Genomic DNA, 57,671 nt, shown 5'->3' with positions numbered 1-57,671 from the left:
AAAACTAGATCCTTTAGTGAATCAATGGGCAAGTCGACCTCTGAATACGATGTACTATCCCTATATCTTTGCCGATGCCATGTATATCAAAGTAAGAGAACATAATCGTGTTGTATCTAAAGCTGTATATATCGCAACGGCCGTTGACCAGAACAATAGACGTGAAATTCTAGGTTTAAGAGTAGATCATGGGGAGAGCACTGAAGCCTGGCAACGATTTTTCCAATACCTAAAGTCAAGAGGACTACAATCACCTAAGCTAGTTATATCTGACGCACATCAGGGGTTAAAGTCTGCCATTGGTACAGAGTTTGTTGGATCCTCTTGGCAAAGATGCACAGTGCATTTCAAAAAGAATATCATTACGCATATGCCCAAAAAAGGCATGGACGAAGTGAAAATGGGTTTAAAAAGAATATTTGAGGTAACGACCGTTGAAGAGGCAAGAAAATATAAAAATGAGTTCATTGGGCAAATGGGAGATAATCCAAAACTAGAAAAAGCGATAGAGATATTAGAAGAAGGCTTCGAAGATGCCATTCAATATTTAAATGAAAAACCAAAATACCATACGCATATTCGAAGTACGAACTCGTTAGAAAGAATCAATGAGGAAGTCCGGAGAAGAGAGAAGGTAATTAGAATATTTCCTAATACACAATCCGCATTCCGATTAATTGGTGCGGTTTTAATGGACTATGCTGAGGAAGTAAGAAGAAGAATAATTCGGGACCAAGAAGAGAAGAAATAGCAACCGCGAAGCGCGAATTTTTGGTGTACTGGAAGGGGGGTACCCCCCTTCCAGTACACCAAAAATAAATCAGCTGCTTAACATTGTTTTTCATCAGGAATGAATTTACACATAATAATGGGCTTGACTAAAAAAGGCTTAAATAGACGGAGAGATTCCGCCTATTTACTCAAAAAACGTGAAAATAGGGGATTTTTCTTTGCATAAACGGAAATTCTCCGCTTATTTACCCCGAAACGAGCTCCATTCTGCATTTAACCGGAAATTCTCCGCTTATTTTACTTTTGCTGGTTACAGAGTAAACTTCCCCATTAATATAAAAATAAAAAGCTGCCAAAATGACAGCTCTGTTCTTCATAGTATTGCATTAATTCTATATGCCGAGTTTATTTCAACGAAATCTTCACAACATCTTCCAAATATTTCGTTGCACTATATCCAAAAATCTCCAGCTTTTTAGGAACCACTTTCTCACCAGTGCCGTTACCGTCCAACTTCATGCTTTGAACGGTTACGAAATAACGAGGCTGCTCGATTTCATCAAAAGGGACTGGGAATTCATTCGTATCGTATTCCGTCCCATTTTTATCAACGAGCACTCCATCCGTATTCATCTCCGTAGTAATCGGCTCGTTTTCATCTTCTCCCACAATATTGAAGTTAATCGCCTCATACGCTCGATTCTTCACTTCATGATCGCTTATGACAATAATGGAGGGCTGTCCAACTTCCAGTTTGTCGATAGAGATTGTACTGCCTGCATATTCAAAAGTTTGAGGATATTGCTTAGCAGCATCCAGTTCGATGGTTTTTGGGTCTTGAAACGTTAAATTAATAGATGCGAGTTGAACGTGAACCTCTTTTGGCTTTTCTCCGAAAAGGGGTTCAAAGTTTGTTTGAAAAGTCGTCCAATTCATGTCTTGCTGTGAATTCATAAAAGTGCTGCCATACAGATCAGTTTTTACAATTTTATTGTTCACTTCCAGATTATCAATATTAAGAACATCAATCATCTTCTCTGGCTTTTCATTATTAATACCATATTGCAGAATTGTTGCTGTTGGCGCAATGGTTAGTTTATCAAATCGAACCGGGATCCCCTCGACTTCTGTTTCTTGATTCAAGGCATATTCAACAGAAGGCTGTTTTGTCACAGGAATCTCGAAATTCCACTCCCCAGTTTCATATCCAGGGTACAGGGGAGTGCTAATAACTTTCTGGTCAGAGGAATCACGAATCAATTTCAAGAGCCTTGTGATTTTTAGTTTGATCGTTCCATTCTCCTTATTGAGTGGCAGCAGACTAATTTTTCCTTGATACACATTCTTCTCTTTTTTATTGCCATCTGATTTAAGGTCAGGGGGATTGTACCTAGGATGACCTTCCGTATTCATGAGTTCAAGTTCATTCTCCACAATAACCCCATCATCATAATTCATCATATATTGATTTTCTTCATTTGTATCTTCAATTTCATAAAAGACAAGCGTCTGAACATCATCAGCAATCACACTTCTGATCTTAATTTTCACCCCATCGCTTTCCGCTTCCAGGTTCATCCTTTCACCAAGGTCCTGTTGCAGAAAGGGACGTAATTCCTGATCTTTTTCTGTCCAAGTATAGTAGAGGCTAGTAAAACTCCCTGTAAAAACTTCTATCCCTATTAATAATGCTATAAAACTTGCAAATACAATGCCCATTCTTAAATGTTTCTTGTTCTTTTGTTGTCTGTCCTTTTCCTTTTCTACCAGCCTTGCTTTGACGTTCTCCATGAAACCGGATGGTATATGCAAATCTTTCATCCCATCGGTTAGATCTATCATGGTTAACATGACATCTTGAAAGCCAGCCAAATCCACCTGACATTCTTGACAATGATAAATATGTATCTCTAAATCAATCTTTTTCGGGCGATTTAGAGTTCTTTCTAAATAATCGATGTAATCCTTATAATATTCCTTACAGCCATTAAAGGATGAACCGTACCCCATTTCCAACCTAAGTGACTGAATTCCGGAAAACAAAAGCTCTTTCAGCTTTTCCACTGATATTTGGAGAAGCTGTGCCGCCTCCACATGTGAGAGCCCTTTTACATAGGTAAGGACCATCGCTTCTTTCTCGATGTCTTTCAATTGATCAAGTGCTTTAAATATACTCTGACGTGGTTCACCTTCCCCAGAAGCTTGTATACCTCTATCAATAGAAAGCTCACGACAAATATGTATGAAAATGGATGTAACCCATGTTTCGAATGATGTTTCACTTTTAAAGCGAGGCAATTCCTTGTGTACTTTTAAAATGGACCGGTAAAAAAGCTCTTCCATTTCCTTCTGGTTACTAAGATAGGACCAACCAAGCGTATAGAACGCCTGTTTATGCTGATCCAACCAATCGAAGATGGATTCCACGCTTTTTTTGCTTATTGAAGTGATTGAAGTAGAATCTATCTTTGCTGGGATCATTCATGCGTTCCCCCCTTTTCGTTCTCTATATGGTATTTATACTTTGAATTATCTTCCTATTATAATAGATTTCATTTAAAATTGGTCTATATTTCCTTTTCTTAACAAAAGTATCCTGCCACTATCTGCTATATTTTCCAAGCATTTTAATTAATAAAATCCCGGATTTCAATCTGAAGGAACCGATGCAGGAAGAAACCTTGTTACTTGATGTGTATTAAGTTCTGTGAAGTGTTAATAATTGTTAGAGATAAGTGAAAAAGGAGCGAGGGAAATGACCTATATAGTTGATTTTAAAAATGTGTCTACAGTTGGCTTAGAGTCCTCACCTATAGCAGAAGCGCTTGCTGGTTTACGCGCGAATGAAGCCCGTTATTTTATGAATAAATACAAGCATGAGTTTACGGTTGAACCAGCTGACGAAAGCCAGGAGACCATTGATTATGTGAACCGGATTTTGAAAGAAGAACGTGATATAGAGTTTGCGGCCAAACCTTTAGAAACTTCGCATTTCAAGTGGAAAATATCAATTGGGCTTACGTCTTTTATGAGGATGGTCTTGAGGTCAACGTCTTGTATACGTTAGACGGCCCAAAGCCGAAACGTGCCGTTGGTTTTAAGCTTTCGGAGGGGATGGAGGTGCCCAAGGAGTTAGAAGGGAAGTTTAAGTTTGCTAGACAGAAATCTAAACTAGCTGGAACAATTCGGGGCTCGTTTTTTGTAATTAAACGAGAATATTAAAGTAAGGAAAAGGGAAAGTCAAGGAATCCTGCTATTTTTCATATTCCATGCCGCGTGAATTAAAATAATGCAGCAACTTCCTTTAAGTAACCAGCAAAAATAAGCGGAGTTTTTCCGGTTAAATGTGGAACGGAGCTTGTTTCGGGGTAAATAAGGGAAGTTTTTCCGACTATTCAGCGCAAAATCCCCCATTTTCAATTTTTACGAGTAGATAGGCGGAATTTCTCCGTCTATTTATGCTATTTTTAATGATAATTACAAATTAAGCGGAATTTTTCCGTTTATTTATCTGATTGGGTGCTTAACATGCCACCTCCGATATGAGCGGATTCACATGATCCCAGATTCCCCCCTATCCTTTCATAGATTCCTATAAAATAAAGCTGCCTGGAATGACCGGCAGCTTTTTAAAGGAGTTATACTAAATAATCAATCAGTTTTTCTTTCGGATGGCCAAAGATTTCTGCTTCTAGCCTCCGTCCGGTCGGAGTAGCCGCCAACCCGCCTTCGGCTGTTTCCCTTAACGCTGAAGGCATTGACTGTCCAATCGCATACATGGCTCCAATAACTTCGTCACATGGAATCCTGCTGGTTATCCCAGCAAGTGCCATATCAGCAGCTGTCAAAGCATTGGATGCACCCATTGCATTCCGTTTCACGCAAGGCACTTCAACGAGACCAGCAACCGGATCGCAAACAAGGCCCAGCATATTTTTTAAGGTAATGGCCATCGCTTCGGCTGATTGCTTAGGCGTACCTCCAGCCATTTCAACAATTGCAGCTGCTGCCATCCCTGAAGCCGAACCTACTTCTGCCTGACAACCGCCTGCAGCCCCTGAAATGGATGCATTGTTTGCAACGACAAATCCAAACGCCCCTGCCGTAAATAAAAATTCAATCATTTCCTGCCTAGTTGGATTGAGTTTATCCTTTACTGCAAATAATGTACCTGGAACGACTCCCGCCGAACCTGCCGTTGGCGTGGCACAAATGATGCCCATTGCTGCATTGACTTCATTCGTGGCAACCGCCTTGCTCACCGCATCCAACAGCAATGTGCCGGTAAGAGATTTCCCGCTTTGAATATAGTTTTGCAGCAATACTGCATCGCCGCCTGTGAGTCCTGTGCGTGATTTTACTCCTTTTATGCCCCGTTCGATCGCCCGTTCCATTACGGTCAGGTTTTGATCCATTTTGGCAAGCACTTCTTCACGGGAAAGGCCAGAAACTTCTATTTCCTGCCGAATCATAATTTCGGCTATTTTAACCTGATGTTGTTCCGCCAGCGAAACAAGTTCAGCTACATTACGAAACATAGCATTTCCCCCTGAATCTACTAATCATTTATGTTTAATGCCTGAAATTCTATCATTCAACAATACGGATGACACTTACAACGTTGTCCAGCTTTTGCAGATCGCTTACCAACTGATTATTTATCTTTTCATCGGATTCAATGACCATGATGGCCATGTCGCCTTTATCTTTCCTGGCCACTTCCATATGACCGATGTTTATTTTATTTTGCGAAAAAATGCTTGTTACCGAGCTGATGACTCCAAAACGGTCATTATGAATGACGAGGATTGCAGGGTCACCCGATAATTTTAGTTTGAAGGAGTTGATTTCTGTTATTTCAATGGCTCCTCCGCCGATGGAGATGCCAATGATCTCCAGCTCTTTATCTTCCGCAAAAAGATTAATCTTTACTGTATTTGGATGTTCTGTAACGGCTTCTTCCTCTTGAAAGATAACCTCCATGCCCAGTTGTTCTGCTATTTCCATAGCCTCGGGGATCCGCTGGTCAAATGTATCAAAATCCAGTAATCCCGCAACAAGAGCTAAGTCAGTACCATGTCCTTTATACGTCTTTGCAAATGAGCCGTACAGCGAGAGGACGGCCCTCTTCGGCTGGCACTCGAACAGGGTTCTGGCCACGCGGCCAATTCGGACTGCACCAGCAGTATGTGAACTGGAAGGTCCAATCATAATCGGACCAATGATTTCAAATGCTGATCGATATTTCATTGTTTTCACCCGTTCCTATACTTATGATTCTTTATATTAATGTTCCTTTTGCATCCAGCCTTTAAGGAAAAATAGGGACAAGTTATAAAAACTGTCCCTATTCTGTATTAAAATTTACACTGCTTTCTTATCTGTCCGATCTTCTGTTTGAAGTTCCGCAGGTACACGCTTGTTGATTCCGAAAGCATAAAAGCTGATTGCCACAATAGCCAGGAAGACGATACCCGCAATTAGTGAAATACGAGTGTCTTCGTTGAACCACATACCAACAAGCACCGCTGTCAGATAGGCAATTGTCACATAGTTAGTAACAGGTGCAAAAGGCATTTTGAATGGATGGCTGGCCATTTTATCAGCATGAACCTTTCTGAACTTGATTTGGCTGATCAAGATGACAAACCAAGGAACCATACCTGGAAGAACACTTGAAGCATAGACGTACACAAACAATTTTTCTGGTGCAATATAACTTAACACTACACCAACGCCAAGGCCGATTAGAACGCCAATTGTACCGAATAAAGGCACTCCGTTACTCGAAACCTTCGCAAACGCTTTGGGAGCTTGCCCATTAACACCAAGAGTATAAAGCATGCGCCCTGCGCTGTAGATACCGCTGTTACATCCAGACATCGCAGCAGTGATAACAACAAAGTTAATGATTCCGGCTGCCGCTGTAATACCGATTTTTGCGAAAGTTGCTACGAACGGGCTTCCTAAAGAAGACAATTGATCCCAAGGATAAACTGTGACAATAACAAAGATTGCGCCAATATAAAATACGAGGATACGCCAAATTGTACTTTGAATCGCGTTCCTTATTGTTTTCTGAGGATCTTTCGCTTCACCAGCTGTAATACCGATAAGCTCTACACCTTGATACGCACCAACAACGAGTGATAGGGCAAAGAGGAATCCTTTAAGACCGCCAGTAAAGAAGCCGCCATTTTTCCAGAGGTTTGATAGGCCGGTCGCTTCCCCTCCGTTGCCAAGACCGAAGAAAATTAGGCCAAAACCTGCAACAATCATCAATACAATCGTAACTACTTTAATCAACGCAAACCAAAATTCGAATTCACCAAATGATTTAACAGAAATAAAGTTCGCTGCCCCAAGGATAACCATTGCGATTAGGCCTGGGATCCACGCTGGAAGATCTGGAAACCAATACTGCATATATGTGCCGATTGCGATAACTTCCGCCATACCAACAACTACCCACTGGAACCAGTTACTCCAGGCAGTCATATATCCTGCTATTGGATGGATATACTTATATCCAAATGTTGCAAATGAACCTGTACTTGGTTCCAAGTAGAGCATTTCGCCCATGGCGCGCATTATCAAATATAGAAAAATTCCTGTAATTCCATATGCTAACATAACGGATGGACCCGTCCAGCCTATTGTGCTGGATGATCCCATAAATAGACCTACCCCAATCGTTCCACCCAAAGCAATCATTTGAATATGGCGCGAACTTAAGCCCCTACTCAATTCCTTGTTTGCCATTTCGTTTCCTCCCCTGTACGCTTATTGTCAAAATTCAAGCAAGATTCACATAACCCCATGTTCATATTTATTATTTCAGGATAACTTAAGATAACATAATCACCAGAGAGTAGTCCACCCGAAAAATACAATTGTCTTTTTTCTTGAGATAGATTATAATAGACTGGTAGACGGAAGTTTGTACAGTTTGCAGAAATTAATAGGCTAATGCAAGTTCTCTAAAAGGAATGCCTAATTTCTCTGATAAATTTTCCAACATGTCTTTTGTCATACGATCCAAGTCGTATTGTGGATTAAAATCCCATTCTTCACGTGCGGCAGAGGCATCAATACTATTTGGCCATGAGTTTGCAATGCCTTGGCGTACAGGATCAACATTGTATGACATTTCAAATTCAGGAATGAATTTCTTTATTGATGCAGCAATTTGTTCTGGCTCAAAGCTCATCGCAGTGATGTTAAATGCATTGCGGTGCTTCAATCGTGAAGGATCAGCCTCCATCAATTGAATGATTGCTTCGATTGCATCTGGCATATACATCATATCCATAAAAGTCCCTTTACCAATGAAAGATGTATATTTCTTGTTTTTCAGCGCTTCGTAGTAAATGTCAACTGCATAATCGGTTGTTCCGCCACCTGGAAGAGTCTTGTAAGAAATCAGACCAGGGAACCTTACTCCGCGTACGTCTACACCGAATTTGGAGAAATAGTAGTCACAGAGCAATTCTCCGGCTACCTTAGTAACACCGTACATTGTGGTAGGCCTTTGAACTGTATCCTGAGGTGTCATATCTGCCGGTGTTTCCGGTCCGAAAGCTGCGATGGAGCTCGGTATAAAGAGTTTTAGGTTTAATTCACGGGAAACTTCAAGTGCGTTCATAAGACCGCCCATATTTAGATCCCATGCGAATTTTGGTTTTGTTTCACCTACCGCCGACAGCAGCGCAGCAAGATGGATGAGAGTGTCGACTTTATATGTTTTGCAAAGGTCAAGCATTGCTTTAAAATCCATCACATCAAGGATTTCAAATGTACCTCTTTCGATGACTGGATTGCCTTCAATACGGCGGATGTCTGTTGCGATAACGTTTTCTGTTCCGTACACTTCTCTGAGACGGTGTGTCAATTCAGAACCGATTTGTCCAAGACTGCCAGTTATAAGAATTTTTTTCATAAGACTTTACCTCCTAAGGTTTCTACTATAAATTTTTCAATTGATTCTAGTATTCTGTTATTCTTTGTAAAATTTTAAATGATTAGATAATAGACAACTCTTTGCCAATTTTTTCATAAACTGCCAGAACCTCATCGATCATTTCCTTGGTATGTGCAGCTGTAGGCATATTTCTAACCCTGCCTGTACCTCTAGGAACCGTTGGGAAGGTAATCGATTTTGCATACACGCCTTCTTCCATCAGCCTTCGAGAAAATAATTGGGTAAGATCTTCTTTTCCAATAATGCATGGAGTAATTGGAGTTTCGGAATGGCCAATATCGAAACCAAGTTTCTTTAAGCCTTCTTTTAGATATCTTCCGTTTTCCCAAAGCTTTTCAACCTTTTCTGTCGATTCAGTCATAATATTGATCGCTTCAATACAACCGGCAGCATCCCCAGGAGTCAATGAAGTTGAAAACAGGAACGGACGTGCCCGGACTTTCAGCCAGTCAATCAATTGCTCTGACCCTGCTACATATCCGCCAACGACGCCAATCGCTTTTGAAAGGGTCCCAATCTGCAGATCAATTCGGTCTGAGAGGCCAAAATGCTTGACTGTACCAGCACCGTTACCCATTACACCTGAGCCATGAGCATCATCTACATATGTGATTAACCCAAACTCTTCAGCAATTTCAACGATTTCCGGAAGTTTTGCTACATCACCGTCCATTGAGAAAACTCCGTCCGTAATGTACATGACTTTTTCGTATAAACCGCTTTCGATCGTCTCTTTCGCAACTCGGCGTAAATCGTCCATGTCCTGGTGTTTGACGCGGATAATTTTCGCTCCAGATAATCTGCATCCATCAATGATCGATGCATGGTTTAATTCATCCGAGAGAATAGCATCCTTCTTAGTCATAAGAGCTGAAATAGCACCCATGTTGCAATTGAACCCTGACTGGAAGGCAATTGCCGCTTCGGTATGTTTGAACTTGGCAATTGTTTTCTCTAATTCATTATGAATGCTCAATGTACCATTGATTGTACGGACTGCACCTGCTCCCAACCCATACTTATCGATTGCTTCATGCGCCTTTTGCTTCATTCTTTCATTATTGGCAAGGCCAAGATAGTTATTGGATGACATATTGATTAGTGATTTGCCATTGATGGTAACTATAGGGCCATTGGGTCCTTCTACAGTATCAATAACATTGTAAAGACCATTTTCCCTCAACTCGTTCAGTTGGGGTGTTAAGAAGTCCTTTAAAACCATTTTCGCCAAAATAATTCCTCCTCTTAAATTACCTTACTAAGGGTTCTTCACATAACAACTACTCGTGTTTTTCATCGGGAACATCATTTTAATACCGCTTTACTTGAAAGCGATTTCAGATGCCTCCCAAAAAAAAGCAATTAGTTTTCAATAAATAATTACTCCCTAAATTTTCAAATCGTACTTTTTGACCGAATGATGTTATGCTATTGAATTGGATTTGTCATAATAAACTTGTTTAGTTGATTCATATGTTCAGTGCTATTCTATAATTATGTCGGAAAAGTGTCAATACTGTTAGAAAAAGACGAATCATTCAGACTAATGCCTCTATTAAAGAAAGATAGAGAAATAAAGGGTTCATTAAGGCTGGCTAGAAATCATTTTTTGCTTTTGGAAAATCTATTGAGCAGCAACAAATTCACATTAATCCTGAAACAGGACAAACAACCTTTATACCGAACGGGACAAAGGTCGTTTGTAAATATATTTACTTACCATTTAATACACATCACGCTGATAACGCCCTTGCTTCTGCATATCTTTCAGATACGCTTCTGCTTCATCGCGGCTCATGGAACCCTCTTTCTCAATTATGTTAATAAGTGTTTCATGGACGTCCTTCGCCATGTATTCCTTATCTCCACACACATAGAAATAAGCACCTGTTTGCAGCCACTCGAATATTTCTTTACTGTGTTCTTGCATTTTATGTTGAACATATACTTTTTGAGCGCCATCGCGAGAGAAGGCCGTATCTAACTTAGAAAGTACTCCCTCTTGCAGATATTGTTCCAACTCATCTTTATAAAGGAAATCAGAAGCTGCATGCTGGTCCCCAAAAAATAGCCAAGAGCGGCCTGTTCCTCTATTCACTGTACGTTCCTGAATGAAAGAACGGAATGGTGCAATACCTGTCCCAGGTCCAACCATAATAATATCAGTATCTTGAGACTCTGGCAGATGAAAATGTTTATTTGCTTGTATAAAAACTGGAAGCGTATCTCCTTCATTCACACGTTCCGCACATAATACAGAGCAAACCCCTTTACGGTCGCGTCCATGAGCTGTGTAGCGTACAGCACCGATAGTTAAATGAACTTCCTCTGGATTCGCTGCAATGCTGCTCGCAATCGAGTAGAGCCGTGCCGTCATTTTTCTTAATATAGAGACAAATTCTTGAGCAGTTGCTTTCCAAGGACCGAATTCACGTACCATATCAAGTAAATCCCGCCCATAGCAATATTCCTTCAATTGGGCTGCATTTTCAATCTGGATGAGCTTTTGTAACTCTTCGTTTTCTGTAAAGGCAGCTGCCTGCTGTAAAACCTTTTTAGATAGCAGTGTAATTTCAAAATAGGTAGTTAACGCTTCCATTAGTGGAAGTGTTTCACCTTGCTTATTGATTGTTACAGGCGTTGCTTCATCCCAGTGCATCTCCTCAAGCAGGGAAGCAACAAGTTCTGGATCATTTGAAGGAATAATACCAAGGGCATCACCTGGCACATAAGAAAGCCCCGACCCTTCTAGTGATAACTCAATATGCCTTGTTTCTTTACTAGAGCCTGCACCATTTATATTAATATTTTTAAGAATTTTTGCTTGAAACGGATTTGTTCGTGAAAATGTTGTTGGAACTTGTTTGTCTTTTTGGTCAGTCTTTGTGTTATCCAATGTTTTTTGCATGGTTCTTAACCTCCAAAAGTAATATATACATTTTAACATTAATTTTGGAAATTCGATGTATATTTTTTCACAATTTTCTTTCCAATTCCAAATAAATTTACCAATTAAAGTTAAAATGGGTACGAGCTTTTATTTCAAGGTTTTTAAAATAAAGTTAACAAATATATATATAATTACAACATGATAAAATCGATAGATTGGAGATAATAGCAATGGTAAGGATATATTTGCTCCAGCGATTGTACTTGCCTTATTAATGATTATATCAGGTAATTGAATATTGCTAAAATTTTAAACGATAGATTTAGTTATTTTTTTTAGAAATAGCTTGTTTAAAAAGCCTCCTAAATTGCTCCCGATCTTCTGCCGTAAACGGCTTTGGTCCCTTTGTCCGCTTTCCGCCTTTTCGAGCCATTGCACTTAAGTATCGTGTTTGTAATAATTGATCAATGTTTTCATTGGTATACCTAAACCCTTTATGGTGTAGGACGATACAGCCTTTTGGTAAGCCTAGCGATGCAAGTCCATAATCTTGCGTGACAATGATATCACCTGATTCGGCTAACTTCATAATCCGATAATCGGCAGCATCCGCTCCAGAATCAACATAAATAATATCCACTCCTGAAGGTTGTTCCGCATTAGAAAAGTGCGAAAAACTCGTAACAAGGATAACAGGAATTCCTGCTTTTCCTCCTTCCGATATAATAATATCTTTTACCGGGCAAGCATCCGCATCTACATAAATTTTCATCTTTATCTCTCCTATAAAGAAGTTCGAATTACTTGTGATACTATTGGTAAATTACGCTTTTGTCAAACTATGGAATCAGAAGTACGGTGCTTTGCTTTGTATAGTACCTAACCTCCAGTATGTTTAGAAATTACCAACCAATTAGAAAAATCCTAATTAACATTAATTTAGTTAATCAGGATTTATTAAAACGAATTAATGCTTCTTTCTCAACAGTAGTAACTTCATACCTTATAAACTTAGATTGGCCCTGGGGTATATCCTAAAAAGGAATCGTGGGCTGAAAAAATACCTTCTTGTTGTAAAGGTTTAAATACCCGAAACTTACGGAGTTGTTTTCCATAAACATGGATGGTTACTGCCGTTTGATCGCCCTGGGTTTCAAGGATATGACAATCCGCTGGGGGCAGGAGTTTGCCAGTCATTTGCTGATTTACAATCAATGTATCCGTTTGCCTGAGCTTTACTACACTTTCTGAAATCTCATCCACTCGAAGATAGTTCGTCACCTTGATCTGTCCAGCCACAACCCCTTCGGCTCCCCAAGTACCATCGTGATCATGGAGTAACGTTTTCTGCCCCGGCTTCCAGACAAGTGCAATGATCTCAAAACGATCCCGCGGATCGCAATATAGGGAATGGCGGGCATAACCTTCCGAGCTGGGCTTGCACTTTTCGGGCGAGAGCCAGGATGTGGTACGAAGCAGCTCACCGAGCAAACGCTCTGCCTCTGCCACCCGAACGGCCTCACTCTCATTTCTCTCTATGATCCATGTCATATCTCGAATAAAGTCAACCAGGGTATATTCCGTCGTTTGATTTGTCATGATACATTGTCCTCCTATGAAGGATAATTTCTTATTGAAAATTATGGGATAAACCTTTCCATAACCACTATCGATATCTTTGTTAATTCTTTAATATGAGAAATCTTTATCTCAGGTCTGAAAAACATTTCCGATAATACCAAGGAAGAAAAAGGACCTTATGTAAGGGTCTCTATTACACTATGGATTCTAATTCTTTACATGACCGATAAATAAGTTCAAAAAGCAGGTCCAAATCAGTTAATTCAACACAGGAAAATGCGATTCGAAGATCCGTTTTGGCTAGGGAGATTGTCCCCACTCCGTACCGCTTGAGCAAATGGATCCGCAGCGTTTCTGCATCGGAATGCTTGATTCGAAGACACACGAAATACCCTGAATTGAATGGATAGGGTTCGAATGCATCCGCATATCTCCCGTCTGCTAAAATCTCTTTGACTCGCTTCGCCCTAGCTTCCATTACCTTATTTCTCTGTCTGCGCTGCACTTCAAATTCGGGATTTAACAAGGCATCCAAAATGATTGTTTGAGAAAGGTGGGGGCTGCAAGAAATGGTACTACGAATGGAACCCATCGTCTTTTTCTCCAGCGCTTCCAACACCAAAGCATCTTGGATTCCAAATGTGAGAAACCCAACACGAAAGCCCCAAGCATATTCTTCTTTGGTTGCCCCATCAATTTTAATGGGGAGGACACGCGGGTGTAACCCTACTAAACGAGCAAATATAGATTCTTTGATTGAATCTTCATAATATAATCCAAAATAAGCGTCATCAATAACAGCAACAATGTTAATCCCCAGATCTGCTGCCTGCTTGATGGCATGAAGGATTTCCTCCACTTCTTTTTCCAACGGAGTATAGCCTGTTGGATTATGAGGGAAATTAAGGACCAGGATGACTTTTCCATTCTTACAGGATAAAAGGGCCTCCAGCAAACCTTTTCCATTAAATAGGTTTGCTTTGGTGAATAATGGATAGGTCACTGTATGGCTGCCGCGGCGGACGTTGAATGTTATATGATAATTATCCCAATACTTATCTGGTAGTAAAATAGGATCCCCCTTTTCGACAAACAGGTCGGATACGATACTAAATCCATGGGTCAGCGCGTTCGTCACGATCGGAGTGCCAAATTCCTTTCCTTCAAGGGAAGGATTATCTTTAAGAAGCTTCTTTCTCCAAACTTCACGCAACTCTGGTTTTCCTGCCGTTGGTGCATATGGATACAGGTCTATCGGATCGTAGGAGGAGAGGTTCTTGTGGATGACATCTAAATACATTGGTTGTCCACCCTCTGAAGCCATCCCGATTGTTGCATTGAATCGGTCTGCTTTTCCCTTTGCCTCTCCAGCCTGGCTGACAATCCCTTTTGGAAAATACAATGATTTTCCCAACAATGACAACATCTCATATACTGGTTTATTGCGTTCTTCAATGACTTGATTTAATTCTAAAGCCAATGGGTTTAGCACTTTATTCGCCTTCCTTTTATTAGCAATTGTCTGGCTTCATTTAATTCGTTCTTTTCTTTAATCCTGGATATCTAATTTCCATTAATTTGTTAAGTAATACATCTAAGTCTTGACTATATTTAATGGTTCTTGTATCACACAGTCCATACATGAATCCTGATTTCTCCATATTGACTTTTAGATGATTGTATTCCTTCACATATTTCATAAGTTCCATTTTTTATTCCCCCTAAATGTACATTAGATATGGTGATTCTAGCCCTAAAGTCAAAATAGTGCCAATACAAAAAACAAGTCAATACAATCGATAATTTCGAATATATTGCCAATAAATATTGAGTGACTACTCAATATTTATTGGCTTCAGATTAATGCATTCTTATTTTCTACTTTCCTCTAAGATCTGGTTGAGAAACTGTTCAACCTCTTCCTGGCTTTTTCCGAGTTTACTAACAAAGCGATTAAGTTCCTTCCCGCCTTGAAAAACAATAAAGCTTGGGATTCCGTACACATCTAGCTTTTCTAGTAGTTCCGGAAAATGTTCTCGATTTACTGCGATCATATCTACTTTTTCTTTATACGCTTCTTCCAAAATCGGCATGAATAAATCAGTATGCTGACAGTCTGGGCAATATTCAGCATAAAATTTGGCCATTACTGGTTTTGTTGATAAAATCGCCTCATTAAACTCTTGTTTTGTTTTGATCTCTTTCATAATTAAAATCCTCCCTATATTTTATTTTCAAATGTTATATTGATAGTTTCCACTACTAAAACGCAATTGTATCAAGGTATCTTTCGCAATCCAGCGCAGCCATACAACCACTTCCTGCAGCAGTAATGGCCTGGCGGTATTTATGATCTTGAACATCCCCGCAGGCAAATACGCCAGGAATATTTGTTTCTGTTGTACCAGGATTCACAATGATATATCCCATATCGTCCGTTTTGATTTGATTGTCTAAAAAAGATGTGTTCGGTTTATGGCCGATTGCCATGAAAATACCATCAGATTCCAGAAATTCGTTTTTTCCAGTTTCACGGTTTTTTACTTTCAAGCCAGTAACGTGTCGTTCTCCTGCCATCACTTCTTCAGGAATGTAATCTAAACTCCAAGTAATTTTTGGATTATTTTTGGCACGGTATTGCATAATTTGGGAAGCGCGAAGCTCCTTTCTGCGGTGCACGATACGAACCTCCGAAGCAAACTTCGTTAAAAAATTTGCTTCTTCCATAGCCGAATCTCCGCCACCGACAACGATAACTTTCTTTCCTCTAAAGAAAAATCCATCACACGTTGCACAGGTACTTACCCCACGGCCAATATTTTCCCTTTCCCCTGGAATATCCAAAAGTTTCGCAGAAGCTCCCGTTGAGATGATTAATGATTGCGTTTTGAGCTCCCCTATTCCTTCCAGCGTTAAGGTAAAAGGGTTATTTGAAAAGTCGACCTTTTTTACCCACCCCCTTTTAAACCTTGCTCCAAAATGCTCAGCTTGCCTTCGCATGTTCTGCATCAACTCTCGTCCCATAATCCCTTCTGGAAAACCAGGGAAATTCTCAACATCTGTTGTCAATGTCAATTGCCCCCCTGGTTCAGGTCCTTCGATGACTAAAGGACTTAGGTTAGCACGTGCTAGATAGATTGCTGCAGTCAGCCCAGCAGGGCCAGTTCCTAAAATAACGGTTTTATACATCACTTACCTCCTCGTTGTGCTAATCTCTTAGTCATAAATATTTATTTGCAATTTTTATGCCAACTTTCCATCACTGTAATAACGCTATTTTTACAACCGATCTATAGATCAATCAGTCCCACTTCCTATCACGATTGAGAAAAATATTTTCAAGATTAAGAAAAACATCTCCAGACAATTTTCCGAAAATATTAATTTAGCTGAAATAGCGTCCAATACGAGATAGGAAGAATAGTTTAGCAATGATAATGTCTAAATACTCAAAGAACTGAGTTAAAAAAAAGCAAACAGAGCGACTTCTGTTTGCTTTTATCATTATTTAAATTCATTGTTAAACCGTTTTACGAACAAAGCTTATTTAAAAATTGTAATGTACGTGCATGCTCTGTATTTTCAAAAATCTGTTGTGGTGTTCCTTCTTCGACAATCACACCATTATCAATGAATACTACCTTATCCGCTGCCTCACGAGCAAAGTTCATTTCATGGGTGACAACAACCATAGTCATTCCTTCTTTAGCCAGTTCTTTCATAACCTTTAGAACTTCGCCTACTAACTCAGGATCTAACGCGGAAGTAGGTTCATCAAAAAGGAGGACTTCAGGTTCCATTGCCATCGCTCGGGCGATTCCTACGCGTTGTTGTTGTCCCCCGGATAGCTGAGATGGGTAGTGGTTTGCCCGTTCCTTTAATCCTACCTTTTCTAGCAAGTGAAGAGCTTTCGTACGTGAAAGTTCCTTGTCTTGCTTACGAACGATGAAGAGACCTTCCATAACATTTTCAAGTGCAGTCATATGAGGGAACAAATTATAACCTTGGAAAACCATACCTGTTTGTTGACGGAACTTAATAATCCTATCTTTTGGAACTTGTTTTTTATCCCGAAAATCCAAAGAATATTTTCCAAGCTTGATAGTTCCTTTTGTAGGCATTTCCAGTAAATTCAAACAGCGTAACAAAGTTGTTTTGCCTGATCCCGAAGGCCCAATAATACAAACCGTATTGCCTTCCTCTATTTTCAAATCGATTCCCTTTAAAACCTCTGTTTGCCCAAACTTCTTATGCAGGTTCTTTATCTCAATCACTTGAATATCCCCCTATCAAGTCAGCCCGCTACATATCGATCAAGTCGTTTTTCCATACGTCCTTGAGCGTTAGAAAGAACTGTACTGAAAATCAAATAAATAAATCCTGCTAGACAATATAGTACCAATGGTTCATAGGTTGTTGCTGTAATTTGCTGCGCGATTCTAAACATTTCGGTCACTGTTATGGTAGCAGCCAATGATGTATCCTTCACCAAGCTAATAAAACTGTTTGACATGGGTGGGACAGACACCCTTGTTGCCTGCGGAAGAATAATCCTTTTTAATGCTTGACGATAGCTCATCCCAATTGAGTAAGCGGCCTCCCATTGACCCTTGGGAATTGAAAGTATAGCTGCGCGAATAATCTCTGAGTTATAGGCGCCAACACTAATAGTGAAACCGATAATAGCCGATGGCAGCGGACCAATTGTAATCCCAACACTTGGAAGACCATAGAAAATAATAAACAATTGAACCAGCAGAGGCGTTCCCCTAATTACCCATACATAAAATCTTGCAGCAGCGTCGAGAGCCCGAATTCCCGAGATTCGAGCCAGTGCTGTAAGCAAAGCAAGAATGAGTCCCAGAAAAAAAGATATAAGTGTCAATGGTACGGTAAAAGCGATCCCTGCTTTTAACATCGGTAAAAATGAGTTTACAATGATGTCAATAATTCGCAGCATTCTTTCATCAGCAAACATTGGAACACTCCTTATTTTGAAACATCGGTTTCAAAGTATTTTTGTGAGATGCTTAAATAGGTACCATCTTTCTTCATATCGGAAAGTGCTTTATTTATGGCCTCTGCCAATTCTTTATTCCCTTTCCTAAGCATAATTCCCATTTGTGCCGGTTCATCTAGCTCTGCTACAGCTTTAATAGGTGCATCAGGCTTTTGTTTTTTGAAATCGAGATAGGACAATCCATCATTTACAGTCGCATCAGCGCGTTTTGAAAGTATTAAATCAACGGATTGATTAAATCCTTCGACCCCCACAATCTCAGCACCGTTGGATAGTGCTATATCCTTAAAATTACTAGTTAGTGTCTGAGCTGCTTTTTTTCCTTTCAAATCTGCAAATGATTTAATAGTTTCATTGTCTTTGTGAACAATCAAGAAGGGTTTTGACACAATATACGACTCAGAAAAATCGTATTTTTCCTGTCGGTCAGGACGTATTCCAACTTGATTAACAATGATATCGAATCGCTTCGAATCAAGTCCTGCAAATATACCGTCCCATGGGGTTTCAATAAATTCTGGTTTCACACCAAGTCTGTTCGCTACTTCCTCAGCGATTTCAATATCAAAACCAGTTAATTTTCCTGAAGCATCATGGTAGCTAAACGGTGCATACGTTCCTTCTGTTCCAATTTTAATTTTTCTATCTGCTTTAATTTGCTTTAGCAGATTCTTACTCCCAGCTGCCTGATTATCCGGTTGAGTGGTTGCTTGATTTTGAGTTTTTCCACATGCAGTTAACATAAGTGAAACGAGTAACGAAAAAGCGACTATTTTTAAACTCTTTTTCATAAAAATATCCCCCTTTGTAATGCGTTCAAATGTTCTCCTGGAAAACTCAGTTGCAATTCCCTCTTAAACATCAATAAAAGAGCGAAGTATTGGCGTATAACGCTGAGGCTCCGCCAGAATGTATAAACAGGATGTTATCGTCCGGCTTAAAGGTGCCTTTTTGTATTAAATCAATGAGTCCCGCTGCTGCTTTACCTGTATATACCGGATCCAGCAAAATTCCTTCTGTTCTTGCCATGAGCTTGACCGCTTCCACCATTTCAGGCGTAGGTAAAGCATAGCCTGGTCCGACATATTCATCAAAACACGTAATAGCCTCACTAGGGATTGAATTTGGAATGCCGATATGTGCTGAAGTTTCTTTAACAAGTTGAAAAACTTTCTCTTCCTGTTCCACTTTTCCTCTGCTTACGTTCATTCCGATTACCGGTATTTTACTTTGGTTTCCATAAAAGCCAGTCACCAAACCCGCATGCATTCCTCCGCTGCCGCTTACACAAACAACAGCATTCATATTGACTCCTTGATCAAAGGACTGTGCCAAAATCTCCTGAGCGCAAGCAGCATATCCCGTTGCCCCAATACCATTCGATCCCCCAACCGGAATGATATAAGGTTTACCTCCCTCATTCGTTACCTCTTTTGCTACTTCCAGCATTTCTTTCATCAAGTCTGTCCCATTAGGTACAACCTTGACTTTTTCAGCGCCCAGTAAATGATACAGAAAATAGTTACCATTAAAATCCGGCTCAGAATTTGTTAAAAGCCCCTCTTCCAATACGAGAACACACTTCATTTTCTCTTTAACGGCAGCGGCAAGCGTTAAACGGCAATGATTTGATTGAATGCCTCCACATGTAATTAACGTATCCGCGCCTTTTTCCAATGCATCGGCCACGAGGAACTCTAGTTTTCTTGTTTTATTTCCACCGGCCGTCAGCCCCAGTAAATCATCTCGTTTAATATAAACCGAAGGGCCGCCCAGAACTTCAGAAAAATGATGTAATTTCTCAATGGGTGTATATGTTGGTGTATATCGTTGTCTAGAAAATTGTGCTAAATTCATATTAATCTCCTCCTGGATCCTCTATTTACAGCCATATATAAATTAAGAAAAGAGAGTATCAATCTGACGTTCTCTTTTCAATTATTATGATTAAGTCATAGCAACTGCTTCGATTTCAATCAAAGCATCTTTTGGTAAACGAGCAACTTCAATCGCGCTTCTAGCCGGATAATTCCCGGAAAAAAATTCACCATATACTTGATTCATCGTGGCAAAATGATTCATATCGCTTAAAAAAACCGTTGTTTTTATTACCTGCTGTAAGCTTGCTCCCGCTGCTTCTATAACCTGCTTGAGATTTTCGAGCGACATCCTTGTTTGTTCCTCAATATTATCAGGCATTTCTCCGGTTTCCGGATGTATCGGGAGCTGCCCTGACGTATACACTACATTTCCTGCTTTAATACCTTGTGAATAAGGACCGATAGCCTTGGGAGCTTGTTTGGTCATGATTGTTTCTTTAATCATAAAAACCACCTCTTTTTTTTTATGTAATCCTATTAAACGGAATTGTGTTTAATATTCCTCTGAAAATATGCGCTGTACATTCCATGCAGCATTCCCTACTATTCTTTGCGTTCAAAATCACACTCCATAAGTGGAACAACTTTTGTTTTCTTAATAAATTTATAACCAAGCCAGAGAAGCAAGAAAATAGGAAGACCAATATATGTCGCGAGAAGTTCTGCCCAGCTTACTTGATGTCCGGAAAAAAGATGCTGCCCAAGAATGAAAACCACAAAAAATAACAGCGTGATAACCGGACCCAGCGGGTACCATTTGGCTTTAAACGGTAATTCATTTAAATCTCTTCCTTGTGCCACATATGCCTTACGAAAACGATAATGACTTACAGCAATTCCTAACCACTTGATAAATCCGGTAAGAGCTGAAGCATTTACCAGCCAAATAAAAACCGAACCATTTCCAAAAAGGGAAGCCAAAAAGGAGATAAGGCCTAAAATCGCCGTCGTACACAGAGCCAACATGGGAATTCCCCTCCGGTTAAGCCGTCCAAAGATTCGTGGTGCCTTTCCTTCTTTCGCCAATGCCCATAGCATACGTGAAGACGCATACATTGCTGAATTAGCTGCCGATAAAACAGACGTAAGGAGCACGGCATTCATAACTGAGGCCGCAAATGCCAGACCAGCTCTTTGAAGAACGAGCGTGAAGGGACTGATAGATACATTTTTAACTCCGGATTTAAGTAGGTTCGGATCTGTATAGGGAATAATCAAGCCAATTACAAAAATCGTTAATACGTAGAAGATAAGGATTCGCCAAAAGATTGAACGAATCGCTTTTGGTACGTTTTTCGAAGGATTATCGGTTTCACCAGCAGCCGTCGCAATTACTTCGGTTCCCTGAAATGCAAAACCAGCGACGAGCATTACACTAAAGATAGATATAAGCCCTCCATGAAAAGGAGCATCTCCTTGGGTAAAGTTACTGAATCCGACCGCTTGTCCTCCCATAATTCCAAAAATCATAGCAACCCCAATAACGAGAAACACGATGATCGAGATGACCTTAATACCGGCAAACCAGTATTCAGATTCCCCAAATGCCTTGACTGATAAAATATTTAAGATTAGCAGCAACCCCAGAAATAGTGCGCTCCACCAGAGAGAAGGTACGTGTGGGAACCAATACTTCATTATAAGGGTAGAGGCCACCAAATCAGCAGGAACCGTAATCGCGGTTGTATACCAATAGTTCCAACCTAACGCAAAGCCAAACGCAGGATCAACATACTTTGAGGCATAAATGTCAAAGGCACCTGGAACCGGTAAAAAGGCCGATAGCTCTCCCAAACTATTCATGACAAAATAGACCATAATGCCAACCAGAATGTATGCAGCAAGCGCTCCTCCCGGCCCTGCAGTGCTAATCGTTGATCCGCTGGATACAAACAATCCCGTTCCAATAGCGCCCCCAATAGCCATCATCGTTAAATGTCTAGATTTCAGCTTCCGTTGTAATGATCCTTTTGAATTTCGCTCTTCTATTACATTACTTAGCTCTGCTTCTAATTTCGCCATAGCATGTCCCCCTATTTACTCATAGTTCAAATGCAAATTGTATTGTCTCCTCTGACTGTTAATCTCTCATGAGTCTTTTTAGAAATTTCAGTTATTTTAAAACATAGCTTTACCTGATTCCTTTGACCTCACCCCTCTCTAAAAATCCAGGCGGGAAAATGATCGAAGACTCTCCCGCTTTCAAATTCAATTACCATTTGAATGAAGTTAACATAAATTATATTTTTCCAATTTACGATAAAGAGTAGACAGGCTAATCTGTAGTTCCCGGGCGATTTGTTCTTTATCATATTTTTCAGCTAAGAAGTAGCTCTGGATTACATCTCTTTCATATTCTGAAATCATTTGTTCTAAACTCATTCCTCTACTCTCGACAGAGAGACGATCCTGTTGAAGTATATAATCAGGTACATCATGGAAGCCGATCATATCTGATTCAGCCATATTGACCATATATTCTACGGCGTTTTCCAACTGCCTTATATTCCCCGGCCAATCATAACGTATAAGCCATCGCTCAAGCATAGGGTCAAGAGTCAGTGGAGACCTTCGCATGATCCTGCAATGTTTTTGAATGAAATGGTCGAGATACAAGGCAATATCATCACGCCGCTCTTGTAAGGATTTAGTATGGAGGGGAATGACATTGAGACGATAGTACAAATCCTCGCGAAAAGTGCCCTTCTGCACCATTTCTTCCAAGTTTCGGTGAGTAGCCGCAATCACCCGTACATTAATCCCGATTGCTTTTTTTCCACCGATTCTTTCAATCTCTCTTTCTTGTAAAACCCGTAATAATTTAGGTTGCAAGAATAGAGGCATATCCCCAATTTCATCAAGAAAAATGGTTCCATTGTCCGCTAATTCGAATTTTCCTATTTTCCCATTCCGGTTTGAACCGGTAAATGATCCCCCCTCATAACCAAACAACTCACTTTCCAATAGGCTTTCAGGTATGGCGGCGCAATTGACTGCTACAAATGGATACGCCCGGCGCTTGCTTTCATAATGAATCGCTTTGGATAATAATTCCTTCCCCGTACCGCTATCTCCCCTTATCAGGACAGTGGATGGGCTGTTTATAATCCTTCTTGCTTTTTTAATCACATCTTGAAGCCCTGAATCTTTACCAAGAATGTTTTCAAAAGAAATGGTATTGGGGGGGACCGGGATATCCTCTTGAATTTTACATCCCTTTTCTTTACCAAGGTCCAGCATCGCTAATTTATTGCCTAATAATGTACTACCATTGCTTAAAAAACGTATCAGCTTCTCTGATTCAATAATCATTTTTTCCTTTTGTTTATGAGAAAAACCAATCATGCCGATGACGCCAACTAATTTATCTTGCTTTACAATAGGAAATCCAATGGTGGCCAGTTCTTTGCATTGATTAACGAATTGACACTTCATACATTGGGATTCATCCTTTTTTACATTGTAGATTACTCCAGGCTCTCCAGTTTCCAATATCATTTTGAAAAAGGAGCCTTCCGGAGCCGCTTTGCCAATGAGCTCCTTATAATAGCCGGTCCCGCTAATGCGAACGCCCTTTTCATCAAGTACAGTTATATCCAAACCAAGGATTTCTGCCGTGTTCTCCGTGTAGTCTTGAATAAACTGCTGTATGCCAATAAAGCCTGTCATATGATCCTCCTCTCCTATAGCGTTCTTCATTTAGAATATTAAACATCATCACAAAATAACTTAATGAACCTTGCATAAAGAAGCGACAGCATTTTCTATTCCACCCAGCGCATTTTTTAACATCGAACGCGGACAAGCAATATTTAGCCTCATAAAACCTTCACCTTCCCTACCGAAAATGTGACCTCCATTCATTGCAACTCTTGCTCTCTGTAACATAAATTCATCCAATTCTTTAACTGAAAAACACAATTCTCGGCAATCCAGCCATACAAGGTATGTGCCTTCTGGCTGGATGACGTTGATTTGCGGGATGTTGTTGCGGAAGTAATTTAGAGTGTACTCCAGATTCTCCTGCAAATATTCTAGGAGCTGATCCAGCCATTCTTCTCCATAGCGGTAAGCAGCCTCTAACGCAACAACGCCAAATATGTTTGGCGAGCCAATGGATAATGTATGAAGTTCCTGATTATACCTATCGCGCAGTTGCTGATTTGGAATAATAATACTCGACGTCTGCACACCCATTAGGTTAAAAGTTTTGCTTGGCGCAATGCAGGAAAGAGAATGATTCGCAAACTCTTCTGAAATAGAAGCAAAAGGAATGTGAGTATGTGTCTTAAAGACAAAATCAAAATGAATTTCATCCGCAATAATGAGAATGTTGTGCTTTATACAAAGCTGTCCCAACTTCGTCAATTCTTCTTTACTCCATACCCTTCCGATGGGGTTATGGGGACTACACAGAATTAACATTTTTACCTTTGCATCTATCTTTGCCTCTAAGTCCTCGAAATCCATGGAATAATGCCCATTTTCAAGCATAAGCGGATTGCTGACAATTTCACGGCCGGCCGCTTGGATCACACGGGCAAAATGATGGTATACAGGCGGTTGGATAATAATTTTATCTCCTGGCTTCGTAAAGGACTGAATCGCAAGCGATAAGGCCGGAATTACACCTGGGCTGTGGGTAATCCATTCTTTCTCAACGGACCATCGATGTCTTCTTTTTATCCAGTCAACAATGGATTCCATATACGAGTCTGATCTAAGCCCGTAGCCATAAACACCGTGCTCCGCCCGCTGTTTTAACGCTTCGATGACAGGTTGGGGAGACTGGAAATCCATATCGGCCACCCACATCGGAATAACATCCTTTACGCCAAATTGATTTTTAAGATGATCCCATTTTTCACAATCAGTGCCCCGGCGAAAGATCTCTTGGTCAAAATTATATTTCATGAAGTATCTCTCCTTTTCATGTTTGCTTATGCATAAAACTCATTACGTTATTTATACAAGCAATTTTCATGCCAACTTATTTCCCTTATAAAATCGCCTTATTTTTATAGAATTTTTGACTGAATTCCGAATACTACGAATGTTAGTTTAATAAACGTTTTCATAATAGGCATGGCAAGTTTGCAAACATGGTAAATATTTCGCATAGATGATAACATTCAAAGATTTCAATTAAACATCTCTAGTGGTTCGCAGCTTTTCTTGTTTTCTCCATTCCTCATAACCACCCACAAGACTTTGTACGTCTTTAAAGCCATGAGCTTGCAGAAGGCTTGCAGCGATAGCAGATCTTCCGCCAGTTTTGCAATAAACTAAAATGGGTTTATCATGCCCAATGGAGTGTGCCTGTTCCTGCAGATGACCGAGCATCACGTGCTTCGCCTGCGGAATATGGCCGTCTTCCCACTCGCCCTTACTTCGGACATCAAGTACATATATGCCTTCAGTTTGAATTACGCCCTCTACCTGATTCCATGTCACTTCTTCATATTTCATTCCACGCGAATCAGATTCACCTAGCAGGTCCATCACACATGGATCCATTGTGGCAACGATACGATCCAATCCAATGGACTGGAGATCCATCACGATATCTGCCACATCTGTATTGGCTGCTAGAAGATAGATTTGCTGATCATAATTTAGTAACCATCCCGCCCAAGTTACAAATGATTTATTATACGGAATATTCAACACGCTTCGTATATGCTTGGCGGCAAAATCACTGGCTGGACGCGTATCAACGACCATTCCTTGTTGCACCCATTCCTGCACAATATCGACCGAAGCCTCCATACGAAGCGGTACTGCCGTCCTTTGAATTTGCTGTGCCCCCTCTTTATTCAACCGCTTCATCATTGAAAAATAAGGAGGTGCCTCCGGCTGTCCAGCCAACAGCGCTTCTATAAAACGATTCTCGTTCTCATATTGCAATGCCCAATTTGTCCGTTTTTCATAGCCGATGGTTGAAGAAGGTACTGCTCCTAACGCTTTCCCACAGGCACTGCCTGCTCCATGTCCTGGCCATACTTGCAGATAGTCAGGAAGCTTTTTAAACTGCTTTAGTGACCGATACATCATGCTTGCCATTTTTTCTGAGGAACCTCGTACCCCCACGGCTTCTTCCAATAAATCGGGACGCCCCACGTCACCAACAAACACAAAATCTCCGGTAAATATGCCGATTGGGCCTTTGATAGATGCACCGCCATCTGTTACAAGCAGCGAAATATGTTCAGGTGTGTGTCCTGGTGTATGCATCACCTCAAATTTGATATTTCCAATGGCAAAAACATCTCCATTTCTAAGATAAAAGTGTTCATACCCAGTTGCGTACTCATATTTCCAGTCCGGTCCTCCTTCATCAGAAAAATACAATGTGGCTCCCAGTCTGGAAGCTAGCTCCTGCGAACCAGACAAAAAATCCGCGTGAATATGTGTTTCCGTTGCCCCCATAATCCGAACACCATGTTCTCTTGCTGTTTCTATGTAAGGCTCTATATTGCGTGATGGATCAACAATGATCGCTTCTCCGGTCTCCTGACATCCGACCAGGTATGAAGCTTGAGCCAGTTTCTCATCATAAAAGTATTTGAGTAACATCAGTCATCCTCCTTTTAAGCGCTTGCTTTTGTTTTGTAATGACCATCAGAAACATGATTACATCCTACCTTTGAGCATTCCCTTCCAATACATAACGGGAAGGAAGTTTTTCTTCAATACATACATGCTGTACCTCTCGCGTGCCTGATTGATCGGGAAGGTTTCTTGCGGCTGTAAATCATAATTGAATTCAGCCAGAATAAGCCGTCCATATCCAGTAACAAGCGGGCATGATGTATAACCGTCATATTGATGAACCAATGGTTTGGCCCCCATCTGATCAAGTAAATTTTTCACAAGAACGGGTGCTTGTTTACGAATCGCAGCCCCCGTTTTCGACGTAGGCAGGTTGGTGCAGTCCCCTATGCCAAAAACATTGTCAAAGCATTGATGCTTCAGCGTATATTTGTCTACATTCAGCCAACCATTACTTGCCGCAAGCGGGCTATTCTTAATAAAGTCAGGGGGGCTCATTGGTGGTACCACATGAATCATGTCATATTGGATATTTACACGTTCTTGTGTGTTCAGATTTTCGAATGTCGCCTGCTTTTTTTCACCATCGATTTCAATGAGATTGTGCATAAACCATGTCTCGATTTCTTTTCGTTCTATTATTTTGTTAAGTGCCTGTTCATATTTTTTCACATTGAATATGCTTGGGCTTCCTGAAGCAAAAATAACTGAAGAGTGTGGCCGCACTCCTGACTTTCTGAAATAATCATCCGCCAAATACATGATTTTTTGAGGGGCTCCACCACACTTCACCGGAGTATTTGGATTCGTAAAGATGGAAGTACCTCCTTTGAAGTTGCGAATCGTTTCCCACGTGCTATCAACATAGTCATAAGAGTAATTACTACATACCCCATTCTTTCCCATACTTTCTTTTAACCCCTTGATTTTATGCCAATCAATTTGAATCCCTGCAGCAACAACTAGATACTCATAGTGCAGTTTCTTTCCAGATGCTGTTACAACCGCATTTTCATTTGGTTGAAATTCTGTAACCGCCTCTTGCACCCACACGGCTCCACTCGGAATAACGGAGGCTTCTTCCCTTTGTGTCACCGTTTTATCCGCTTCGCCAGCTCCGGCAAGCGTCCATAATGGCTGATAATAATGTTTTGTTGCGGGTTCAACGATGGCAATATTTCCACTTAGGCTGCGTGATTCACGCAGGAGACGGGCTGCAACCGTAATTCCAGCACTCCCTCCACCTATAATCAAAATTTTGTAATGTGTCTCATTCTTCACCTTTGGCATTTTTATTTCCTCATCTCCATTTTAGTAAAGCAGCTCACAAATCTAAGGCTTCCGCATTAATAATCAGCATGTAAATGGCGACGAACATAACGACGCCGGAAAATATATAATGGAGTGTGCGCCGCTGCTTACTTAAGCGTCCCGCAAGCCTTGCCCCCACCAATCCACCGCCAACTCCGCCTCCAACAAACGCCAACATCACCCACCAGTTTATGAGGCCGGAAAAACTGTAATTCACCGCGGTTGTAAGTCCGAATGTACCGACTGATACCAAAGAAGTTCCAATTGCCGCAATCATTGGCATTCTTGCCGCAAAAATCAACCCAGGAACAATCAAAAATCCTCCGCCAATCCCGAAAAATCCGGATAACAATCCCACCAAGATCGCCGTGGTGATCAACTGTGGCATTTTGATTTGATTTTTAACATTGTCTGCTTGACTACTCTCCTCTTTTTTTGGCAAAACCATTTTTACAGCCATAACAATCATCAGAATGGCAAAAAGAAACAACAACTGTTTCCCAGGTACCAACTTTCCAATCATTGATCCTGTATATGCACTCAGGGCACCAGGGATGGCGAAAACAATTGCTGCCTTCCACTGCACATTACCGGCACGTGAGTGTGGAATAAGGTTTACGTAGGCATTTATCGCTACAGCTAATGCTGTCGTGCCAATGACCACATGAGGATCTTTCATACCGACAACGTAAAGCAAAAGAGGAACGGCAAGAATAGATCCACCTCCACCAAGTAAACCAAGTACGAATCCAACAATCGTTCCAGAAAAAATGGAAAGGAATACTTGAATTGTTGTCATTCTTTTCTGAGACTCTCACAGAGCAGCTGGTAATTCATCTCCTCCCTCCCTTCTCTATTTACTTATCATTTATAATGCAAGAACCATGCCAACTGATTTCTTCTGTAAAACTGCTTGATTTGCGCACCCCGATCTTTGAAAATTCTCAATTTTGAATCATTCATTTTAAAAAATCCTTTACCATCAAGCTCAGCTTCTTCCTAGGACTAGGAACCCGTTTTGCAACTGTGATAAACCTTTTTTAGATTTCGAATAACTGAAATACATGAACATGTTATTGTGTTACCTCTGATAGGGATAGCACCATTTACCGATCAAGTTAATTAACTAGAAATAAAAAAAGCTTGAGAAAAATTTTTGTCCTCAAGCCTTTTACATTATCAATATTAAAGCTAACTGGCCCTAAATTCCCCTATACAATAAAGTAAGCTAGAATGGAAAGACAGATAGATGTAATCCCCATCGCGATTAACGGTTTTAATGCTTTCGTACGAAGATCCCGAAGACTTACATTTAATCCAAGTCCAACCATTGCTGCTGTTAAATACCAGGTAGTAAGCTTGGAAATACCATTCATAAATTCACTTGATACTGGAATAGTTGTACCAAGAACATAACTTCCAATAATGCTCATGATAATGAACCCTATTAAAAACCATGGAAATTCAACCTTCGTTTCAGAACATTCGTCCCTAGAGCTTTTCCTTTTCATGATGTACATCAAAAGAAAGCACAGTGGAACAAGTAAAAACACTCGACCTAATTTTGCAAGTAAACCAATAGCCAGCGCATCTTGTCCCCCTGGTGCTGCAGCTAAGGCTACGTGCGCAATTTCATGTAAGCTAATTCCTGACCAAATGCCATAATCTATGTCTGACAACGCTAGAAAGGGCCGTAATATCGTATAAGAAATCGCAAAAATCGTCCCAACTAAAGCTATGATACCAACACCCATTGCGGTATCTTCATCTTTTGATTTAATAATTGGTGCTATCGCAGCTATGGCTGCCGCACCACACACCCCTGTACCTACTCCAAGTAGAAGTGATATATTTTTATCTGCTTTCAACATTCGAGCTAGCCATACTGTTACCAAGATAGCAAAGATAATAACCCCAGTATCTCGAACAAGTAATCCTAAACCATCCTGTAAAACCATACCTATATTAAGCTTAAGTCCATACAAAATAATCGCAAACCGTAATAATCTTTTTGAAGAAAATCCTATACCTGAACGGAGGAGTTCAGGGTAACCAAAAAATTGCCGATACATGACTGCGATCACAATCGCGGATGCTAGTTGACCAACATGATCAAATCCAGGCGTTTTTGCCAATAAGTAGCCCAGTAAGGCAATCATAAAGGTAAAGCCAATTCCACCGATCCATTGGCCCAAAGACGAGGTTTTTTTTAGGGGCTGGATAGGCTCTTTATTTACTCTAGTGTATTGCGCTTCCATACCATCACCACCTATATTTATTTACAATCTCAGACTAAACCTTTTCCATGCATAAGAAAAATAATTATTTATGATACTTATCATAAGTAAAACTATATAATAAAAAATAAACTGTAAAAGGGGGATAAAAATGGATCAACAGTTACAAGTCTTCGTAACGGTAGTTGAGATGGAAAACTTTTCACGTGCAGCAGAGGAATTACATATGACTCAACCTGCAGTAAGCCAATATATTCAATCTTTTGAGCGTACCATGGGGACAAAATTGTTAGAGCGCAGTAATAAATTTGTACGCTTAAATAAAGCTGGGGAAATTGTCTATCATCATGCAAAAGAGATATTAGGTCTCTATACAAAAATGCATTACTTAATAGATGATCTAACCAACAAGTCGAGTGGACCTCTTTCAATTGGTGCCAGTTATACATATGGGGAATACGTTTTGCCGCATGTTATTGCAAAAATGCACAGGAAATATCCATTAATCACTCCAACCATTACGATCGGGAATACAAAAGAGATAGCAAAATTAGTTTTGGAGCACCAATTAGATGTGGGAATTGTCGAAGGGGATTTCAAAGATAAAAATTTAGTAATCGAACCTTTTGCAGAAGATTCCATGTATCTGGTGGCATCGCCAAAACATAGCTTGGCACAAAAAAATGGTGAAATTAACATATCAGAATTAGAGGAAGAAACGTGGATTGTCAGGGAAAATGGTTCTGGAACTAGAGAAGTGACTGAGAAAATGTTCAGATTATGTGAAGTCATTCCGAAAAAAACATTGGAGTTTGGAAGTACACAACTAATTAAGGAATCTGTAGAAGCAGGTCTTGGTGTTAGTCTACTTTCTTACTGGGCGATTCGTAAGGAATGTTCAATGGGCTCTTTACATGTCATAAACGTAAAACAACTTCCAATTAAACGGAAATTTTCAATTGTCTTACGATCCCCATTCCAGACTAAAGCGTTAAAGGTATTTTTAGAACTCATAAGAGAAAGTAATAAGGCCATACCTGATTTATGAAGTGGTTGCAGGTTGGGTTCATTATCAGGTTAAGTACCCGATCTATTAAATAGACGGAAAGATTCCTCTTAATTAGTAAAAACTATTAAAAAACGCTTAAATAGTCGGAGAGATTCCGCCTATTGGCCTGAAAAGTTCGCAAATGGGAGATTCTGCTTTGCATAACCGGAAAACCTCCGCTTATTTACCCCGAAAACGAGCTCCATACTGCACTTAACCGGAAAATCTTCGCTTATTTTACTTTTTTGCTTGTTACTCGAGAGACAAGACATCTCATTTAATATGAAGTGAGTTGTTTTCATGCATTAAGGTGAGGTTTTATTTAAATAAGGTTTTGGTATTCCAAATAAAGAAACTCGCCAATTAATTAATATGGCGAGTTTTACTTTTTATATACCAATACAACTGTTATTTCAGCACGTATTTTAAGAAAAGCGCCTCAAAACGAACCCTTCCCCTTTGTTCCAACTATTACCCTTTTACAGATCCTGCAGCAATCCCCTCTACAATACGGTCACTTAAAATAAAGTACGCAATCAATACTGGGATAATACTGATCATTAGCGTTGCACCAATCGCACCCCAGTCAGTCAAATATTGCCCTACGAAGTTGTTTACCCCAACAGTGATGGTTTTCCATTTATCAGAGCTTAGGAATGTGTTAACAAATACGAATTCATTCCAGTTGTAAATCATGTTGATAATGACAGTAGTAGAGAGAACAGGTACTGTCATTGGAAGTGTAATTTGGAAGAAGATTCGGTGGATCGAACAGCCGTCCACAACCGCTGCCTCTTCTATCTCTCTTGGGATTGTCCTGTAAAATCCTGATAGAATCATAATCGTAATCGGCAAGTTAAAGGCTACATACGATAGGATCACGGACATTGGATTATCAATCATATTGGCCCTTTTAAAGAAATTAAATAATGGAATTAAGGTTGAATGAAGTGGAATCATATATCCGGCCATAAACAAACCTAGAACTAATCCACTTAATTTCCATTCCATTCTTGTGATCGCGAACGTTACAAAGCTCGCAAGAATCACCGTAAGTACAACCGCGGCCACCGTGTACAACACACTGTTAAAGAAATAAACATCGATGTGACCCGCTGTCCAAGCCTTTGCATAGTTGCCCCATTGCGGAGCATGTGGCAGCGCAAACGGTGACATTCCAAAAACTTCTTGATTGGTCTTTAAGGAAAACAGGAATAGCCATACCAGCGGATACACCTGAATAATCGCAATGACTGCCAGGGCAAAGTACAAGCTTCCGTATCCTATTTTGTTTCTGAATGATTTACTGGTTCTATAAGAAGCTGATAGGGTCGTTTTTTGTATTTCAACTGCAACCTTACTCATCCTTTTCACTCCCCTTTTTAATAGTCAACATCTTTTGTATTAAGTAATTTTTGAATTATCCATGTAACCACAAGACAGATGATTAATAATCCGAATCCAATTGCGCTTCCGTAACCGAAGTTATATTTACTAAATGCTTCTGTATACATGTAAGATGCCATTACCTCACTCGCTCCGTTAGGACCGCCTCCGGTTAAGACGAAAATCAAGTCAAAGTATTTTAACGAACCGACAATGGCTAGGATCACCATGACTTTTATGACACCTGCAATAAGAGGAACCTTAATTTTATAAGCAATTTGAATCGGAGTTGCCCCATCTATTTTTGCCGCTTCGATCAGTTCTTCGGGAACATTTTTTAATGCTGCATAGAAAATAATGATGTAAAAACCTGCAAATTGCCAAACGATTGGAAGGAATAGCGCAAATAATACTATTTTAGAATCCGCTAGCCAAAGCGGAGGATTTTCAACGCCAACCAACACTAGCAATCTGTTAAGCATACCGTTCGTTGGGTCAAAAATCTTCGCCCAAAGCTGTCCGATTGCTACTGAAGATAATAACATCGGGATTAAGTAGATTTTTCTTAAAAAGTTAGCACCTTTGATTTTACTTGCTAAAATCAAGGATAAAATTAAATAACCCACCAAGCTTAAAGTTGAAAAAAGACCGAGTAACAGGGAATGCCATGCACTTTGCCAAAACTTTGTGTCCTTTGTTAATTCAATGTAATTTTCTAAACCAATAAACTTCATCTTCCCGATGCCGTTCCAGTCCATCAAACCATAATATCCAGTCAAGACAATTGGGATATAGATTAATAAGAGAATAAGAATTAAGGCAGGAAGTACATACAGGCTGATTACCCATTTATTTGACATTACACTTCTCATCTGAATACTCCTTTCTTATTTGAAAGGCTGTGTTAAACTTATCTGTTGATTTCCGTTCCAGGCACAAGCGGTTCGCGGGCGTGCCGTGGAGCCTCCTCGGCGCTTTTAGCGCCTGCGGGGTCTCCCCTGCCCCGTACTCCCGCAGGAGTCTTCGTGCCTTCCACTCCAATCAACAGAGTGCAAAAATCAACATTAATCCTTTAACACAGCCATTTGAAAAGAAGTTAAAATGATAGGGGGCATAACCTGTATGCCCCCTTCATTTAGATTTATTAGGCCAATTTTTACTTTTTCTCTTTAGCAAGTTCATCCGCATGCTGTTTAACAAATTCCTTCGGTGTCACTTGTTTTCCGAATAGTGCTGTCATTAAGTCGTGGTGTAATTCTGCTACAGCCGGGCTTGATTGAGTATCAAAATATGTTGTTACGTTTGATGCTTCACTTAAATCTTTCAAGATATCAATGTACATTGGTGCAAGGTCCAGCTTAGATGTGTCTACTTTCGTTGCAGGAATAACACCAGCATCGGTAACTGATTTTTCTCCCCATCTCTTCACAAGATAGCCCACAAAATCTTTTGCTTCCTTTTGAACTTTAGAATCTTTAGCTACGAATAGACCAACTCCAGGGCCGCCTACATAGCTGTTGATGCTTGTCCCTTTTCCGCCTTCATAAGTTGGGAACTTGAAATAGCCAATCTTATCTTTAAATTCTTGCTTAACATCTGGGCTTGTTGTATAGTTCGGCAACTCCCATGTAGCTGTTAAGAACATCGCTGCTTGTTCGTTCATGAAATATCCTTTAGCATCGTCATTTGATAATGCGCTCGCTCCTTTAACAAAACTGCCCATATCAACTAGGTTTTGTACCTCTTCAGCTGCTTTTACGATAGCCGGATCATCCATTTTTGCTTTCCCTTTTATTACATCTGTTAGAATGGTAGATCCGCCAATCCGGTCAGCTAGATACATAAACCAGAAAGATGCTGGCCAGCCGTCTTTTGCACCAACCGTCGCAGGAATCACACCATTATCTGCTAAAGTTTTCACAACATGTTTATACTCGGAGAAAGTCTTTGGAACTTCGAGATTATATTTTTTGAAAATTTCTTTGTTGTAGAACACGTAGGAAATATTTAATTCTAGTGGAAGACCATATGTTTTTCCGTTCACTGCATATGATTCTTTAACACCTGGGATAAATGCATCTTTAAGATCTGCATCTCCGCTTACGATATCATCTAGCGGTGCTAACATATTACCTTCTACATAAGGCTTAATGAACCCATCTGACCAAGTCATCCCAATATCAGGAAGCTCATTAGATGAAGCTAACACCTTAAGCTTTTCTCTGTATTGATCAGGATTTAAAATTTCTGTTTCAATTTTTACATTATGATCTTTTTCATATTCACTAATGATGTCTTTTACTATGGAGAATTGAGCATTCGAGCTGCCTTCCGGCCATAAATGCATGAATTTAATAACTTTTTTGCCATCTGAACTGCTTTCCTTGGATGAACTTGAGGAAGAGCAACCCGCAAGCACTAGAGAGACAAGCATGATTACAGACATAAATATTGCAACCGTTTTCTTTTTTAACAATGTGATTCCCCCCTATGACCTTTTCTAGATATTCCTTACACTTATAGTCTACATTCAGACAGTTCTGAAAAATAGGTCACAACGATTAGGAAAAATACTACTATTTTTAGAAAGCCTTTTCATTATTATCCTTTCGGTATGCACTTGGTGTCATTCCCTCTAGTTCTTTAAAGATCTTAATAAAATATTTAGCCGTTTTATACCCGGATTCTTCTGCAATATCGTTAATGGGAAGATTAGTAGATACCAATAGTTCCTTTGCTCGCTGGATTCTTCGCCGGGTTACATATTCACTGAAGGTTAATTTGACATGTTCTTTAAATAGGACACTTAAATAACTCGGATTTAAATGAACATGATCGGCTACTTCCTTTTGGGATAGCTCATTTTTTAAATGGTTGTTGATATAATCTATCGCTTCCCTGACAGGTTCACGATTAGAAGGAATTTGGGCATTCGCATCAACGAGTTTCGTATCCACCACTTTCTCAATCAATCCTGCCCGTTCCTTTTTCTCCACCGTTTGAACCGCTTCCTCCACGGCCTCTATTAACGCTTTTTTACTAATGGGTTTTAGTAAATAGTTAATAACACCTAAACGAAGGGCTTCCTGGGCATATTCAAACTCAGAATATGCCGAAATCACAATGATGACAGGGGATATATTTTGTTCTTTGGCGATTTTTAATAATTGTAAACCCGTTATTTCGGGCATGTGGATATCTGTGATGAGAATATGCACTTTATGTTGCTTCATCAGTTCAATAGCTTCATCTCCATTCGAAGCTGTATTTATTTTATATTGTCCATTTGCCCAAGTATCCAATGTTTTCTTTAATCCTTGGCGGGTTCTTGGTTCATCATCTACGATCAAAATTGCCTTTGAATTCAACATGGTCTTCCTCCCCCTTTACCGGTATGACAAATGAAACCGTTGTTCCAATGTTTACTTCACTCATAATGGCAAGTCCACTTTTTAGACGATCAGGATAGTATAATTCTAAACGTTTGTGTACATTGGAAATCGCCATTCCGTTACCGTTTTTAGAGATGATCCCGCCTGATTGAATAGCCTGTTTAATAGAGTCTAATTTTTCTTGATTAATACCTGGGCCGTCATCCACTACAAGTATTTGCAAATAATCTTGATCCGCCGTTGGTTGTATGGTAACCGATATCGTACATGGTTTCATCGTATTTCCTGCTCCATGGAGAACTGCATTTTCAACTAACGGCTGAATCAACAGTTTTGGAATTTTCACGTGCCCTGTTTCAACAGGCATGTGTAAATTCCATTTTAAGTGATCTCCGAAACGCATCTTCATAATTTCCATATAGTCTTCAATATGTTGGATTTCGTCCTTTATAGAAACCCAATCTCCATCGTTTTGCTTGGTGATCGTATAACGGAATAAATTGGACATGGCAACGACAAACTCTGCCAGTTCTTCCTCATCTTTATCCTCTAGCGTCCACTTAAGGGCGTCCAATGTATTAAACAGAAAATGAGGATTAATTTGCGCTTGTAATGCTTTTAATTCACTCCGACTTCGGGTAATTTCCTTTTGATACACCATTTTAATCAGATGATTGGTTTCTTTCACCAGTTGGTTATAAGTACTATTTAATTCATTAATTTCGTTTACCGTGGTAACGCTTGGGTTCATCGTTAATGAACCTGCGCTTGCCTGCTGCATCGTTTTCGTTAATTTAATAATCGGCCTTGTAATAAAAGTGGATAAAAAGAGCGAACTAATCAAAAAGATAACGAAGCCAATAATCCCAGATATAACTATTCCCGAACGTAATACACTTATTCCTTTTGTAAGAGCCTTAACAGGGGTTAAGATGACCATTGTCCACCCGGTTTGATAAGACGTTTGTTTTGTCATCATATACTCCTGATTATTCAGTGAAAGAGTCGGAGCTTCATTGTTTAAAATTGGTTTAAGAGATTTTTGGTAGTTTGATAGAATCGGCTTTGAATTTTGATCTAATAATATCGAGTACTGGTTTTCAATATTGGTTTCGTCTTGGTCCACAAACTGTAGATAATTTCGATAAATACTAATGAGCAGATATCCGCCATTTGCGTAGTCATGCCCCATTAAATTCACGCGTCTTAAAGCGAGGATGTTATCTGAGTTACGCGGATCATCACCAATCCAAACCAGTCGTCCATTCTCGCTATCGGCCTGCTGGATCCACTTCCCGTCAATCCTAGTGACTAGATTCGTATCATCTAGTGGAATTAAACGGTCCATCGTATTGGTATAAAGTTCAAAGGAAAAAATCCCCTCTGTATTTGCTTGTATGGTATTCACAATTCCTTTTAATTGCTGGCGCTCGGTAAAAGAAATAGGGTTTCCTCCATATGCCTTGGTTAAGGTTCTTTGAGTCGTATCATTCGTCATGACCAGTTTTGAGGCCGTACTAATTTGTTTATATAAAGATTCTAATCTTCCATTTGCCTCGACTGCTGTCTGCTGAATTTGTTTTTCGGCATTATTTTTCAGCAAAGTTGACACTCTATTAAAAGTTAACAATCCAACAATTAATAAGACAATCAGCATAACGACTAAATATACGATGAGAATTTGATTTCGTAATGTGTTCCATTTTTGTAATCTTGAGAACATATAATCACCCTTCTAGGATGGTTTTGAGACTACTATACCGCAATTTGTCGAATTCTGTAATATTATTTTGATAAATCAAAAATCTGCTAATTTTTTTAAAAGTTAGTCATGTTCAATCCAGGTTCAATCGTCTATAATTATATAAAACTAAGCACCATAAAGAAGGGGAATTTTTATGAATAAGCTATCGATGAGTGGTCTATATACCCTGACCGAGTGGATCACTAAGTTTGCCTATGTTAATTTATTATGGATTGGCTGCTCTCTCCTTGGACTCGGGTTGTTTGGAATTAGCCCTGCAACCACTGCGATGTTTACGGTTATTCGGAAATGGATCATGGGTGAAAGTGATATCCCAGTGTTTCAAACCTTTTGGAGCACCTATAAAAAAGAGTTTCTTAGAAGTAATGGATTAGGATTGGCTCTCACTATATTAGCCAGTATTATTTATATTGATTTGAACTATATCAAAATCGGTACAAGCATTCAAATTCCTTTATACTTAATTATTTTCGCGATGGTCATGACAGTTTTGTATATATTCCCCGTTTACGTTCACTATGAAGTGAAATTTAGCCAGATGTTTAAAAACGCTTTCTTCATCATGATAGTGAATCCGGTTCCTAACATGATGATGATCATTGGATTTATCGCTGCAATCTTTGTCATGAGGTTTATACCCGCACTATGGTTTATCTTTGGCGGGAGCATTACGGCGGGAATCATCATGGCATCCTGTTATCTAGCCTTTCAAAAAATCGAAAAGAAAAAAGGGCAGGCCGCAGCTTAACACTCATACTATTAGAAACTGAAGTAGCAAGAGGAAGCACAAACTCTTAATGTGCTTCCTCTTTTTATGCCAATTTTAATAGTTCACTCACTGTTACAAGTTGATAGCCTTGTAATGTCAACTCGGTAACTAGCATTCGAACTGCTTCTATCGTTTCTGAACGGTCCCCATAGCCATCATGAAAAATGAAAATACTGCCATTTTTGATCCCTTCTCTTGATTTTTCCAGGATATGCATCACACCGGGTTGTTCCCAGTCCTGTGCCTCTAAATTTATTGCACCAATCATCGGATATCCCTTCTGCATGAGTAATGAAACTGTGTCCTGATTATAATCGAGGTAAGGAGGCCGGAAGACAACTGGCTTTCGTCCGGTCAGCTCCTTTATTAATACCTCATTTTGTTCGATTTCCTCTAAACATTCGGCAGTGCTTAACAGAGATAATTTCGGGTGGGTAAACGTATGATTTCCGATTTCATGTCCTAGGGCAGCCACTTGTTTTACCACCTCAGGATTTTTCTTCATTTGATCACCAATCATAAAGAAAGTAGCTTTCCCAGCTGCCTCCGAAAATATCTCTAATACTTGAGGTGTGTAGATGGGATTGGGCCCATCATCAAACGTAATCGCCACTGCCTTACGCGATGTAGGAACAGCGTGAATCATTATGAACAACCCCTCAATACGGACCTCTAATATGACCCTTTACTTTTTCCTGATAGAAACGTTCAATCTCTTGCATTTCATCTTCTGAATAAGGTTTTGTCTCAAGTGCTGAGAGATTGTCCTCGACCTGTTTCACATTTTTAAACCCAGGAATAATACAAGTAATTTCTTTTTGGTCTAAAATCCAGCGTAGTGCCGCACTTGCCATCGATTTCCTGCCTTCGCCAATCCACCTTAACTGATCAGCTAATTCTACTCCCTTTCGGAATCCAAGGCCTGCAAAGGTTTCTCCTACATTAAAAGCCTCCCCATTTTCATTAAAATGGCGGTGGTCATCAGCTTCAAAAACATGCTCGGCCGTAAACTTACCAGTAAGTAGACCGCTGGCAAGCGGTAATCTAACAAGAAGCCCTGCCCCTTTTTGATAAGCCTCCGGGATTAATTTCTCTAATGGCTTTTGGCGGAACATATTAAAGATTATTTGCAGGCTCTTAACATTTGGATATTCCAAACAAATTAACCCTTCTTCAACGGTTTCCACACTAACTCCATATTGACGGATTTTTCCTTCCTGCTTTAGCCGATCCAATACTTCAAAAACACTGCCATCTTTTAAAATCTCCGTTGCCGGGCAGTGAATTTGATACAAATCAATCGCCTCTCTATTCAAACGGCGAAGGCTATCTTCACAATAGGCACTAACTTTTTCATAGCTATAATTTTTTGGATCATGAATATCACCCTGACGGCAGAACTTTGTTGCGACATAAATCTGGTCTTCCCTGCCTTTTGTGGCTTTGGCCAGTAACTCTTCACTATGACCGTCCCCATATACATCGGCCGTATCAAAAAAATTAACCCCCTGATCAATGGCATATTCCAAAGATTTCAGTGCTTCTGTGTCATTTGTTTTCCCCCAAGCACCACCGATTGCCCATGTGCCAAAACTAACCTCACTAATCATGATTCCTGTATTACCTAGTTCACGATAATTCATTTTTTAATCACTCCTTTATAAAGAGAGCTGACCTAGGCCAGCTCTCCGTTACTTTCTAAACTCTCTTAATTGCTCATTCAATTCCTTTGTTTGTGGATAAACATGTTGATAAATGGTAAATAGCTTTTTATATGCTTCCACATTTTCTTGAATCGGAGTATAGGTTTTTGAAGTTTGAATAAATTCTTGCGCACATTCTTTTAGGGAAGGATACCAGCCGCAGCCGTAAGCAGCTAACATCGCTGCCCCCATTCCAGGACCTTGCTCACTTGTAAGTTTTTCAATTTTTGCGTTAAAAATATCTGCCTGCATTTGCAGCCATGTGTCATTTTTCGCTCCGCCGCCAATAGAAATAATAGAATCAACCGTCTTACCGCTGCTTCTAAAAATCTCAATCGATTCATGCAAGGAGAAGGTAATTCCTTCAAGCACTGCACGGGCAAAGTGCTTACGCTCATGGAAAGCATCGACACCTATAAAACTGCCGCGAATGGTTGAATCCGCATGCGGTGTTCTTTCGCCTACAAGATAAGGAGTAAATAATAAACCGTTGCTTCCTGCCGGTACTTCATCCACACCTGCTAATAACTGTTCAAATGCCTCTTCCTTAGCAAACGTATCTTTAAACCAGCTTAAACTATAGCCGGCTGCGAGCGTTACTCCCATCGTATAGTAAGCATTTTCTTCACCGTGATTAAAATAATGAACCTTCCCCTCAAAATCGAGGTCATTTCGTTCTTCATAGGAAAGAACAACGCCCGAAGTACCGATACTGCATAAGGTTTTACCTTCCGCCAAAATCCCTGAACCAATTGCACCGCAGGCATTGTCCGCTCCACCTGCGAAAACTTTTACCGCATCAGACAATCCCGTTTCTTGGGCAAATTCAGCTTTAACCGTACCCACAAATGCATGTGATTCTACCAGTGGAGGGCAGAAATCAGCAGTTAAACCGAACGTTTCAATTAATTCATTGCTCCAATTACGATTGGCTACATTTAACAATAAAGTCCCTGCGGCATCAGAGTACTCCATATGGATATTTCCAGTCATTCGGTAACGCAAATAATCCTTTGGAAGCAAGAATACGCTGGCCCGTTCAAATACTTCAGGTTCGTTTTCTTTTACCCAGAGGATTTTAGGTAAAGTAAAGCCCTCAAGCGCAGGGTTTTTCGTTACTTCTAATAAACGCTGACTGCCAACAACGTCGTAAATCTCCTGGCATTGTTTACTCGTCCTTGTGTCATTCCACAGAATGGCATTTCTTAGTACTTGGTTGTTTTCATCTAATAAAACAAGGCCATGCATCTGCCCAGAGAAAGAGATGCCCTCGATATCATTTATGTCTCCATCGAATTGTTCAATGAGCTCTGCTAATCCTGCCGAGGTTTTGTCTACCCATTCTTCCGGGTCTTGTTCGCTATAGCCTGATTTTTCAATAATAAGAGGATATGATTTAGACACTTCTTTGCAAACTTCACCATGTTGATTGACAAGTAATATCTTTACGGCACTCGTTCCAAGATCAACACCAATTACGTATTTCATCCGTATCATCCTTTCCTATAAAAATGTGCTGGAGTAATAACTGCCAGCACATTTTTGATGATTATATTAAGTAGTTATTAAACAGTTACACTTGAAAGTGTTTCTAGTAGATATTGATTAATTAAAGCTTTTAGGCGCTCTGTTCTGCCTGAGATGTTTTTAATTTCTGTTAATTGAAGAGCATATGCTTCAAGTTCACGGAAGTTTGTTTTTCCTTCTACGATGTCTAAGCCAATTCCATTTGTATAGCTGCTGTAACGCTCTTCAATAAAGCTATCAAGAACTTTATCTTCGATTAACTTGTTAGCAACTTTTAGGCCAATCGCAAATGCGTCCATACCTGCAATGTGTGCGTGGAATAGGTCTTCTGCTTCGAATGAACCTCTTCTTACTTTTGCATCGAAGTTTAAGCCGCCTTTTCCTAAGCCGCCATTCTTCAAAATTTCGTACATAGCTAATGTATTTGTATATAAGTCAGTTGGAAATTCATCTGTATCCCATCCAAGCAGTGTATCCCCTTGGTTAGCATCGACAGAACCAAGCATTCCGTTAATACGAGCTGTTCTTAATTCATGCTCGAACGTGTGACCAGCCAAAGTAGCATGGTTTGCTTCAATATTAAACTTGAAGTAGTCTGTTAAATCATATTTTTGCAAGAATGCTAGACCAGTAGCCACATCGAAATCATATTGATGTTTAGTAGGCTCTTTTGGTTTTGGCTCAATTAGGAATGGAACGTTTAAACCAATTTCTTTCGAATAATCTACTGCCATATGAAAGAAGCGTGCTAAGTTATCTTGTTCTAGCTTCATGTCTGTATTGAGAAGTGTTTCGTACCCTTCACGGCCGCCCCAGAATACATAGTTTTCTGCTCCAAGCTCTTTTGCTACTTCTAACGCTTTTTTCACTTTCGCTGCAGAGTAAGCAAACACATCTGCATTCGGAGCAGTAGCCGCACCATGAACATATCTAGGGTTAGTAAACATGTTTGCCGTGTTCCACAATAATTTTGTCTTGCTGGTTTTCATGTATTCTTTTATCATTGCAACGATTACATCTTGGTTCTCGTTTGTTTCTTGCAACGTGCTTCCTTCAGGAGCAATATCAACGTCATGGAAAGCAAAGAAAGGAACATTTAATTTTTCAAAAAGTTCAAATGCAGCTTCCACACGTGCTTTCGCTAAATCTAATCCTTTCAGGTGATCCCACGAACGGATTGCTGTACCTACACCAAATGGATCGGTACCATCTGCAGTAAATGTGTGCCAATATGCTACGGAGAAACGAAGAATTTCTTCCATTGTCTTGCCATTTATTTTTTCTTCTGGATTATAATACTTAAATGCTAATGGATTTTTAGATGCTGCACCTTCAAATTGAATTTTATTAATTGTTTCGAAATAAGCCATGAGATTATTCCTCCTAGAGTTTTATGGGTTCAGAATAACTTTGCAAATGCTTTCACTTTATAATCAGATTATAGCACCTTAAACTTAGTTTGTCTATTAGATAAACTAAGTTTAAGAAAGTATTTTTTACATGAGCTTCATCTGCCATAATTCCTTTTTTTTCATCCCCATTTATTTATACACTATATACATTAATCTGATCGCATTTTCAGATGTTTTTTCAAGGTTATCAAATGCTCTATTTTTTAGTTGATGCGAAGAAGAAATCTCTTAATTTTGCTGGACTGGACACTCTTCATTTACCGCTTAATCCCCATTTCCCTTCACTTGGGAAATGGGGACACTCTTCATTTACCGCTTATCCCCTTTTTTCCTTCACTTGGGAAATGGAGACACTCTTCATTTACCGCTTAGCCCCTTTTTTCCTTCACTCGGGAAATGGAGACACTTTTCATTTACCGCTTAGCCCCTTTTTTCCTTCATTTGGGAAATGGAGACACTCTTCATTTACCGCTTAATCCTCATTTCCATTCACTTGGGAAATGGAGACACTCTTCATTTACCGCTTAGCCCCTTTTTCCCTTCTCTCGGGAAATGGGGACACTCTTTATTTACCGCTTAGTCCCCTTTTTCCTTCACTTAGGAAATGGAGACACGCTTTATTTACCGCTTAATCCCCATTTCCCTTCACTCGGGAAATGGGGACGCTTTTCATTTACTGCTTAGCCCTATTTTTCCTTCACTTGGGAAATGGGGACACTCTTCATTTACCGCTAATTATTTTCTACCTCAACTTTTTCATATGTGTGTTTTTTCAATACCTCGAGCAAGCCTTCGTTAACTTTACAGTTTTTAAAGGAGAACGACTGCATGATCAGGTCAATTTCTTCCTCAGAAAGTTCTTTAAAAATCTTTGCGTACTCTGGCTGGATTAGTGCGCCGGCATAGACAGTCAGAATGACTTGAGAAAGGCTGGAAAGATTATACGCGTGAGACATTTCCGGATTGACCACCTCTTCCAAATGGTTAGCTAATTCCTCAACAGATTGTCTTGCCTTAAAGCCTGGCAGCCAAATCATCCAATCGTCTGTGTTTAATGCATGTTTCATTTTAAAAATGGAAGAAAGCTTCTGCATGTATTCCGATTCTGGATCAAGGGTCACTAATCCCATTACACCGACATCTTTATACGTCCAAGTGGTCCAATGTGCTCCAAATTCTTCAAAGATACTAAGTTGGTCATCCATCGCACCCAGGCGATCCCTAATTTCATTTTCTGGTCCATTATAAACGGAACCGAACTCCCCAACCCATAAAGGCACATTATATTTTTGTACAAACTTTGTACCTTGATGATCATAAAATACTTCCTCTTGGACAGCCTTATCCCAATACTTTCCACTTTCTACACGGGCTGTCTTCGCATCAGCTACTCCTGGGTAAGCCCCAGGTCCGAAACCGGCTGCTGTATAGTTATGGCTGCTGTATACAAGATTTTTTGCAAAGGGAGCATCTAAACCAGCAAACAGCTTTGAATAGTTATCCCCTTCTAGGAAAATAATGTGGTCGGGGTCGATTGCGCGAATTGCTTCAACGACACGTCGATAAATACGATTCATCCTGTTCCAGTCCGGTTGATAATTGCCAAAGAATGTATGTGGGAAATCGCCATGCGGTGTATTCACACATGGTTCATTCATAACATTATACCCAGCAATAACTCCTCTTCCTTTGTAACGTCGAGCAAACTCTTCCCATAAAGAGACAAATCTGTCTTGATAGGTTTTATCATGCCAGAAAAAACTATGACGTACATCATTATCGGAATGCCAGTGAGTATTTTGGAAGCCCTGCACAGCATGAAGGTCAAGTATAACGTAAAGCCCATACTTTTCGCATAAATCAATGATCTTGTCTAAGCGTTTAAATCCTGATTCTTTGTAAGTAAAGGGTGCCTCATCATCCTCAAAATGACGATAATTTAAAGGAATGCGTATGGTAGTTGCTCCCCAGCTTTTAATAAACTGAATATCATCTTCACCGAAGAAGTAATGCAGCATCCGGTCAAATAAAAATTCAGCTTTTTCTTTACCAATCACTTCTGCAACAGTATGACGAAGAGCGTGCTCCGTCCCGGTATAGCCATTAATAAAGTCTTCCATATTCATCCATCCGCCAATACATGTGCCTCTTAGTTGAATGGTGTTACCAGTAGAATCAGTAATTTTTTCATTTTTTACTTGAAGCAAGTCCATAACTATTCCCTTCCCTTCAATGCAATGTACTAAATTTCTTTATATGAAAAATAGTCAAAATCAGCAGGTTGACTTGTTCCGCTTGTATCTTGACAATGCATACCAACAAATGCTCCCGTAAATCCATTAAGTCGGACATATTCGTCCGATAGTTTATAAGATTCAAAGGTGACAGGTATATCCGTCCAAGTTTCGTTATCAAAAGAATAAGCGAATTGAAAGGTATGTTTTTTGACTTTAGCTTTTAAATGAACATACTCAACCGATTCTGGAACTTGAATTTCTGACCCTTGAAGCGGTTGTGAGAAAGCAAAATTATCACAAGTCATGATATCAATGATCCGGCCCTTTTCTTCATTCCAGGTAATTTGAACAGATGTCCAATTTTCTGTATTATAATAGCAAACCAAGCCTGCAGCCTGTTGGAATGTATTTGGCTGGAAGGAAACCGCTGTACCAGCTTCAAAATGGAATGACTGCCAGCGACGGGCAACCAAGGCTTGCGTAAAGCATGACGTTAATGACTCTTTTCCATAAAGGCGTAAATTCCCCAGTCTGTCAGTTAAGGACATAATATCATCTGTTAATGGAATCCTTAAGGACTGATAATGATGGTTCAATGTTGGGCTGTCAAAGTGATCAACTTCGTCATAATCTCTTTCCCATTTAACTTCTTCCATCTTTGGTGCTTCTACTTCAACAGAGCCTTGTTTTCCTCCCACAACGTATGGCCAGCCGTCTCGCCATTCAAGTTTTTGAATGGCCGTCTCTCTCCCCAGTGGACAAAAACCTCGATAATCAAGTACCGGTTTATCATCTTTAGGCAGCGGTCTGCCAGTGAGATGCGCTAAATACCATTCATCTGTATGTGTTTGAACAATAGAGGCATGTCCGCATCTTTGCAAAGGATTTCTAGGATCATGCCAGGAAGTAAGGAATGGATGATCTGGGTGCAACTCATAAGGTCCTTCAATATTTTTTGATCTTGCTAGTGTTGCTGCATGAGCATATCTCGTTCCACCCTCTGCTGTCAGCAGATAGTAATAACCATTGATATGATATAAATGCGGTCCTTCAGTCAGTCTAATGTCGGTTCCTTCAAAAATCACTTTGGGCTTTCCAATTAAACGACCTTCCTGATGAGAATATTCTTGTAAGACAATTCCCCCAAAAGAGTGTTTATACGTTCTTTGGTCCCAAAGCATATTGATGATGTATTTTCTCCCATCCACATCATGGAATAAGGAAGGATCGAAACCTGAACTATTCAAATAGATCGGGTCGCTCCAATCACCATCGATCGTTTCACAAGTAGTCAAGTAATTATGAGTGTCCTTCCACGCACCCGAATGTTGTTTCACATCGGAATAAATCAACCAGAATTTGTCATCAGCATAGGTTAAGCATGGTGCCCACACTCCGCCGGAATTGGGGTTCCCTTTCATATCAATAAGGGAAACCCGGTTTAATGGACGTGATACAAGATGCCAGTTTACTAGATCCTTAGAATGATGGATTTGTACCCCAGGGAACCATTCAAAGGTAGATACCGCGATATAATAATCATCCCCGACCCTGCAAATGCTAGGGTCTGGATTAAAACCTTTTAATACAGGATTTTGGATTTTCATTGTGATCATCCTCTCGTTTTTAATACATTAAGAATTCGTTTATGTTCCTTTTCATCCAATTTATATAAGAAGATGGCAACTAGCTCGATGATAACAAATACGGCCGGAATGACAGTCATGGTAATCAAAATACCATTCAATGCTTCTGGAGTTTGCGCTTGATTAGCAACATAACCGAATTTGGCCAAAATTAATCCTGGAACAATTCCTCCGATTGCCATACCAAACTTGAAGAAGAATCCAACCAACGCATAAATGACACCGCTTGCACGTTTACCAGTCTTATATTCGCCAAAATCGATGGTTTCAGGGATTAACGCCCATGTAAATGCACCTGCAGTTATTGTACCTAGTGCTGCAATTAAACGTCCTGCAAATACAAATGGAACCATGGTCGGCGGAATAAGGAAAAGAGCTATTAAGCCGATTGCCTTTAATGATAAAGCTGTAAATAATAGCTTTTTCTTACCCATCCATTTGTACAATAATGGCATTAATGGCATAAGGATAAGTGCAGGAAGCGTTCCCATTAAACCATACCATTTTACTAATTCCGGTCTGGCAACGTTATATGTGACATAATAAATTCCAACAGAGTTAACAATGGAGTTTACACCAAAATTAAGTATAAAGAAAAAGCAAACGATTAATAGTGGACGATTTGTTTTTAATTGAATCCAGATATCTTTAAAGTTAATCTCTGCTTCTTTTGAATGATTAAGCGGAACACGTTCCTTTGTGTTATAAAAGCTGTATATCAACAAAAATGCTCCTAAAATCCCCATGATAGTCATGGTGATTTGCCATCCGGAGCCTGTTTCTCCAGTCATATTTGTGAAGATTCCAGCTAAAAGGGGCACACCGAAGGAGACGATCAATCCACCAGTGTTTCCGAACAGCATCCGTACTGAAGTCAAGCTAACGACTTCTTTGTTATCTTGAGTTATGGCTGAAGTAAGCGCTGCATAAGGAATGTTAATCACTGAATACGTAATCGATAATAAAATATAAGTTACATATGCATACACAAGTTTCATAGGATCAGAAAATCCTGGAGTTGTAAAACAGAGAATCGCTACACCCGCAAATGGAAAGGCACCGTATAAAAGATAGGGACGAAATCTTCCGTATTTTGTTTTGGTCTTATCTATAACTGCTCCAATAAATGGATCGAGAACCGCATCAATCAACCGAACAACTAAGAACATTAATCCAGCAGCTGCTGCCGTGATTCCAAAAACGTCAGTATAGAAAAATAATAGATAGCTACTTACCGTTTGATAAATGAAGTTACAGGCCAAATCACCCGTACCATAGCCAATCTTTTCCTTCATTTTGATCTTTTCGGGTTGAACTACTGTCAATTGCTGAGCAACACTTGTATTCATTCTGATTCCCCTTTTAATTATTATTTACAAACACTTAGTTTGTTGGTCCTATAAACAAAGTTATGATAATATTATTATCCAATCTACCAAACTGGATAAAAACCTTTATGGATTTCCTTCCATGGCATTTTCACGCCACAATGCAGGACCGTTGTGCTTTGTATCCCTTGTACCTTCCACTTCACTCCTTTTACTCTATTTATGTGTGCCTGCACTGGCTAAGAAAGGGCTTTCTGCCAGTGCAATATGAATAGAACACAAAATAGTTTTATATTATAAAATACAATTTTATAATATAACCTTATTTAGCTAGATTATAACACCTTACACCAAGGAAATCTATTCCTACTTAGGACATATTTTCTAACCTATTATTTACGAATTTAAACTAAAACCCCGTTATAATTAGGAATAACTTGAACAATCAATGCATCTAATTCTTGCAAAAGCAGATTGATGGACTCTATTTGTTTGTCATTTGGCGGGATAAGCGGTTTTTGACAATATCCCTCTAATTCAATCCCTTGAAGAACCATCGCTTGCTTCATAATCGGGATAAACGGAGTCCCAATATCGTATAGCCCCATCATTTTATCGACAATCTTTTGGATTTCAGCCACTTTTTCCAGGTCACGCAAGTTGATGGCCTTTACCCACTCAGAAAATACTGCTGGATATAAGTTGGAGAGCCCCCCAATACAGCCATTACCACCACAAAGTATATTATGGGCAAAGTTTTCATCAAATCCGGAGTAGACAATAAATTCAGGGAATTCGTCCCGCACCGTTTGAATCAATTCTCTTGTATGCGTCATTTCCGTGACAGTATCTTTATATCCTTTAATATTCTTATGTTTCCTCAAGAGATTGAGAGTCACTTGCGGAGACAAGTCATGGCCTGTCCTTGCAGGGAAATTATACAAATAAATATCACCATTTACCCAATCGGCAACCTGATCGTAATAATACTCAACACTTTCATCCGAAAGTGAAAAATAATATGGACTGATAATCATAACACCATCCGCACCGGCATCAATTGCATAGTTGGAAAGCTGTATCGTATCTTCGACCGTCATGCACGAAGTCCCAATATACACTTTGGTCCGATGATTCACATGGTTAACCACAAGGTCGATCAATTCTTTCTTCTCGGCATCATTCATGGCGAAAAACTCTCCAGTACTGCCCATAATGACTAAACCGTCTACTCCCCCATTAATTAAAAAATCATAGATATTTTTGTTAGCCTGATGGTCCAATTTGCCCTCAGCAGTAAAAGCAGTAACAACCGGCGTTAGAAATTGTGCTTTTTTCAATGAATCTCTCTCCTTGGATACCCAGCAGGCTCTAATTTTACCTGAGCCCGCCGGGATAATAATATTTGTTTAATGAGCTATAATACATCCAATGAAATTTTTTACTCTCTTAAAAATTACTTAGTCAAACTTTTTTCCTTCTTTTCATTCGCTAATGCTTTCATGCCTGCATTCAATACTTCAATGATTCGATCAGTATCATAAACACTACCTCGCCAAGTTCCTCCACTCGCGGATTGAAGTGCAGCCCATAATCGAGTATCATCCGGTAAGCCAGGATCTGGCTTAACGCCTTGATGTGTCCCACGTTCATCTAATACTCTAGTTGCCTCTTCAATCGACAATCTATTGTCCTTTGTCCCGATAAAGTTAACAGTACCGACCAATTGTTCTCTGTCAATAATAATTTCAATTACATCTCCATCACGTAATTTACCAATTGGTCCCCCTGCCAACGCTTCTGGCCCAATATGTCCGATACATGCCCCAGTTGAAACGCCTGAAAAACGTGCATCTGTAAGTAAGGAAACATGTTTCCCATAAGATAAGTGTTTTAATGCAGAAGTTAATTGATACGTTTCCTCCATTCCTGTCCCCAATGGTCCTCCACCCATAACAACCATGATGTCACCTGCTTCGATTCCGCCTGTTTTAATCGCCCTGATCGCTGCTTTTTCAGAAGTAAAAATCTTTGCTTCACCAGTATGACGATAAACACCGTCTTCTCCGACCACGGAAGGATCAATGCTAGTTGATTTTATGACAGAACCTTCAGGTGCAATGTTACCTTTCGGAAACGTAACTGTTGAGGTTAATCCTCGTTGTTTTGATTGAATTGGACTCATGATGATCTCATCTGGTTGAATTCCATCATGTTCCACCAATAGTTGTCTAAATTTCGCACGTCTTTCTGAGGTTTCCCACCAATCAAGGTTTGCTCCTAGAGTTTCCCCTGTCACCGTAAGAACATCTTCATGTAACAGGCCTAATTTCCTTAGATGAAGCATAACTTCAGGTACTCCTCCAGCTAAGAAAGCACGAACGGTTGGATGATTATCCGGACCATTTGGCAATACATTTACTAAGCGAGGCACCAATTTATTAATTCTTTCCCAATCATCTACAGTAGGAATTTTGCAGCCAGCAGCATGTGCAACAGCAGGAAGATGCAAAAGCAAGTTGGTTGAACCGCCAAATGCTGCATGAAGGACCATTGCATTTTCAATTGCTTTATCTGTAATAATATCCTTAGTAGTAATGTTTCTCTTTTCCAATTCCAACGCTGCCCGTGCTGACTGTTTCGCGACTTCTTCCCAAACAGGCTGGCCAGACGGTGATAAAGCAGAATGCGGCAGTGCCAATCCCAGTGCTTCGACAACCACTTGTGAGGTTCCAGCAGTTCCTAAGAACTGACAACCACCACCGGATGAGCCACATGCCACACAACCAAGTCTTGCGGCATCCTCCAATGAAAGCTCACCATTTGAAAACCTTGCACCAATCGTTTGAACCTTGCCCGCATCTTCCCCATCTGTAGGCGGAAGTGTTGCTCCTCCCGGAACGAGGACGGTTGGAAGATTATGCATGGATGCCAGGGCAATCATCACGGCCGGGAGACCCTTATCACAGGTGGCAACACCTATAACGGCTCGTCTTGTCGGGATGGACCGGATTAGGCGTCTCATCACAAGTGCTGCATCATTCCTATATGGAAGGGAGTCAAACATGCCTGTTGTCCCTTGAGAGCGGCCATCACATGGATCACTTACAAAACTGGCAAATGGGACGCCTCCTTGCTTAGTAATTTCTTCAGCAGCAGCCCTCATTTGCAATCCTAATTCATAGTTTCCAGTATGATATCCTAATGCAATGGGAGTGCCATCATGATCCCGAATTCCTGCCAATGTTCCGATAATCAGCACCTGTTTTCCAAGGAGCTTGGAAGGTTCCCAGCCCATTCCGGCATTTTGGGTCATACCAAAAATATCACCGCTTGGAAGTTCTCTTAACATTTCGGGCGTCAGTGGAAGTGAACCTTCCGGCCCTGCGCCATGAGTCTTTATGCTATAAAGGGATTGATTTCCTTCGTCAAATATTGAATTTAATGACATAGTAACCTCCGATGAATTTATTTACTACCAAGTAATGATTTTATGTATATTTATAGTTTTATAATATAAAACTAAGTTTTATTATTTGGTTGTGATTTGATTATAGCATATCTTTATTTATTGTGCCTATTCCATTACAACCTAAAAATTGTTTTTTCAAAATTTTTTATCCACATTTATTAATCCATAATGTTTGTTATAATAAGATATAATTTTACAATATAAAACCAAAGGAGTTATTTATGCCTATTATTCAATCTGTTGAACGGGCTCTGAAAATTCTAGATTTATTTGATGAGCATAAGTCGGAGCTAAAAATTACCGAAATTAGTGAAAAGATGGGGTTGCATAAAAGTACTGTACACTCCCTATTAAAAACACTTCATGAGTATTCCTATATCGATCAAAATCCGGATAATGGTAAATATAGATTAGGATTGAAACTAGCTGAACGAGGGAATTTAGTCATCAGCAATATGGATATAAGAAAAACTGCAAAAAAATACCTTCTCGATCTTTCTGCCAAAACGGGGCAAACAGTGCACCTGGGGATATTGGACGGTCGGGAAGGCGTGTATATAGATAAAGTAGAAGGGGAACAATCAATTATTCGTTATTCACGTATTGGCCGAAGACTCCCCCTCCACTCTACTGCGATTGGAAAAGTCCTTTTAGCCTATCAACCCCCTAATGAATTGGAGCACTTATTAAAAAATTATAACTACCAGTATCAAACTGCAAATACGATCATCAATGAAGCGGTTTTTCGAAAAGAAATTGAAAAAGTCAAGGAGCAGGGCTATGCAGTAGATGAACAAGAAAACGAGCAAGGTGTTCGTTGTGCTGCTGTACCCATATTCAACGGGAAGGGCCGGGTCCTGGCTGCAATTAGTATCTCCACTTTAATTTCTCGTGTGAACGATCCGGAGCTGCAGATATTTATTGATCTTCTCAAAACATCCTGTAATGAACTCTCGGAACAAATGAAATATGGATATGAATGATTTTTCCTTAATAGTTAACAACTAATAAAAAACATAGGCTATTAAAAAAGTTAGTTGTTTGGATATACAAAGTCATCTAACTTCGGATATAATAACATGGTATGTTTCTAAATTATTTGATGGGGAGATATGATGATGAAAAACTCAAAGCCCAATGAACCATTAGTTACGCATATTTTTACAGCAGATCCTTCCGCACATGTCTTTGAAGGTAAGCTTTATATTTATCCTTCTCATGACCTTGATCACGATGAGCCATCTAATGATAATGGTGACCAATATAAGATGGAAGATTACCATATTTTATCCATGGATGACGCAGGTGCACCATGTGTAGACCACGGAGAAGCTCTTCATTTAAGAGATATCCCTTGGGCAAGTAAACAGCTTTGGGCACCAGACGCTGCTTACAAAAATAACACCTATTATTTATTTTTCCCTGCAAGAGATAAAGAGGGTATTTTCAGAATTGGCGTTGCAACTAGCCCTAATCCGGCTGGACCTTTTACACCAGAAGAAAATTATATACCTGGTAGCTTCAGCATTGATCCCGCTGTCTTGGTGGATGAAGATGACAAAGCATATGTTTATTTCGGCGGGCTTTGGGGAGGACAATTAGAAAAATGGCAGACAGGAACTTTTATCCCAGATGCTGAAGGTCCAGCCGCTGCAGAACCTGCTTTAGGACCAAGAGTAGCTGAACTAAGCGACGATATGCTTACTTTTAAAAGCGAACCAAAAGAAATTTCCATTGTCGATGAAAACGGTAATCCAATTCTTGCAAGTGATGAGGACCGAAGATATTTTGAAGGACCATGGGTTCATAAATACAATGGTCTTTACTATCTATCCTATTCTACTGGTACCACGCATAAAATTGTTTATGCTGTAAGTGATAATCCACAGGGTCCATTTGTGTTCAAAGGGACAATTCTTACACCTGTAATTGGCTGGACCACACATCATTCGATTGTCCAGTTTAATGATAAATGGTATCTGTTCTATCATGATTGCTCGTTATCAGATGGCGTGAATCATAAGCGTTCTGTGAAATACACGGAACTAAAATATAACGAGGATGGAACGATTCAAACGATTGACCCTTATGGAAATAAATAATTAGATTGACCACTGACCCTCATAAAGGGGTCAGTTTTTTTGATCTTTGGGAGTTTTTTATATCACCTGCCACTATTTAATGGCCCAATAACCATGCACTGGTTTCCCTACTAATATTTTCCGACATTTTTTTTGAATTTTTTATTGCCATTTATAATAGTTGCTGATATTATTGAAGGTGCGTAAATTGGAAAGCTGTTATTCAATATGTCTGGATCTTTCCAAGCAGATAATTTTTGACCACTTCCTTCAAGAAGTTAAGGCCATACGGACAGCCGGGTCAAATGCCGAATGGCAACTTTAGTTGCCTTATTGATTGAGTTAAAAGCTCAAATTTTATAAGTTGGTTACTTTACAACCAGTGCATATGCACACAACTTGTGAAACGGTCAATAAGAGTAGTAAAAGTAATTATTTGCTATATAGACTCTGATCCTAATAAGATATATTTTGAATATTATAGAGCTTCCTTACTGATTTTATAAGGACCTTTATCGTAGTGGTATGATTTCTATTACGGTATACGTATGCTTTTTTAATATTGATGATTATATCTAAAGCAAGTGTTGTGCGCGGTTATGCGTTATGATTCACTTGCTTTTTTTGTTGTGAAATTTTAAGAGGAATTCAATTTCTCTCTGCATTAAAAAAAATTAACCAGTTAGGAGATTAAGAGAATGGGAAAAGCACTTATTATTGGCGCCGGCGGCGTGGCATCAGTAGCAATTCATAAATGTGTACAAAACAGTGAAGTATTTGAAGAGATTTGCATCGCGAGTCGTACAAAATCGAAATGTGATGAATTAAAAGCGAAATTAGATGGCGGTAAAACAAAAATCACGACTGCACAAGTAGATGCTGACAATGTAGATGAATTAATTGCCTTAATCAATGAAGTAAAACCAGATATCGTAATGAACCTAGCTTTACCATACCAGGACTTAACAATTATGGATGCTTGTCTTGCAACAAAGACACACTATATGGACACAGCAAACTATGAGCCAGAAGACACCGCTAAATTTGAATATAAATGGCAGTGGGAATACCGTGAGCGTTTTGAAAAAGCTGGAATCACAGCTCTTTTAGGCAGCGGCTTTGACCCTGGTGTAACAGGTGTATTCTCCGCTTACGCTCTTAAGCATTATTTTGATGAAATCGAATATATCGACATTCTTGACTGCAATGGCGGCGACCATGGCTATCCATTTGCAACAAACTTTAATCCTGAAATCAATATCCGTGAGGTTTCTGCTAACGGAAGATACTGGGAAAACGGTGAATGGGTTGAAACCGAGCCAATGGAAATTAAACGCGAATATAACTTCGCTGAAGTTGGTCAAAAGGATATGTATTTGCTATATCATGAAGAGCTTGAATCTCTTGCGCAAAATATCCCAGGGATTAAGCGTATCCGTTTCTTCATGACGTTTGGCCAAAGTTATATTACACACTTAAAAGCCCTTGAAAATGTGGGAATGACTTCTATCGAGCCAATTGAATTCGAAGGACAACAAATCATTCCACTTCAATTCTTGAAGGCTGTATTACCAGACCCAGCTTCCCTTGGTCCACGTACAGTTGGTAAAACCAACATCGGCTGTATCTTCAAAGGGAAAAAAGACGGAAAAGATAAGACCTATTATGTATACAATGTTTGTGACCACCAAGAGTGCTATAGAGAAGTCGGCTCTCAAGCCATCTCTTATACAACAGGTGTTCCTGCAATGATTGGTGCTGCAATGATTATGACTGGCAAATGGAATAAACCAGGCGTATTCAATATTGAAGAATTTGATCCAGATCCATTCATGGAAGAGTTAAACAAATGGGGCCTTCCATGGGTAGAAGATTTTAATCCTGTGCTTGTTGATGCATTGCCTGAAGAAGCAAAAGAGTTGGAGCTTGTTCGTTAAGATGCGGTTTGAAGAATTACCAACACCGTGTTATGTCGTTGATGAAGGCCTTGTGGAAAAAAATCTCAAAATCCTAAACGGTGTCATGAAACGCACAGGTGCTAAGATTGTTTTAGCGCAAAAGGCATTTTCGATGACAAAATTCTACCCTCTTATTGGGGAGTATCTAAGTGGAACAACCGCAAGCGGTTTGTACGAAGCACGACTAGGTTACGAGGAAATGGGCAAAGAGAATCATGTCTTTGCCCCTGCCTACCGTGCAGATGAAATCGATGAGATTATCTCAATTTGCGATCATATTATTTTCAATTCTTTCTCACAATTGGAGAAATTTAAAGATAAAGCACTTCAAGCTGGCAGAAAAGTTGGCTTGCGCATCAATCCGCAATGTTCTACTCAAGTAGGACATGATATCTATGACCCTTGTTCACCAGGTTCAAGGTTCGGTGTCACGATAGAACACTTTCGTCCCGATTTGCTGGATGGTGTTTCAGGGCTGCATTTTCATACCCTTTGTCAGCAAAACTCTGATGACTTAGAAACGACACTTAATGCAGTCGAAGAAAAGTTTGGTGAGTTTCTTCCGCAAATGGAATGGATCAACTTTGGCGGTGGTCATCATATCACAAGAGAAGATTATGACATTCCGCGGCTGGAAGCGTGCATTAAAAGAATGCAGGATAAATACGGTTTAGAGGTTTATCTTGAGCCAGGAGAAGCAATTGCTCTTAATGCTGGGTACTTAATTACCTCCGTACTTGATTTACATCAAAACGGATTAGAGATTGCGATTCTTGACACTTCTGCTACCTGCCATATGCCTGATGTCTTGGAAATGCCTTACCGTCCTCCTCTTTTTGGATCAGGAGAAGCTGGAGAAAAGCCATATACATATCGTCTTGGCGGGCAAACCTGTCTTACAGGAGATGTGATCGGCGATTATTCTTTTGACCAGCCATTAGAGAGCGGTGATCGCTTAGTTTTCGGTGATATGGCGATCTATACGATGGTCAAAAACACCACGTTTAACGGGATGCCATTACCTGCCATCGCTGTTCAAGATAAAGATGGGGATTGTCAGGTTGTGCAGCAATTTGGCTATCAAGATTTTAAAATGAGACTAGCTTAATAGAATAGTAGAAAAAGGGAGCAGTGCGAGTAATGCACTTCTCCCTTTAATTTTGCCCAGCATTGCCCAAGCACATCAGCATTCTCTTAAAAGTCCCCTATTACATTGTTGAATGGTTTTGCTCTTCATTTTTTACCAATGGTAATGTCATCTGGTTTGTCAGCTCACCAAGTTTTTCTATCCTAATGGTTATTTCATCTCCTTCTGTCAGCCAATCCTGTTCATACTCCGGTAGACCAAGGATGACTCCTTCAGGTGTTCCAGTGATTATCAAATCACCTGGCTCTAGGGTTATATAGTTGGAAATATAACTAATAATCTCATCGCAATAAAAAATCATGTCCGCTGTATTGGAAGATTGTCTAATCTTACCATTAACAATCGTTTCAATTTTCAACTGATTTGGATTGCCGACTTCCTCAGCAGTCACAAGATACGGCCCAACCGGACAAAACCCATCAATTGCTTTTCCTAAGAGCCATTGATTTGTGCGGAATTGGAGGTCTCTTGCGGATAAATCATTGGCATTGCAATACCCTGCCACATAATCCAAAGCACGTTCCTTTGATACTTTTTTGGCAATTTTTCCAATTACGATGCCAAGTTCTGCTTCAAAATCAACTTGCTTCGCATCTGCGGGAATCTCAACTTTGTC

At 39.8% G+C, this 57,671-nt stretch carries 47 protein-coding genes and 1 pseudogene (2 of these 48 cut by a window edge); 8 read left to right on the top strand and 40 right to left on the bottom strand.

Annotation, left to right across the window (positions count from 1 at the left end; translation table 11 throughout):
- Positions 1 to 751, top strand: partial view of an IS256 family transposase gene (locus AC4QJR_RS03320; protein WP_496525277.1) — the 3' portion only. Its footprint begins 425 nt before the window's first position; 751 of the gene's 1,176 nt are visible here — the last part of the coding sequence; its start codon lies off the left edge, out of view; it ends in the stop codon at positions 749 to 751.
- Positions 752 to 1,137: 386 nt separating this feature from the next.
- Here AC4QJR_RS03320 and AC4QJR_RS03315 read toward each other — a convergent pair whose 3' ends face one another.
- Positions 1,138 to 3,213, bottom strand: a complete 2,076-nt coding sequence (locus tag AC4QJR_RS03315) for a DUF4179 domain-containing protein (RefSeq protein ID WP_496525276.1) — start codon at positions 3,211 to 3,213, stop codon at positions 1,138 to 1,140.
- A 274-nt stretch (positions 3,214 to 3,487) separates the two neighbouring features.
- On the opposite strand from AC4QJR_RS03315, the pseudogene AC4QJR_RS03310 reads away from it, so the two are divergent.
- Positions 3,488 to 3,954: pseudogene (locus AC4QJR_RS03310) on the top strand (DUF8821 family protein).
- Between the two features lie 416 nt (positions 3,955 to 4,370).
- Here the strand turns inward: AC4QJR_RS03310 and sdaAA are convergent.
- From sdaAA to AC4QJR_RS03190, 24 genes are all read right to left on the bottom strand, one after another.
- On the bottom strand, positions 4,371 to 5,270 hold the full coding sequence (gene sdaAA / locus AC4QJR_RS03305) for an L-serine ammonia-lyase, iron-sulfur-dependent, subunit alpha (protein WP_098576020.1): 900 nt from the start codon (positions 5,268 to 5,270) through the stop codon (positions 4,371 to 4,373).
- A 52-nt stretch (positions 5,271 to 5,322) separates the two neighbouring features.
- Entirely contained in the window at positions 5,323 to 5,982 is a 660-nt protein-coding gene (gene sdaAB, locus AC4QJR_RS03300; RefSeq protein WP_496525275.1) for an L-serine ammonia-lyase, iron-sulfur-dependent subunit beta, read from the bottom strand.
- 114 nt (positions 5,983 to 6,096) lie between these two features.
- Positions 6,097 to 7,494, bottom strand: coding sequence for an amino acid permease (locus AC4QJR_RS03295; RefSeq protein WP_496525274.1), 1,398 nt, complete (start codon positions 7,492 to 7,494; stop codon positions 6,097 to 6,099).
- A 196-nt stretch (positions 7,495 to 7,690) separates the two neighbouring features.
- A complete protein-coding gene (locus AC4QJR_RS03290) occupies positions 7,691 to 8,671 on the bottom strand; it encodes an L-threonine 3-dehydrogenase (RefSeq protein WP_496525273.1) in 981 nt (326 codons plus the stop codon).
- Between the two features lie 82 nt (positions 8,672 to 8,753).
- The gene (locus tag AC4QJR_RS03285) at positions 8,754 to 9,935 is read right to left on the bottom strand and encodes a glycine C-acetyltransferase (RefSeq protein ID WP_496526606.1); all 1,182 of its coding nucleotides are present in this window, start codon (positions 9,933 to 9,935) and stop codon (positions 8,754 to 8,756) included.
- Positions 9,936 to 10,436: 501 nt separating this feature from the next.
- Positions 10,437 to 11,621 (bottom strand): sulfite reductase subunit alpha, encoded by a 1,185-nt coding sequence (locus AC4QJR_RS03280; RefSeq protein ID WP_496525272.1) that lies wholly within the window; start codon positions 11,619 to 11,621, stop codon positions 10,437 to 10,439.
- 304 nt (positions 11,622 to 11,925) lie between these two features.
- On the bottom strand, positions 11,926 to 12,375 hold the full coding sequence (locus AC4QJR_RS03275; protein ID WP_496525271.1) for a YaiI/YqxD family protein: 450 nt from the start codon (positions 12,373 to 12,375) through the stop codon (positions 11,926 to 11,928).
- 239 nt (positions 12,376 to 12,614) lie between these two features.
- On the bottom strand, positions 12,615 to 13,202 hold the full coding sequence (locus AC4QJR_RS03270) for a cysteine dioxygenase family protein (protein WP_496525270.1): 588 nt from the start codon (positions 13,200 to 13,202) through the stop codon (positions 12,615 to 12,617).
- A 175-nt stretch (positions 13,203 to 13,377) separates the two neighbouring features.
- A complete protein-coding gene (locus AC4QJR_RS03265) occupies positions 13,378 to 14,676 on the bottom strand; it encodes an aminotransferase class I/II-fold pyridoxal phosphate-dependent enzyme (RefSeq protein WP_496525269.1) in 1,299 nt (432 codons plus the stop codon).
- Positions 14,677 to 14,716: 40 nt separating this feature from the next.
- Entirely contained in the window at positions 14,717 to 14,893 is a 177-nt protein-coding gene (locus tag AC4QJR_RS03260; RefSeq protein WP_098576028.1) for an aspartyl-phosphate phosphatase Spo0E family protein, read from the bottom strand.
- Between the two features lie 162 nt (positions 14,894 to 15,055).
- On the bottom strand, positions 15,056 to 15,391 hold the full coding sequence (locus AC4QJR_RS03255) for a thioredoxin family protein (protein ID WP_098576029.1): 336 nt from the start codon (positions 15,389 to 15,391) through the stop codon (positions 15,056 to 15,058).
- A 55-nt stretch (positions 15,392 to 15,446) separates the two neighbouring features.
- Complete coding sequence (gene trxB, locus AC4QJR_RS03250) at positions 15,447 to 16,373, bottom strand: thioredoxin-disulfide reductase (RefSeq protein ID WP_496525268.1); 927 nt, start codon at positions 16,371 to 16,373, stop codon at positions 15,447 to 15,449.
- 341 nt (positions 16,374 to 16,714) lie between these two features.
- Positions 16,715 to 17,458: an amino acid ABC transporter ATP-binding protein gene (locus AC4QJR_RS03245; protein WP_496525267.1), complete on the bottom strand. Its 744-nt coding sequence runs from the start codon at positions 17,456 to 17,458 to the stop codon at positions 16,715 to 16,717.
- 20 nt (positions 17,459 to 17,478) lie between these two features.
- Complete coding sequence (locus tag AC4QJR_RS03240; protein ID WP_496525266.1) at positions 17,479 to 18,162, bottom strand: amino acid ABC transporter permease; 684 nt, start codon at positions 18,160 to 18,162, stop codon at positions 17,479 to 17,481.
- Positions 18,163 to 18,173: 11 nt separating this feature from the next.
- On the bottom strand, positions 18,174 to 18,995 hold the full coding sequence (locus AC4QJR_RS03235) for an amino acid ABC transporter substrate-binding protein (protein ID WP_496525265.1): 822 nt from the start codon (positions 18,993 to 18,995) through the stop codon (positions 18,174 to 18,176).
- Between the two features lie 70 nt (positions 18,996 to 19,065).
- On the bottom strand, positions 19,066 to 20,061 hold the full coding sequence (cuyA, locus tag AC4QJR_RS03230) for a D-cysteate sulfo-lyase (RefSeq protein WP_496525264.1): 996 nt from the start codon (positions 20,059 to 20,061) through the stop codon (positions 19,066 to 19,068).
- 90 nt (positions 20,062 to 20,151) lie between these two features.
- Positions 20,152 to 20,529, bottom strand: a complete 378-nt coding sequence (locus tag AC4QJR_RS03225; protein WP_496525263.1) for a RidA family protein — start codon at positions 20,527 to 20,529, stop codon at positions 20,152 to 20,154.
- A 98-nt stretch (positions 20,530 to 20,627) separates the two neighbouring features.
- The gene (locus tag AC4QJR_RS03220) at positions 20,628 to 22,106 is read right to left on the bottom strand and encodes an amino acid permease (protein ID WP_098576035.1); all 1,479 of its coding nucleotides are present in this window, start codon (positions 22,104 to 22,106) and stop codon (positions 20,628 to 20,630) included.
- A gap of 207 nt (positions 22,107 to 22,313) precedes the next feature.
- The gene (locus tag AC4QJR_RS03215) at positions 22,314 to 23,753 is read right to left on the bottom strand and encodes a sigma-54 interaction domain-containing protein (protein ID WP_496525262.1); all 1,440 of its coding nucleotides are present in this window, start codon (positions 23,751 to 23,753) and stop codon (positions 22,314 to 22,316) included.
- A gap of 60 nt (positions 23,754 to 23,813) precedes the next feature.
- Complete coding sequence (locus AC4QJR_RS03210) at positions 23,814 to 24,998, bottom strand: MalY/PatB family protein (protein ID WP_496525261.1); 1,185 nt, start codon at positions 24,996 to 24,998, stop codon at positions 23,814 to 23,816.
- A 231-nt stretch (positions 24,999 to 25,229) separates the two neighbouring features.
- Positions 25,230 to 26,660 carry an MBL fold metallo-hydrolase gene (locus AC4QJR_RS03205; protein ID WP_496525260.1) on the bottom strand — a complete coding sequence of 477 codons (1,431 nt, stop codon included), beginning with the start codon at positions 26,658 to 26,660 and terminating at the stop codon, positions 25,230 to 25,232.
- Positions 26,661 to 26,717: 57 nt separating this feature from the next.
- On the bottom strand, positions 26,718 to 27,926 hold the full coding sequence (locus AC4QJR_RS03200) for an NAD(P)/FAD-dependent oxidoreductase (protein WP_496525259.1): 1,209 nt from the start codon (positions 27,924 to 27,926) through the stop codon (positions 26,718 to 26,720).
- 34 nt (positions 27,927 to 27,960) lie between these two features.
- The gene (locus AC4QJR_RS03195) at positions 27,961 to 28,746 is read right to left on the bottom strand and encodes a sulfite exporter TauE/SafE family protein (protein ID WP_496525258.1); all 786 of its coding nucleotides are present in this window, start codon (positions 28,744 to 28,746) and stop codon (positions 27,961 to 27,963) included.
- 412 nt (positions 28,747 to 29,158) lie between these two features.
- A complete protein-coding gene (locus AC4QJR_RS03190) occupies positions 29,159 to 30,205 on the bottom strand; it encodes a YeiH family protein (RefSeq protein WP_496525257.1) in 1,047 nt (348 codons plus the stop codon).
- 130 nt (positions 30,206 to 30,335) lie between these two features.
- Here AC4QJR_RS03190 and AC4QJR_RS03185 point away from each other — a divergent pair, with 130 nt between their 5' ends.
- Positions 30,336 to 31,232, top strand: a complete 897-nt coding sequence (locus tag AC4QJR_RS03185) for a LysR family transcriptional regulator (RefSeq protein ID WP_496525256.1) — start codon at positions 30,336 to 30,338, stop codon at positions 31,230 to 31,232.
- Between the two features lie 471 nt (positions 31,233 to 31,703).
- Here the strand turns inward: AC4QJR_RS03185 and AC4QJR_RS03180 are convergent, their stop codons facing one another.
- The 5 genes from AC4QJR_RS03180 to AC4QJR_RS03160 all read right to left on the bottom strand — a co-directional run bounded on the left by AC4QJR_RS03180 (position 31,704) and on the right by AC4QJR_RS03160 (position 37,733).
- Complete coding sequence (locus AC4QJR_RS03180) at positions 31,704 to 32,597, bottom strand: carbohydrate ABC transporter permease (RefSeq protein ID WP_496525255.1); 894 nt, start codon at positions 32,595 to 32,597, stop codon at positions 31,704 to 31,706.
- Positions 32,598 to 32,614: 17 nt separating this feature from the next.
- Entirely contained in the window at positions 32,615 to 33,490 is an 876-nt protein-coding gene (locus AC4QJR_RS03175) for a carbohydrate ABC transporter permease (RefSeq protein ID WP_251461939.1), read from the bottom strand.
- A 284-nt stretch (positions 33,491 to 33,774) separates the two neighbouring features.
- Positions 33,775 to 35,064, bottom strand: coding sequence for an extracellular solute-binding protein (locus AC4QJR_RS03170; RefSeq protein WP_496526605.1), 1,290 nt, complete (start codon positions 35,062 to 35,064; stop codon positions 33,775 to 33,777).
- Between the two features lie 136 nt (positions 35,065 to 35,200).
- Positions 35,201 to 35,989: a response regulator transcription factor gene (locus AC4QJR_RS03165; protein ID WP_496525254.1), complete on the bottom strand. Its 789-nt coding sequence runs from the start codon at positions 35,987 to 35,989 to the stop codon at positions 35,201 to 35,203.
- The gene (locus AC4QJR_RS03160; RefSeq protein ID WP_496525253.1) at positions 35,955 to 37,733 is read right to left on the bottom strand and encodes a sensor histidine kinase; all 1,779 of its coding nucleotides are present in this window, start codon (positions 37,731 to 37,733) and stop codon (positions 35,955 to 35,957) included. Before AC4QJR_RS03160 ends, AC4QJR_RS03165 begins: the two co-directional genes overlap by 35 nt.
- Positions 37,734 to 37,908: 175 nt before the next feature.
- Between AC4QJR_RS03160 and AC4QJR_RS03155 the strand changes: the two genes are divergently transcribed.
- On the top strand, positions 37,909 to 38,523 hold the full coding sequence (locus tag AC4QJR_RS03155) for a YesL family protein (RefSeq protein ID WP_496525252.1): 615 nt from the start codon (positions 37,909 to 37,911) through the stop codon (positions 38,521 to 38,523).
- 64 nt (positions 38,524 to 38,587) lie between these two features.
- On the opposite strand, the gene AC4QJR_RS03150 is transcribed toward AC4QJR_RS03155, so the two are convergent.
- The 9 genes from AC4QJR_RS03150 to AC4QJR_RS03110 form a co-directional block, all read right to left on the bottom strand.
- A complete protein-coding gene (locus AC4QJR_RS03150) occupies positions 38,588 to 39,190 on the bottom strand; it encodes a polysaccharide deacetylase family protein (protein WP_098576047.1) in 603 nt (200 codons plus the stop codon).
- Positions 39,191 to 39,203: 13 nt separating this feature from the next.
- Positions 39,204 to 40,187: an aldo/keto reductase gene (locus AC4QJR_RS03145; RefSeq protein ID WP_496525251.1), complete on the bottom strand. Its 984-nt coding sequence runs from the start codon at positions 40,185 to 40,187 to the stop codon at positions 39,204 to 39,206.
- A 48-nt stretch (positions 40,188 to 40,235) separates the two neighbouring features.
- Positions 40,236 to 41,735: a xylulokinase gene (gene xylB, locus AC4QJR_RS03140; RefSeq protein ID WP_496525250.1), complete on the bottom strand. Its 1,500-nt coding sequence runs from the start codon at positions 41,733 to 41,735 to the stop codon at positions 40,236 to 40,238.
- Positions 41,736 to 41,812: 77 nt separating this feature from the next.
- Entirely contained in the window at positions 41,813 to 43,144 is a 1,332-nt protein-coding gene (gene xylA / locus AC4QJR_RS03135; protein WP_098576050.1) for a xylose isomerase, read from the bottom strand.
- A gap of 773 nt (positions 43,145 to 43,917) precedes the next feature.
- On the bottom strand, positions 43,918 to 45,399 hold the full coding sequence (locus AC4QJR_RS03130) for a glycoside hydrolase family 5 protein (RefSeq protein ID WP_496525249.1): 1,482 nt from the start codon (positions 45,397 to 45,399) through the stop codon (positions 43,918 to 43,920).
- A 29-nt stretch (positions 45,400 to 45,428) separates the two neighbouring features.
- On the bottom strand, positions 45,429 to 47,030 hold the full coding sequence (locus AC4QJR_RS03125; protein ID WP_496525248.1) for a glycoside hydrolase family 43 protein: 1,602 nt from the start codon (positions 47,028 to 47,030) through the stop codon (positions 45,429 to 45,431).
- 5 nt (positions 47,031 to 47,035) lie between these two features.
- On the bottom strand, positions 47,036 to 48,418 hold the full coding sequence (locus tag AC4QJR_RS03120; protein ID WP_496525247.1) for a glycoside-pentoside-hexuronide (GPH):cation symporter: 1,383 nt from the start codon (positions 48,416 to 48,418) through the stop codon (positions 47,036 to 47,038).
- A gap of 383 nt (positions 48,419 to 48,801) precedes the next feature.
- Positions 48,802 to 49,737, bottom strand: coding sequence for a dihydrodipicolinate synthase family protein (locus tag AC4QJR_RS03115; RefSeq protein WP_496525246.1), 936 nt, complete (start codon positions 49,735 to 49,737; stop codon positions 48,802 to 48,804).
- Between the two features lie 116 nt (positions 49,738 to 49,853).
- The gene (locus AC4QJR_RS03110) at positions 49,854 to 51,848 is read right to left on the bottom strand and encodes a YjhG/YagF family D-xylonate dehydratase (protein ID WP_496525245.1); all 1,995 of its coding nucleotides are present in this window, start codon (positions 51,846 to 51,848) and stop codon (positions 49,854 to 49,856) included.
- Between the two features lie 242 nt (positions 51,849 to 52,090).
- Here AC4QJR_RS03110 and AC4QJR_RS03105 point away from each other — a divergent pair, with 242 nt between their 5' ends.
- From AC4QJR_RS03105 to nspC, 4 genes are all read left to right on the top strand, one after another.
- Positions 52,091 to 52,852 (top strand): IclR family transcriptional regulator, encoded by a 762-nt coding sequence (locus AC4QJR_RS03105; RefSeq protein WP_496525244.1) that lies wholly within the window; start codon positions 52,091 to 52,093, stop codon positions 52,850 to 52,852.
- A gap of 132 nt (positions 52,853 to 52,984) precedes the next feature.
- Complete coding sequence (locus AC4QJR_RS03100; protein ID WP_098576057.1) at positions 52,985 to 53,971, top strand: glycoside hydrolase family 43 protein; 987 nt, start codon at positions 52,985 to 52,987, stop codon at positions 53,969 to 53,971.
- A gap of 677 nt (positions 53,972 to 54,648) precedes the next feature.
- Positions 54,649 to 55,887, top strand: a complete 1,239-nt coding sequence (locus AC4QJR_RS03095; protein ID WP_098576058.1) for a saccharopine dehydrogenase family protein — start codon at positions 54,649 to 54,651, stop codon at positions 55,885 to 55,887.
- 1 nt (position 55,888) lies between these two features.
- A complete protein-coding gene (nspC, locus tag AC4QJR_RS03090; protein WP_496526604.1) occupies positions 55,889 to 57,016 on the top strand; it encodes a carboxynorspermidine decarboxylase in 1,128 nt (375 codons plus the stop codon).
- Positions 57,017 to 57,116: 100 nt separating this feature from the next.
- Here nspC and AC4QJR_RS03085 read toward each other — a convergent pair whose 3' ends face one another.
- On the bottom strand, positions 57,117 to 57,671 hold the 3' portion of the coding sequence (locus tag AC4QJR_RS03085; RefSeq protein WP_496525243.1) for a fumarylacetoacetate hydrolase family protein. It continues 378 nt past the right edge of the window; only the last 555 of its 933 coding nucleotides appear in the window; its start codon lies off the right edge, out of view; it ends in the stop codon at positions 57,117 to 57,119.

This window comes from Neobacillus sp. BP17 (assembly GCF_059579525.1).
This window is presented reverse-complemented; position numbering and strand designations above follow the sequence as displayed.

Excerpts from the sequence above, each read along its gene's own strand:
- AC4QJR_RS03315 (WP_496525276.1), bottom strand. The coding sequence starts at position 3,213 with ATGATCCCAGCAAAGATAGATTCTACTTCAATCACTTCAATAAGCAAA.
- sdaAA (WP_098576020.1), bottom strand. The coding sequence starts at position 5,270 with ATGTTTCGTAATGTAGCTGAACTTGTTTCGCTGGCGGAACAACATCAG.
- sdaAB (WP_496525275.1), bottom strand. The coding sequence starts at position 5,982 with ATGAAATATCGATCAGCATTTGAAATCATTGGTCCGATTATGATTGGA.
- AC4QJR_RS03295 (WP_496525274.1), bottom strand. The coding sequence starts at position 7,494 with ATGGCAAACAAGGAATTGAGTAGGGGCTTAAGTTCGCGCCATATTCAA.
- AC4QJR_RS03290 (WP_496525273.1), bottom strand. The coding sequence starts at position 8,671 with ATGAAAAAAATTCTTATAACTGGCAGTCTTGGACAAATCGGTTCTGAA.
- AC4QJR_RS03285 (WP_496526606.1), bottom strand. The coding sequence starts at position 9,935 with ATGGTTTTAAAGGACTTCTTAACACCCCAACTGAACGAGTTGAGGGAA.
- AC4QJR_RS03280 (WP_496525272.1), bottom strand. The coding sequence starts at position 11,621 with ATGCAAAAAACATTGGATAACACAAAGACTGACCAAAAAGACAAACAA.
- AC4QJR_RS03275 (WP_496525271.1), bottom strand. The coding sequence starts at position 12,375 with ATGAAAATTTATGTAGATGCGGATGCTTGCCCGGTAAAAGATATTATT.
- AC4QJR_RS03270 (WP_496525270.1), bottom strand. The coding sequence starts at position 13,202 with ATGACAAATCAAACGACGGAATATACCCTGGTTGACTTTATTCGAGAT.
- AC4QJR_RS03260 (WP_098576028.1), bottom strand. The coding sequence starts at position 14,893 with ATGGAACTTATGAAATATGTGAAGGAATACAATCATCTAAAAGTCAAT.
- AC4QJR_RS03255 (WP_098576029.1), bottom strand. The coding sequence starts at position 15,391 with ATGAAAGAGATCAAAACAAAACAAGAGTTTAATGAGGCGATTTTATCA.
- trxB (WP_496525268.1), bottom strand. The coding sequence starts at position 16,373 with ATGTATAAAACCGTTATTTTAGGAACTGGCCCTGCTGGGCTGACTGCA.
- AC4QJR_RS03240 (WP_496525266.1), bottom strand. The coding sequence starts at position 18,162 with ATGTTTGCTGATGAAAGAATGCTGCGAATTATTGACATCATTGTAAAC.
- AC4QJR_RS03235 (WP_496525265.1), bottom strand. The coding sequence starts at position 18,995 with ATGAAAAAGAGTTTAAAAATAGTCGCTTTTTCGTTACTCGTTTCACTT.
- cuyA (WP_496525264.1), bottom strand. The coding sequence starts at position 20,061 with ATGAATTTAGCACAATTTTCTAGACAACGATATACACCAACATATACA.
- AC4QJR_RS03225 (WP_496525263.1), bottom strand. The coding sequence starts at position 20,529 with ATGATTAAAGAAACAATCATGACCAAACAAGCTCCCAAGGCTATCGGT.
- AC4QJR_RS03220 (WP_098576035.1), bottom strand. The coding sequence starts at position 22,106 with ATGGCGAAATTAGAAGCAGAGCTAAGTAATGTAATAGAAGAGCGAAAT.
- AC4QJR_RS03215 (WP_496525262.1), bottom strand. The coding sequence starts at position 23,753 with ATGACAGGCTTTATTGGCATACAGCAGTTTATTCAAGACTACACGGAG.
- AC4QJR_RS03210 (WP_496525261.1), bottom strand. The coding sequence starts at position 24,998 with ATGAAATATAATTTTGACCAAGAGATCTTTCGCCGGGGCACTGATTGT.
- AC4QJR_RS03205 (WP_496525260.1), bottom strand. The coding sequence starts at position 26,660 with ATGTTACTCAAATACTTTTATGATGAGAAACTGGCTCAAGCTTCATAC.
- AC4QJR_RS03200 (WP_496525259.1), bottom strand. The coding sequence starts at position 27,926 with ATGCCAAAGGTGAAGAATGAGACACATTACAAAATTTTGATTATAGGT.
- AC4QJR_RS03195 (WP_496525258.1), bottom strand. The coding sequence starts at position 28,746 with ATGACAACAATTCAAGTATTCCTTTCCATTTTTTCTGGAACGATTGTT.
- AC4QJR_RS03190 (WP_496525257.1), bottom strand. The coding sequence starts at position 30,205 with ATGGAAGCGCAATACACTAGAGTAAATAAAGAGCCTATCCAGCCCCTA.
- AC4QJR_RS03185 (WP_496525256.1), top strand. The coding sequence starts at position 30,336 with ATGGATCAACAGTTACAAGTCTTCGTAACGGTAGTTGAGATGGAAAAC.
- AC4QJR_RS03180 (WP_496525255.1), bottom strand. The coding sequence starts at position 32,597 with ATGAGTAAGGTTGCAGTTGAAATACAAAAAACGACCCTATCAGCTTCT.
- AC4QJR_RS03175 (WP_251461939.1), bottom strand. The coding sequence starts at position 33,490 with ATGAGAAGTGTAATGTCAAATAAATGGGTAATCAGCCTGTATGTACTT.
- AC4QJR_RS03170 (WP_496526605.1), bottom strand. The coding sequence starts at position 35,064 with ATGTCTGTAATCATGCTTGTCTCTCTAGTGCTTGCGGGTTGCTCTTCC.
- AC4QJR_RS03165 (WP_496525254.1), bottom strand. The coding sequence starts at position 35,989 with ATGTTGAATTCAAAGGCAATTTTGATCGTAGATGATGAACCAAGAACC.
- AC4QJR_RS03160 (WP_496525253.1), bottom strand. The coding sequence starts at position 37,733 with ATGTTCTCAAGATTACAAAAATGGAACACATTACGAAATCAAATTCTC.
- AC4QJR_RS03155 (WP_496525252.1), top strand. The coding sequence starts at position 37,909 with ATGAATAAGCTATCGATGAGTGGTCTATATACCCTGACCGAGTGGATC.
- AC4QJR_RS03150 (WP_098576047.1), bottom strand. The coding sequence starts at position 39,190 with ATGATTCACGCTGTTCCTACATCGCGTAAGGCAGTGGCGATTACGTTT.
- AC4QJR_RS03145 (WP_496525251.1), bottom strand. The coding sequence starts at position 40,187 with ATGAATTATCGTGAACTAGGTAATACAGGAATCATGATTAGTGAGGTT.
- xylB (WP_496525250.1), bottom strand. The coding sequence starts at position 41,735 with ATGAAATACGTAATTGGTGTTGATCTTGGAACGAGTGCCGTAAAGATA.
- xylA (WP_098576050.1), bottom strand. The coding sequence starts at position 43,144 with ATGGCTTATTTCGAAACAATTAATAAAATTCAATTTGAAGGTGCAGCA.
- AC4QJR_RS03130 (WP_496525249.1), bottom strand. The coding sequence starts at position 45,399 with ATGGACTTGCTTCAAGTAAAAAATGAAAAAATTACTGATTCTACTGGT.
- AC4QJR_RS03125 (WP_496525248.1), bottom strand. The coding sequence starts at position 47,030 with ATGAAAATCCAAAATCCTGTATTAAAAGGTTTTAATCCAGACCCTAGC.
- AC4QJR_RS03120 (WP_496525247.1), bottom strand. The coding sequence starts at position 48,418 with ATGAATACAAGTGTTGCTCAGCAATTGACAGTAGTTCAACCCGAAAAG.
- AC4QJR_RS03110 (WP_496525245.1), bottom strand. The coding sequence starts at position 51,848 with ATGTCATTAAATTCAATATTTGACGAAGGAAATCAATCCCTTTATAGC.
- AC4QJR_RS03105 (WP_496525244.1), top strand. The coding sequence starts at position 52,091 with ATGCCTATTATTCAATCTGTTGAACGGGCTCTGAAAATTCTAGATTTA.
- AC4QJR_RS03100 (WP_098576057.1), top strand. The coding sequence starts at position 52,985 with ATGATGAAAAACTCAAAGCCCAATGAACCATTAGTTACGCATATTTTT.
- AC4QJR_RS03095 (WP_098576058.1), top strand. The coding sequence starts at position 54,649 with ATGGGAAAAGCACTTATTATTGGCGCCGGCGGCGTGGCATCAGTAGCA.
- nspC (WP_496526604.1), top strand. The coding sequence starts at position 55,889 with ATGCGGTTTGAAGAATTACCAACACCGTGTTATGTCGTTGATGAAGGC.